Annotated in this window: 52 protein-coding genes and 1 tRNA gene; 22 read left to right on the forward strand and 31 right to left on the reverse strand. The window is 66.0% G+C overall.

Annotated features, from left to right (window positions below; genetic code table 11):
- Nucleotides 1-61: 61 nt before the first annotated feature.
- A complete protein-coding gene (locus tag ABIC90_RS24055; RefSeq protein WP_354358645.1) occupies nucleotides 62-1090 on the reverse strand; it encodes a hypothetical protein in 1029 nt (342 codons plus the stop codon).
- 177 nt (nucleotides 1091-1267) lie between these two features.
- Here ABIC90_RS24055 and ABIC90_RS24060 point away from each other — a divergent pair, with 177 nt between their 5' ends.
- Nucleotides 1268-1480: a hypothetical protein gene (locus ABIC90_RS24060; protein WP_354358647.1), complete on the forward strand. Its 213-nt coding sequence runs from the start codon at nucleotides 1268-1270 to the stop codon at nucleotides 1478-1480.
- Between the two features lie 153 nt (nucleotides 1481-1633).
- Here ABIC90_RS24060 and ABIC90_RS24065 read toward each other — a convergent pair whose 3' ends face one another.
- Nucleotides 1634-1993, reverse strand: a complete 360-nt coding sequence (locus tag ABIC90_RS24065; protein WP_354358649.1) for a hypothetical protein — start codon at nucleotides 1991-1993, stop codon at nucleotides 1634-1636.
- 240 nt (nucleotides 1994-2233) lie between these two features.
- Between ABIC90_RS24065 and ABIC90_RS24070 the strand changes: the two genes are divergently transcribed.
- Nucleotides 2234-2620 (forward strand): hypothetical protein, encoded by a 387-nt coding sequence (locus ABIC90_RS24070; protein WP_354358651.1) that lies wholly within the window; start codon nucleotides 2234-2236, stop codon nucleotides 2618-2620.
- A gap of 314 nt (nucleotides 2621-2934) precedes the next feature.
- Here ABIC90_RS24070 and ABIC90_RS24075 read toward each other — a convergent pair whose 3' ends face one another.
- The 6 genes from ABIC90_RS24075 to ABIC90_RS24100 are packed head-to-tail and all read right to left on the reverse strand — an operon-like array spanning nucleotide 2935 to nucleotide 7485.
- Nucleotides 2935-3681 (reverse strand): lysophospholipid acyltransferase family protein, encoded by a 747-nt coding sequence (locus ABIC90_RS24075; protein ID WP_354358653.1) that lies wholly within the window; start codon nucleotides 3679-3681, stop codon nucleotides 2935-2937.
- A gap of 19 nt (nucleotides 3682-3700) precedes the next feature.
- Nucleotides 3701-4987 carry a dihydroorotase gene (locus ABIC90_RS24080; protein ID WP_354358655.1) on the reverse strand — a complete coding sequence of 429 codons (1287 nt, stop codon included), beginning with the start codon at nucleotides 4985-4987 and terminating at the stop codon, nucleotides 3701-3703.
- Entirely contained in the window at nucleotides 4984-5946 is a 963-nt protein-coding gene (locus tag ABIC90_RS24085; RefSeq protein ID WP_354358657.1) for an aspartate carbamoyltransferase catalytic subunit, read from the reverse strand. Before ABIC90_RS24085 ends, ABIC90_RS24080 begins: the two co-directional genes overlap by 4 nt.
- Nucleotides 5946-6443: a bifunctional pyr operon transcriptional regulator/uracil phosphoribosyltransferase PyrR gene (gene pyrR / locus ABIC90_RS24090; RefSeq protein WP_354358659.1), complete on the reverse strand. Its 498-nt coding sequence runs from the start codon at nucleotides 6441-6443 to the stop codon at nucleotides 5946-5948. The genes ABIC90_RS24085 and pyrR overlap by 1 nt, the downstream gene beginning before the upstream one ends.
- Nucleotides 6440-6877, reverse strand: a complete 438-nt coding sequence (ruvX, locus tag ABIC90_RS24095) for a Holliday junction resolvase RuvX (RefSeq protein ID WP_436318244.1) — start codon at nucleotides 6875-6877, stop codon at nucleotides 6440-6442. The genes pyrR and ruvX overlap by 4 nt, the downstream gene beginning before the upstream one ends.
- A gap of 8 nt (nucleotides 6878-6885) precedes the next feature.
- A complete protein-coding gene (locus ABIC90_RS24100; RefSeq protein ID WP_354358663.1) occupies nucleotides 6886-7485 on the reverse strand; it encodes a YqgE/AlgH family protein in 600 nt (199 codons plus the stop codon).
- Here ABIC90_RS24100 and ABIC90_RS24105 point away from each other — a divergent pair, their 5' ends adjacent.
- A complete protein-coding gene (locus ABIC90_RS24105) occupies nucleotides 7486-8985 on the forward strand; it encodes a cryptochrome/photolyase family protein (RefSeq protein ID WP_354358665.1) in 1500 nt (499 codons plus the stop codon).
- Nucleotides 8986-9056: 71 nt separating this feature from the next.
- On the opposite strand, the gene ABIC90_RS24110 is transcribed toward ABIC90_RS24105, so the two are convergent.
- The 6 genes from ABIC90_RS24110 to ABIC90_RS24135 all read right to left on the reverse strand — a co-directional run bounded on the left by ABIC90_RS24110 (nucleotide 9057) and on the right by ABIC90_RS24135 (nucleotide 19175).
- Complete coding sequence (locus ABIC90_RS24110; protein ID WP_354358667.1) at nucleotides 9057-15071, reverse strand: Hpt domain-containing protein; 6015 nt, start codon at nucleotides 15069-15071, stop codon at nucleotides 9057-9059.
- 184 nt (nucleotides 15072-15255) lie between these two features.
- Nucleotides 15256-17568, reverse strand: a complete 2313-nt coding sequence (locus ABIC90_RS24115) for a methyl-accepting chemotaxis protein (protein WP_354358669.1) — start codon at nucleotides 17566-17568, stop codon at nucleotides 15256-15258.
- A gap of 40 nt (nucleotides 17569-17608) precedes the next feature.
- Entirely contained in the window at nucleotides 17609-18142 is a 534-nt protein-coding gene (locus ABIC90_RS24120; protein WP_354358671.1) for a chemotaxis protein CheW, read from the reverse strand.
- A 19-nt stretch (nucleotides 18143-18161) separates the two neighbouring features.
- A complete protein-coding gene (locus ABIC90_RS24125) occupies nucleotides 18162-18527 on the reverse strand; it encodes a response regulator (RefSeq protein ID WP_013543587.1) in 366 nt (121 codons plus the stop codon).
- Nucleotides 18527-18925, reverse strand: a complete 399-nt coding sequence (locus ABIC90_RS24130) for a response regulator (RefSeq protein ID WP_013543588.1) — start codon at nucleotides 18923-18925, stop codon at nucleotides 18527-18529. The genes ABIC90_RS24125 and ABIC90_RS24130 overlap by 1 nt, the downstream gene beginning before the upstream one ends.
- 79 nt (nucleotides 18926-19004) lie before the next feature.
- Nucleotides 19005-19175 (reverse strand): rubredoxin, encoded by a 171-nt coding sequence (locus ABIC90_RS24135; RefSeq protein ID WP_007838397.1) that lies wholly within the window; start codon nucleotides 19173-19175, stop codon nucleotides 19005-19007.
- A gap of 111 nt (nucleotides 19176-19286) precedes the next feature.
- Between ABIC90_RS24135 and thiD the strand changes: the two genes are divergently transcribed.
- Complete coding sequence (gene thiD / locus ABIC90_RS24140) at nucleotides 19287-20249, forward strand: bifunctional hydroxymethylpyrimidine kinase/phosphomethylpyrimidine kinase (RefSeq protein WP_354358674.1); 963 nt, start codon at nucleotides 19287-19289, stop codon at nucleotides 20247-20249.
- 3 nt (nucleotides 20250-20252) lie between these two features.
- The gene (hemL, locus tag ABIC90_RS24145) at nucleotides 20253-21533 is read left to right on the forward strand and encodes a glutamate-1-semialdehyde 2,1-aminomutase (protein ID WP_354358676.1); all 1281 of its coding nucleotides are present in this window, start codon (nucleotides 20253-20255) and stop codon (nucleotides 21531-21533) included.
- Nucleotides 21534-21678: 145 nt separating this feature from the next.
- On the opposite strand, the gene purH is transcribed toward hemL, so the two are convergent.
- The 3 genes from purH to dusB are packed head-to-tail and all read right to left on the reverse strand — an operon-like array spanning nucleotide 21679 to nucleotide 24614.
- Nucleotides 21679-23286: a bifunctional phosphoribosylaminoimidazolecarboxamide formyltransferase/IMP cyclohydrolase gene (gene purH, locus ABIC90_RS24150; RefSeq protein ID WP_354358678.1), complete on the reverse strand. Its 1608-nt coding sequence runs from the start codon at nucleotides 23284-23286 to the stop codon at nucleotides 21679-21681.
- 15 nt (nucleotides 23287-23301) lie between these two features.
- Nucleotides 23302-23538 (reverse strand): Fis family transcriptional regulator, encoded by a 237-nt coding sequence (locus tag ABIC90_RS24155; protein WP_007838304.1) that lies wholly within the window; start codon nucleotides 23536-23538, stop codon nucleotides 23302-23304.
- A gap of 17 nt (nucleotides 23539-23555) precedes the next feature.
- Nucleotides 23556-24614 (reverse strand): tRNA dihydrouridine synthase DusB, encoded by a 1059-nt coding sequence (dusB, locus tag ABIC90_RS24160; protein WP_354358680.1) that lies wholly within the window; start codon nucleotides 24612-24614, stop codon nucleotides 23556-23558.
- 185 nt (nucleotides 24615-24799) lie between these two features.
- On the opposite strand from dusB, the gene ABIC90_RS24165 reads away from it, so the two are divergent.
- Complete coding sequence (locus tag ABIC90_RS24165; protein ID WP_354358682.1) at nucleotides 24800-25270, forward strand: YqaA family protein; 471 nt, start codon at nucleotides 24800-24802, stop codon at nucleotides 25268-25270.
- 19 nt (nucleotides 25271-25289) lie between these two features.
- Here the strand turns inward: ABIC90_RS24165 and ABIC90_RS24170 are convergent, their stop codons facing one another.
- On the reverse strand, nucleotides 25290-25964 hold the full coding sequence (locus ABIC90_RS24170) for a glutathione S-transferase (RefSeq protein ID WP_354358684.1): 675 nt from the start codon (nucleotides 25962-25964) through the stop codon (nucleotides 25290-25292).
- A 125-nt stretch (nucleotides 25965-26089) separates the two neighbouring features.
- On the opposite strand from ABIC90_RS24170, the gene ABIC90_RS24175 reads away from it, so the two are divergent.
- Entirely contained in the window at nucleotides 26090-27082 is a 993-nt protein-coding gene (locus ABIC90_RS24175; protein ID WP_354358686.1) for a trypsin-like peptidase domain-containing protein, read from the forward strand.
- A gap of 7 nt (nucleotides 27083-27089) precedes the next feature.
- Here ABIC90_RS24175 and ABIC90_RS24180 read toward each other — a convergent pair whose 3' ends face one another.
- Both ABIC90_RS24180 and ychF read right to left on the reverse strand, forming a co-directional pair.
- The gene (locus ABIC90_RS24180; protein WP_354358688.1) at nucleotides 27090-27281 is read right to left on the reverse strand and encodes a hypothetical protein; all 192 of its coding nucleotides are present in this window, start codon (nucleotides 27279-27281) and stop codon (nucleotides 27090-27092) included.
- Nucleotides 27282-27340: 59 nt separating this feature from the next.
- Entirely contained in the window at nucleotides 27341-28432 is a 1092-nt protein-coding gene (ychF, locus tag ABIC90_RS24185) for a redox-regulated ATPase YchF (protein WP_354358690.1), read from the reverse strand.
- Nucleotides 28433-28632: 200 nt separating this feature from the next.
- Here ychF and ABIC90_RS24190 point away from each other — a divergent pair, with 200 nt between their 5' ends.
- The 6 genes from ABIC90_RS24190 (at nucleotide 28633) to rbsD (ending at nucleotide 34823) form a co-directional block, all read left to right on the forward strand.
- Nucleotides 28633-29586, forward strand: a complete 954-nt coding sequence (locus ABIC90_RS24190) for a sugar ABC transporter substrate-binding protein (RefSeq protein WP_354358692.1) — start codon at nucleotides 28633-28635, stop codon at nucleotides 29584-29586.
- 123 nt (nucleotides 29587-29709) lie between these two features.
- Nucleotides 29710-31323: a sugar ABC transporter ATP-binding protein gene (locus ABIC90_RS24195; protein ID WP_354358694.1), complete on the forward strand. Its 1614-nt coding sequence runs from the start codon at nucleotides 29710-29712 to the stop codon at nucleotides 31321-31323.
- Nucleotides 31320-32318, forward strand: coding sequence for an ABC transporter permease (locus ABIC90_RS24200; protein WP_354358696.1), 999 nt, complete (start codon nucleotides 31320-31322; stop codon nucleotides 32316-32318). The genes ABIC90_RS24195 and ABIC90_RS24200 overlap by 4 nt, the downstream gene beginning before the upstream one ends.
- A gap of 29 nt (nucleotides 32319-32347) precedes the next feature.
- Nucleotides 32348-33460: a LacI family DNA-binding transcriptional regulator gene (locus ABIC90_RS24205; RefSeq protein ID WP_354358698.1), complete on the forward strand. Its 1113-nt coding sequence runs from the start codon at nucleotides 32348-32350 to the stop codon at nucleotides 33458-33460.
- Nucleotides 33457-34428, forward strand: coding sequence for a ribokinase (rbsK, locus tag ABIC90_RS24210; RefSeq protein WP_354358700.1), 972 nt, complete (start codon nucleotides 33457-33459; stop codon nucleotides 34426-34428). Before ABIC90_RS24205 ends, rbsK begins: the two co-directional genes overlap by 4 nt.
- Nucleotides 34425-34823: a D-ribose pyranase gene (gene rbsD, locus ABIC90_RS24215; RefSeq protein ID WP_354358702.1), complete on the forward strand. Its 399-nt coding sequence runs from the start codon at nucleotides 34425-34427 to the stop codon at nucleotides 34821-34823. The genes rbsK and rbsD overlap by 4 nt, the downstream gene beginning before the upstream one ends.
- A gap of 1 nt (nucleotide 34824) precedes the next feature.
- Here the strand turns inward: rbsD and ABIC90_RS24220 are convergent, their stop codons facing one another.
- Nucleotides 34825-35706, reverse strand: coding sequence for an MOSC domain-containing protein (locus ABIC90_RS24220; protein ID WP_354358704.1), 882 nt, complete (start codon nucleotides 35704-35706; stop codon nucleotides 34825-34827).
- 132 nt (nucleotides 35707-35838) lie between these two features.
- Between ABIC90_RS24220 and ABIC90_RS24225 the strand changes: the two genes are divergently transcribed.
- Genes ABIC90_RS24225 through ABIC90_RS24235 form a run of 3 tightly spaced genes read left to right on the forward strand, consistent with a single transcriptional unit; the run spans nucleotide 35839 to nucleotide 39573 of the window.
- Nucleotides 35839-36966 (forward strand): FAD-dependent monooxygenase, encoded by a 1128-nt coding sequence (locus tag ABIC90_RS24225; protein ID WP_354358706.1) that lies wholly within the window; start codon nucleotides 35839-35841, stop codon nucleotides 36964-36966.
- A gap of 31 nt (nucleotides 36967-36997) precedes the next feature.
- Nucleotides 36998-37720: a DsbC family protein gene (locus ABIC90_RS24230; RefSeq protein ID WP_354358708.1), complete on the forward strand. Its 723-nt coding sequence runs from the start codon at nucleotides 36998-37000 to the stop codon at nucleotides 37718-37720.
- Nucleotides 37720-39573 carry a M61 family metallopeptidase gene (locus ABIC90_RS24235; protein ID WP_354358710.1) on the forward strand — a complete coding sequence of 618 codons (1854 nt, stop codon included), beginning with the start codon at nucleotides 37720-37722 and terminating at the stop codon, nucleotides 39571-39573. Before ABIC90_RS24230 ends, ABIC90_RS24235 begins: the two co-directional genes overlap by 1 nt.
- Here ABIC90_RS24235 and ABIC90_RS24240 read toward each other — a convergent pair.
- Nucleotides 39570-40184, reverse strand: a complete 615-nt coding sequence (locus ABIC90_RS24240; protein ID WP_354358712.1) for a DUF2325 domain-containing protein — start codon at nucleotides 40182-40184, stop codon at nucleotides 39570-39572. The two genes, ABIC90_RS24235 and ABIC90_RS24240, sit on opposite strands and share 4 nt — an antisense overlap.
- Before the next feature lie 142 nt (nucleotides 40185-40326).
- Between ABIC90_RS24240 and ABIC90_RS24245 the strand changes: the two genes are divergently transcribed.
- Nucleotides 40327-41106: an enoyl-CoA hydratase gene (locus ABIC90_RS24245; RefSeq protein ID WP_354358714.1), complete on the forward strand. Its 780-nt coding sequence runs from the start codon at nucleotides 40327-40329 to the stop codon at nucleotides 41104-41106.
- Between the two features lie 31 nt (nucleotides 41107-41137).
- Here ABIC90_RS24245 and ABIC90_RS24250 read toward each other — a convergent pair whose 3' ends face one another.
- Together ABIC90_RS24250 and ABIC90_RS24255 are read right to left on the reverse strand one after the other, a co-directional pair.
- A complete protein-coding gene (locus tag ABIC90_RS24250; RefSeq protein WP_354358716.1) occupies nucleotides 41138-42523 on the reverse strand; it encodes a hypothetical protein in 1386 nt (461 codons plus the stop codon).
- Complete coding sequence (locus tag ABIC90_RS24255; protein ID WP_354358718.1) at nucleotides 42520-43185, reverse strand: sigma-70 family RNA polymerase sigma factor; 666 nt, start codon at nucleotides 43183-43185, stop codon at nucleotides 42520-42522. The genes ABIC90_RS24250 and ABIC90_RS24255 overlap by 4 nt, the downstream gene beginning before the upstream one ends.
- Nucleotides 43186-43321: 136 nt before the next feature.
- Here ABIC90_RS24255 and ABIC90_RS24260 point away from each other — a divergent pair, with 136 nt between their 5' ends.
- Together ABIC90_RS24260 and ABIC90_RS24265 are read left to right on the forward strand one after the other, a co-directional pair.
- The gene (locus ABIC90_RS24260) at nucleotides 43322-44920 is read left to right on the forward strand and encodes a vWA domain-containing protein (protein WP_354358720.1); all 1599 of its coding nucleotides are present in this window, start codon (nucleotides 43322-43324) and stop codon (nucleotides 44918-44920) included.
- A gap of 53 nt (nucleotides 44921-44973) precedes the next feature.
- Nucleotides 44974-45050 (forward strand) — tRNA-Met (locus ABIC90_RS24265).
- Nucleotides 45051-45557: 507 nt separating this feature from the next.
- Here ABIC90_RS24265 and leuD read toward each other — a convergent pair.
- The 6 genes from leuD to ABIC90_RS24295 are packed head-to-tail and all read right to left on the reverse strand — an operon-like array spanning nucleotide 45558 to nucleotide 51526.
- Entirely contained in the window at nucleotides 45558-46187 is a 630-nt protein-coding gene (gene leuD, locus ABIC90_RS24270) for a 3-isopropylmalate dehydratase small subunit (protein WP_354358722.1), read from the reverse strand.
- On the reverse strand, nucleotides 46184-47608 hold the full coding sequence (gene leuC / locus ABIC90_RS24275; protein WP_354358724.1) for a 3-isopropylmalate dehydratase large subunit: 1425 nt from the start codon (nucleotides 47606-47608) through the stop codon (nucleotides 46184-46186). Before leuC ends, leuD begins: the two co-directional genes overlap by 4 nt.
- Before the next feature lie 10 nt (nucleotides 47609-47618).
- Complete coding sequence (locus ABIC90_RS24280; RefSeq protein WP_354358726.1) at nucleotides 47619-48545, reverse strand: hydroxymethylglutaryl-CoA lyase; 927 nt, start codon at nucleotides 48543-48545, stop codon at nucleotides 47619-47621.
- Between the two features lie 9 nt (nucleotides 48546-48554).
- Nucleotides 48555-49754: a CaiB/BaiF CoA transferase family protein gene (locus ABIC90_RS24285; protein WP_354358728.1), complete on the reverse strand. Its 1200-nt coding sequence runs from the start codon at nucleotides 49752-49754 to the stop codon at nucleotides 48555-48557.
- A 45-nt stretch (nucleotides 49755-49799) separates the two neighbouring features.
- Nucleotides 49800-50531 carry a Sua5/YciO/YrdC/YwlC family protein gene (locus tag ABIC90_RS24290; RefSeq protein WP_354358730.1) on the reverse strand — a complete coding sequence of 244 codons (732 nt, stop codon included), beginning with the start codon at nucleotides 50529-50531 and terminating at the stop codon, nucleotides 49800-49802.
- A gap of 11 nt (nucleotides 50532-50542) precedes the next feature.
- Nucleotides 50543-51526, reverse strand: a complete 984-nt coding sequence (locus tag ABIC90_RS24295; RefSeq protein ID WP_354358842.1) for a Bug family tripartite tricarboxylate transporter substrate binding protein — start codon at nucleotides 51524-51526, stop codon at nucleotides 50543-50545.
- On the opposite strand from ABIC90_RS24295, the gene ABIC90_RS24300 reads away from it, so the two are divergent.
- The 3 genes from ABIC90_RS24300 (at nucleotide 51417) to ABIC90_RS24310 (ending at nucleotide 53741) form a co-directional block, all read left to right on the forward strand.
- Entirely contained in the window at nucleotides 51417-51644 is a 228-nt protein-coding gene (locus ABIC90_RS24300; protein ID WP_354358848.1) for a hypothetical protein, read from the forward strand. The genes ABIC90_RS24295 and ABIC90_RS24300 overlap by 110 nt on opposite strands.
- 313 nt (nucleotides 51645-51957) lie before the next feature.
- The gene (locus tag ABIC90_RS24305) at nucleotides 51958-52866 is read left to right on the forward strand and encodes a LysR family transcriptional regulator (RefSeq protein ID WP_354358732.1); all 909 of its coding nucleotides are present in this window, start codon (nucleotides 51958-51960) and stop codon (nucleotides 52864-52866) included.
- 47 nt (nucleotides 52867-52913) lie between these two features.
- Nucleotides 52914-53741, forward strand: a complete 828-nt coding sequence (locus ABIC90_RS24310) for a hypothetical protein (RefSeq protein WP_354358734.1) — start codon at nucleotides 52914-52916, stop codon at nucleotides 53739-53741.
- Between the two features lie 337 nt (nucleotides 53742-54078).
- Here the strand turns inward: ABIC90_RS24310 and ABIC90_RS24315 are convergent, their stop codons facing one another.
- Nucleotides 54079-54915 carry a helix-turn-helix domain-containing protein gene (locus ABIC90_RS24315; RefSeq protein WP_354358736.1) on the reverse strand — a complete coding sequence of 279 codons (837 nt, stop codon included), beginning with the start codon at nucleotides 54913-54915 and terminating at the stop codon, nucleotides 54079-54081.
- Between the last annotated feature and the right edge of the window lie 683 nt (nucleotides 54916-55598).

Below are 55598 nucleotides of genomic sequence, written 5' to 3' on the forward strand. Positions count from 1 at the left end.
GAACTGCAAGCCGTTCACATGGACAGCAACGGCCAATTCGATCCTCGAAAAACTCACCCGCCTATGCGGGCGAATTAACGGGACAGGACACTAGGACCGTTTCGTCACGGAACAGCAGATTGACCGGCGGCCCTTTATCGACAACGTAGCCGCCCGGGTTGGCATCCATCAGGTCGAGCATGGCGGTGATAGTGCCGCGGGCTTCCTTTTCCGAGTTGACCAACCCTACGAGGTAGGCGCTGAGCTGGGCCGACGACTCGTCGAAGCCCTTAGAGGCTGACCCTGCCATTGCGGCCGGCATCTGCGACTGTGCCGCTTGGATCCCGAGCTTGCCGCGGGCGGTTGCCGCCTGCAGCCCGATTTGGTAGTCGGCCGTCGCGGTCTGCCAGATCTTCAGCTTGGTCCGGGTCTGGGCCCGGATACTTGGAGATGCCAGGGAGGTCGGCGTCAACATCAGTTCGAGCTGGAGTCCAGAAACGGCTTTCGTGTACGTGGCGGCAATCGCGATCACGTCGCGGCTGTAAGCAGCCTGCGCCAGCATCAGCGGCTCCATCAGCCCCACGTGCGCGTCCTTGACCTCTTGGTCGCTCACCGCTGTGCCGGACTGGATCTTGTTGATCAGCGGCGCGGCTTTGGCCAGGGAAGCGAATGCCTGCCGATCCTCAGAGATTGCCGCATAGGTCTTGTAATTCACGCCGCCAACGACCACGAGCGAAGCCAAGACGATCGCGAAGCCCGGCGGGGTGCGAGGGATGAAGCGGAGCACAACGTACGCGAAAAGACCGTAGACCACCCATTCGCCGAACCAACCAGCGATGGCGTTTCCAACGGCTTCGTTGTCAGCCGCATGGAACTGCCAAGTCGCGGCGAACAGCCCGATCCCGACGACGGCAACGACAGCGATGGTCGTTCGGATTCGAAGGCTTAGGTTCTTGCGGGCCTCGAGGACGGCCTCCTCGGGTGTCGCAGGCCTCGCCGGGCGCTGAGCGCGCCAGCCGGCGACGGCCCACACGATGCCCCAGATGAGCACCAGCGGCAGGAAACCTAGACCGAGCACTTGGCTCGTGCGCCGGTAGTCGTCGGCAATCAAGAATACGAGACAGAGCTACACCACGGAGAGGACTAACCCGACCCGCATCTTCCAGCCGAGTTTCATGGCAATTTCCTCTGTTTTTCTCGTTGTCACCTACCTATATGTTTGCATAGTCGGCCAGGCTCAAGGGGCACAAACCGCGTGCGTACGTCAAGGACGCGCCTGCCTACGCACATGGCCAGCCACATCGACGATCTCCTGCCGCACCGTTGGCAGGCAGTGGGCCGAGCCGCCTGGCGGCAGTGCCTCGTGTACAGCCATGTTGAGTCGTGCGCTCATTCATCACTGGAAGCAGGCCTTGGCAAGGCCATCATGAAGGAAGTGACGCCCCGCGAGGATCTTGCTGCAGCCATACGCAACGACGCGCGCTTCAAATTCGCGGCCTGAGGCGGGCTGCCTGAGCCGCAGTCCAGCCGACCACAGCTTCCGGCAATCAGGACCGGTATCCATGCCGCTTCCGATTTCTCAGCGCTTCTTGCTGTTGATCCTCCACATCGCATCCTGCGAATCGCTCCCGGAGCAACGCGACACCACGCCATATCACCGTCGCAAGTAGCTCTTCGCACCGCTGTCGCTCAGGCAGTACTGCCCGCCGCGCGGACCGGTGCAGATTCGTCCGGAGCGGCATGCGCAATCACCGGCGCTCACTCCCTGCGGCGATGTCGGTGCGAGCAAGCCGCGCACCGCATCACCGCCCTGAGACCCGGTGCAGACCTTCTTCGAGCCGCTGATCGATCCGTCATTGCAGACGAACAGCGCGCCCGAGCAGTGAGCCACGCCGCCTTTGCTCCCGGAGCACGGGTAGTTGGCGGCTTCGGCGCCGAAGCTCGCCAGCCATCCACCGATCGTGAGCAGCAGCAGTGGCATCGCGCGCAGGATCCAGGCAGACGAGGCTCTCATTTCTTCTTCCTGCCGGGCGCGGGCGCGGCAACCGGCACCTGGCGCCTCGGTTGAGCGGGCGGGTGAGTGAACGTTTTCGAAGCTAACACCCGTGGGCACCGACGAGTCAGCGGGTGTTCCCTTTGCCGCCCTCGCTGACATTTGGGAACGACTCTTCACCTGAGCGATGTGATCGCCTCCGCGTGGTCAGGCGTTGGACAGGCATCGGGGCGATGTCCTGCCCCGCAGGAGATCACAGACATGACGCTTTCCCGAACCCTTCTCATCAAGCTGGCCGCCGCAGGCACGGTGGCCGCGGGTGCCTTGTTCGCCGGTGCAGCCGCCCATGCGAACCCGAACTTTTCCATCGGCATCGACCTGCCCGGCGTGGTCATCGGCCAGCCGGCACCGCCGGTCTACTACGAGCCCGCGCCCGTGTACTCGCGTCCGGCACCGACCTACTACCAGCCCGCGCCGGTGTATTCGGCCCCGGCGCCGATTTACTACGACCGTGACTCGCGTTGGGAAGAGCGGCGTGCAGAACGCCGCGCCGAGCGCTGGGAAGAACGCCGCGCGGAGCGCGCGGAATGGCGTCGCCGCCAGTGGGAGCGCGAGAACTATCGCCGCCACTATGAAGGCCGTGACTGACGCTCTTGACCGAACGCCGCCCCAAGCGCTGATGTAGGCACACGCCGACGCGCTTGACTTGCTTTATCCCGCAAGCGAGCGCCGGTGGCGCCGCGAATGTAGAGCCCTACTTAGCTCACGGAGACCTCGATCATGAAAAGCATCATCCTTTGGCTCTGCGGTGTGCCGCTCGTCGTGATCATCGGTCTGAAGATCTTCGGCATTCTTTGAGCCGGCGCGCACGCGCCTACACCTACAGATCTACGCTTCCTCCTCGCGACGCACTCGTGCGTCGTTCAAGCGCCCTTCAGCGGGCGCTTTTTTTTGGGGCGCGTTCAGTGCGTTTCGCGGCGCAGCTGCTGCACGTCTTCATGCAGCGATTGGGCCCAGGTGCGGCGCTCGCGCCCGTGCGAGTCCTGCGGCTCGCCGAAGCGCACGATGGCCAGCAAGGGCGGAGCGCGCAGCGTGTTCCACAGCGAGGCGACAAGGCTGTCGTCGTCGATGTAGCGCGGGGCCTGGCTGGTTTCGCCGGTGGCGGCATCGGCAAAGCGCAGCGCGGCAGGGAGCACGGGCGCGCCTGAAGAGATGGCCGCCTGCAGCAGGTTGGCATGAAAGGGCAGCAGCCCGCGTCCGTCGCTGGTGGTGCCCTCGGGGAACACGCCGATCATGTCGCCCTCGCGCAGGGCCTCGGTCATGTGGTGCACCACGCGCAGCGCATCGCGGCGGCGTTCGCGCTCGATGTAGAGCGAGCCCGCGCCGGTGGACAGCGTGCCGATCAGCGGCCAGTGCTTGACGCCGGCCTTCGACACGAAGCGCACATGGCGCGCCGCATGGATGGCGGTGATGTCCAGCCACGAGAGGTGGTTGCTGATGATGAGCACCGGCCCGTGCGTGGGCGGCGTGCCCTGCACCTTGAGCGCGATGCCCATGATCTCGAGCATGCGCAGCGACCATTGCTGCACGCGCGCATTGCGCTCGGCCTGCGACATCCTGGGAAAGGCGAAGCGAATCGTCCACCAGCCGGCCAGCGCATGCCCCACCGCATGCAACAGGCGCCAGCAGGCCTTGAGCGAATGAAGCATGGCCGGGCGCTGTCTTGTCTTATCCGTGGACGACGCGGCCCGCCACCAGCGTGTGGCGCGCGCGGCCTTGCACCGGGTAGCCGGCGAAGGGCGTGTGCTTGCCCTGGCTCTTGAGCGCGCCGGGCTCCACCTGCCATTCGAGCGTGGGCTCGAAGATGCAGAGGTCGGCCACGCCGCCTTCGGTGATGCGGCCGATGCCGGTTTGCGCGTCGGCCGCGCTCAGGAGCCGTGCCGGTGCCGACGTGATGACCTCGATGGCGCGCGCCAGGCCCGCGCCGCTGCGCTCGCCCCATTGCAGCGCGAGCGGCAGCAGCAGTTCGAGCCCGGTGGCGCCGGGCTCGGCTTCGGCAAAGGGCAGCGTCTTGGCGTCGGCCTCGACGGGCGTGTGGTCGGACACCAGCGCGTCGATGGTGCCGTCGGCCAGGCCCGCGGAGAGCGCGTCGCGATCGCCCTGCTGGCGCAGCGGGGGGTTCAGTCGGGCGCGGCTGTCGAAGTAGCCGATGTCGGTGTCGGCCAGGTGCAGCGAGTTGATGCTGACGTCGCAGGTGAGCGGCAGGCCCAGCGCCTTGGCTTCGCGCACCAGCGCCACGCCGCGCGCGCTGGAGATGCGGCACAGATGCACGCGGGCGCCGGTGCTCTTCATCAGTTCCACGATGGTGAAGATGGCGATGGTCTCGGCCGACACGGGCACGCCCGAGAGGCCCAGCCGCGTGGCAAGCGGGCCGCTGGCGGCCACGCCTTTGCCCAGGTCGCGGTCTTGCGGGCGCAGCCACACGGTGTAGCCGAAGGTGCTGGCGTAGAGCAGCGCGCGCTGCAGCACCTGGGTGTCCGCAAGGGGCACGTCGGCCTGGCTGAAGCCGATGCAGCCGGCTTCGGTGAGCTCGGCCATTTCCGTCAGCACGCCGCCCGCGAGGTTGCGGGTGAGCGCGCCCAGCGGAAAGAGGCGCGCGCGCTGCAGCTTTTCGGCGCGGAACTTGAGCATCTCGACCAGGCCGGGCTCGTCGAGCACGGGGTCGGTGTCGGGCGGGCACACGAGGCTGGTGACGCCGCCGGCGATGGCCGCGGCCATTTCGCTTTCGAGCATGCCTTCGTGTTCGTAGCCAGGCTCGCGCAGGCGCGCGGCCAGGTCGACGAGGCCGGGGCCGACGACGCAGTCTGCGGCGTCGATGGTGCGGTCTGGCTTGAAGCCGCTCGGCAGGTTGCCGATGCCGGCGATCTTGCCGTCGGCAATGGCGATGTCGGCCTTCTTGTCGATGCCCGAGGCGGGGTCGATAACGCGGCCGTTGGTGATCAGTGTTCTGCTCATGCTTCGTTCCCTGCGACGATGCTCATGACGGCCATGCGGACCGCGATGCCGAAGGTGACCTGCGGAAGGATCACGCTCTGCTTGCCATCAACCACCGAGGAATCGATTTCCACGCCGCGGTTGATCGGCCCCGGGTGCATCACGATCGCATCGGGCTTGGCCAGTTGCAGCTTCTCGGGGGTGAGGCCGTAGGTCTTGAAGAACTCCTGCGAAGAAGGCAGCAGCGCGCCGCTCATGCGCTCGTTCTGCAGGCGCAGCATGATGATCACGTCGCAGTCCTTGATGCCTTCTTCGAGCGTGTGGCACACGCGCACGCCCATGCCGTCCATGTCGGTGGGCACCAGGGTCTTGGGGCCGACCACGCGCACTTCGGCGCAGCCCAGCGTGGTGAGCGCATGGATGTCGGAGCGCGCCACGCGCGAGTGCAGCACGTCGCCGACGATCGCGACCGTGAGGTTCGCAAAGTCCTTCTTGTAGTGGCGGATCGTGTACATGTCGAGCAGCCCCTGCGTGGGGTGCGCGTGGCGGCCGTCGCCGGCGTTGACCACGTGAACGTGCGGTGCCACGTGCTGCGCGATGAGGTACGGCGCGCCCGATTCGCTGTGACGCACCACGAACAGATCGGCGGCCATGGCGCTCAGGTTGGCAATGGTGTCCAGCAGCGATTCGCCCTTGGTGGCCGAGGAGCGCGCGATGTCCAGGTTGATGACGTCGGCCGAGAGGCGCTTGGCCGCGATCTCGAAGGTGGTGCGGGTGCGGGTGCTGTTCTCGAAGAACAGGTTGAACACGCTCTTGCCGCGCAGCAGCGGCACCTTCTTCACTTCGCGGTCGCTCACGCTGGTGAAGTTGGCGGCGGTGTCGAGGATGTGCGTGACGATGTCCTTGGGCAGCCCCTCGATGGACAGCAGGTGGATGAGCTCGCCGTGCTTGTTGAGCTGCGGATTTCGCTTGTAGAGCATCAGCGGTTTTCCTCCACCTTGAGGCTGAAGGCGCCGTCGTCTGCACGGGCCAGGGCCAGGAGTTGCGTGTCGGGCAGCGTGAGTTTCGCGGCCGAAAAATCGGCGGCCACCGGCAGTTCGCGCCCCCCGCGATCGACCAGCACCGCCAGCCGCACGCAGGCCGGGCGGCCGAAGTCGAACAGCTCGTTGAGCACCGCGCGGATGGTGCGGCCGGTGTAGAGCACGTCGTCGAGCAAGAGCACGTCGGCGCCGTTCACGTCGAAGGGCAGCGCGGTCTGCGCGCTGGCCGAGAGGCCGCGGCGCGCGAAATCGTCGCGGTGCATGGCCGACGAAATGACGCCGGGCGCACCGGCAAGGCCCAGGTCCTTCTGCAGCCGCTCGACCAGCCAGGCGCCGCCGGAGGTGATGCCGACCAGTTTGGTTTCGGGGCGCAGCAGCGCCTTCACGCCGGCCAAAAGGCCTGTGTAGAGCGCTTCGGCATCGGGTATTGAACTCACGGGAGGCTCCTCAAAAATTGCTCCAGGATGATGCAGGCGGAGGCGGCGTCGGCGTCGCGAGCGCCTGAAGACAGCGCCTCCGTGGTGCTGTAGCGCTCGTCGACCTCGAACACCTGCAGGTTGAACCGGCCGCGCAATTGGCGCGCGAACTTCTGCGCGCGACGGGTGTTCTCGTGCGGGGCGCCGTCGGGGTGGTAAGGCACGCCGATCACCAGCGCGTCGGGCTGCCACTCCTTGATGCGGGCCTCGACCTGCGCGAAGCGGGCATCGCCCTCGGCCTTGATGGTGGCCTGCGGGGTGGCGCTTTGAAGCAGCCGGTTGCCGCTGGCCACGCCGGTGCGCTTCAGGCCGAAATCGAAGGCCAGGAAGGTCTGGAAATGGGACGGGACAGGAACGGGAACGGAAGAATCGGCGGGGGCTGGAACGTCTGGCATGACGGGGTTCATGCGTGTCCGGCGTGGGGCGACAGCTTCCAGGCTTCCAGGCCCAGCAGCATCAGTGCCTTGTCGTAGCGCTGCTCGATGGGGGTGTCGAAGATGACGGCGGGGTCGGCCAGCACGGTGAGCCAGCTGTTTTCGGCCAGTTCGGACTCCAGCTGGCCCTCGCTCCAGGCGGCGTAGCCCAGCGAGACCAGCACCTTGCGCGGGCCGGCACCGGTGGCCAGGGCCTCCAGCACGTCCTTGGAGGTGGTCATTTCCAGGCCCCCGGGGATGGTCATCGTCGAGGCGTAGACCGATTCCTCGGGCTTCTCGGCCTGGGTGAACACCGGCTCGTGCAGCACGAAGCCGCGCTCGGTCTGCATCGGGCCGCCCTGGAAGACGGGCGCCTCGCCCAGCTCGGGGCGGGCCAGGTGCAGCTCGATCTTCTCGAAGAGCACCTTGAGGTTGATGTCGCTGGGTTTGTTGATCACCAGGCCGAGCGCACCGCGCTCGCTGTGTTCGCAGAGGTACACGACGCTGCGGTTGAAAGTTTTGTCTTCCATCCCGGGCATCGCTATCAAAAAGTGATGCGTGAGGTTCATCGGGGCAGAATCGGCGGCCATATGCCTCCGATTTTACTGGCCGTCGACAAGACCTACCCCAAAGGGCTCATGTGGTTCCGCCGCGACCTGCGCGTGGACGACAACGCCGCCCTCTACCGCGCCCTGCGAGCCTGCCGGCAAGTGGTCTGCGTTTTCGTGTTCGACAAACCCATCCTGGACCCGCTGCCGTCCGCCGACCGGCGCGTGGAGTTCATCCGCGAATCGCTGCTGGAGCTGCAGGCCGAGCTGGGCGCATTGGGCGGCGGGCTGATCGTGCGGCACTCCACCGCGGTGCAGGAGATTCCCGCGCTCGCGAGCGACCTGGACGTGCAGGCCGTGTTCGCCAACCGCGACGACGAACCCGATGCGCTGGAGCGCGACGCCCAGGTGCTGGGCGCGCTGGCCAATGCGGGCATCGCCTTCCACACCTATAAAGACTCGACCGTCTTCGACCGCGACGAGGTCATGACCAAGACCGGCCAGCCCTACACGGTGTTCACGCCGTACAAGCGGGCATGGCTGGCCAAGGTGGATTCGTTCTTCCTCAAGTCGTACCCGGTGCGCAGCCATGCCGAGGCGCTGGTGCCGCCGCCGCAGGCCTACCGCGAGCCGATGCCGTCGCTGGGCGAACTGGGCTTCGAGAAGACCAACCTCTCGGCGCTGGAAATCCCGACCGGCACGCTGGGCGCCGGCGTGCTGTTCGAAGATTTCTTCGGGCGCATCGACCGCTACGAAGACGCACGCAACTTCCCCGCCGTGCGCGGCCCCAGCTACATGGGCGTGCACCTGCGCTTCGGCACGATATCGATCCGGCAGGTGGCGAGCGTGGCGCACCAGCTCTCGCTGCAGGGCAATGCGGGCGCGGCCACCTGGCTTAGCGAGCTGATCTGGCGGGACTTCTACTTCCAGATCCTGATGCACTTTCCGCATGTGCACAAAGACGGCGAATCCAAGAGCTTTCGTCCCGAGTACGACAAGATCCAGTGGCACCACGGCAAGCATGCCGACCAGCTGTTCGAGGCCTGGTGCCAGGGCCGCACCGGCTATCCGCTGGTCGATGCCGCGATGCTGCAGATCAACCAGAGCGGCTACATGCACAACCGGCTGCGCATGGTGGTGGCGAGCTTTCTGTGCAAGGACCTGGGGATCGACTGGCGGCGCGGCGAAGCCTACTTTGCCCTGCACCTGAACGACTTCGAGCTGGCCTCCAACAACGGCGGCTGGCAGTGGGCCAGCTCCAGCGGCTGCGATGCGCAGCCCTACTTCCGCATCTTCAATCCGGTGACGCAGAGCGAGCGCTTCGACCCCGAGGGCAAGTTCATCCGGCGCTACCTGCCGCAGCTGGCCGGCCTGTCGAACGCGGCCATCCATGCCCCGTGGATCGCAACGCCGGTGGAGCTGGAGGCGGCTGGCGTGACGCTGGGCGAGAACTACCCCAAGCCGGTGGTGGACCATGCCGAGGCGCGAGAGAAGACGCTGCAGCGCTACGGGGTGGCGCGGGCCAAGGCGCTTCAGAAATAAGAAAAGGCCCGAAGGCCTTTTCTTTTGACAGGGCGCCGGAGCAGCGCTCCGGGCCTGGCTGGGCGCATCAATCAGGCCGCAGCCACCAGCGCCGCCTCGCTCGTGTACGCACGCACCAGGCGCAGCAGCTCTTCTTCCGAATACGGCTTGCCCAGGTAGTGGTTCACCCCCAGCGTGCGCGCGTAGTCGCGGTGCTTCTCGGCGATGCGCGAGGTGATCATGATGATCGGCAGCTCGGCCAACGCGGCGTCCGCGCGGATGTTGCGGGCCAGGTCGAAGCCGTCCATGCGCGGCATTTCGATGTCCGACAGCACCACGGCCGGGCGCTCCTGCTGCAGCCGTTCGAGCGCCTGCAGGCCGTCGGCCGCGAGCGACACGCGATAGCCTTCGCGCTGCAGCAGGCGCTGCGTGACGCGGCGCACGGTGATGGAGTCGTCCACCACCAGCACCAGCGGCACCAGGGGCGCGGCCGGGGCCAGCATCGGCAGCGGCTCATGCGGCACACCCTGCTCGGCAGCCGCCGCGGCGGACTGCGCCTGCACCGCGAGCGCGGCGGCCTGGCGCTTGCGCGCCTGATCGCCATGCACCGAGGCCAGCGCCACCGGGTTGTAGAGCAGCGCCACCGCGCCCGAAGCCAGCACCGAGATGCCGGCCAGGCCGGGCAGACGTGCGAGCTGCGGCCCGAGGTTCTTCACCACCACTTCCTGGTTGCCCAGCACTTCGTCCACGTGCAGCGCAATGCGCTGTGCCGCGCTTCGCACGACCACGAGGGTGTTGTTCTTGGCGGCCGTGTGCTCGCTGCGGGTCGATGCCTGCAGCAGCGCGCCGGCCCAGTAGAACGGGACCTGCTCGGTGCCGAAGGGATGGCTGCCGTGGAGGTAGGCCGCTTCGAGCTCGGCGCCGCCCACACGCTGCACCAGTTCCACCAGGTTGGACGGCACGCCGATCGAGACCTCGCCGGCACGCAGCATCACCACGTGCGTCACCGCGGTGGTCAGCGGCAGCACCAGCTTGAAGGTGGTGCCCTGGCCCGGCGTGCTGTGCGTTTCGATGCGGCCGCCGAGCGCCGCGATCTGCGCGCGCACCACGTCCATGCCGATGCCGCGTCCGGACAGCTCGGAGACCTGTCCGGCCGTCGAGAAGCCGGGCTTGAAGATCAGCTCGGTCGCTTCTTCGGGCGTGAGTTCCTTGTCGTCGGCGAGCAGGCCGAGTGCGCGGGCGCGCTCGGCGATGCGCTTCTGGTCGAGGCCGGCGCCGTCGTCGCGGAAGCTCACCGAGACGTCGTTGCCTTCGTGGTGCAGGTCGATGACGATGAGGCCGCTGGCGTCCTTGCCGGACTTCTCGCGCACCGCGGCGTCTTCGATGCCGTGCGCCACGCAGTTGCGCAGCAGGTGCTCGAAGGCGGGCGTCATCCGGTCGAGCACGCCGCGGTCCATTTCGATGGAGCCGCCGACGATGTCCAGGCGCACCTGCTTGCCGGTGTCCTTGGACGCCTGGCGCACCACGCGGTAGAGGCGGTCGGAGATGCCTTCGAACTCCACCATGCGCGTGCGCAGCAGGCCGCGCTGCAGTTCACGGGTCTGGCGTGCCTGGACGCTCAAATCGTCTTCCGTGGCCTGCACCGTCTTTTGCAGCGTGCGCTGCACGGTGGCCACGTCGTTCACCGACTCGGCCATCATGCGGGTGAGTTCCTGCACGCGGGTGAAGCGGTCGAATTCGAGCGGGTCGAAGCTCTGCTGCGAATCCTTGGCTTGCGCCAGGCGGGACTGCATCTGGCTTTCGGCCTGCACTTCGATGTCGCGCAGCTGCTGGCGCAGGCGGTCCAGGTTGCCCGTGAGGTCGGACAGCGAGCCGCGCAGCTGGCCGAGTTCGGCTTCCAGGCGCGAGCGCGTGATGATGACCTCGCCGGTCTGCGCGACCAGGCGGTCGAGCAACTGGGTGCGAATGCGCACGGCCTGGCCCGATGCGGCGCGCAGCGGGGCGAGCAGCGCGGGCGCCGGACGGGGCTGCAGCATGGCCGGGGCGGCCGGCTTGTCCTCGGCGGCTTCGTCTTCGGCCGGATCGATGAAGGCGATGGCGTCTTCGTCGTTCGCCGAAACGCCGACATCGGCCGGCGCACCGGCGGCACCGGCTGCGGTGGCCGCGGCCACCAGCTGCGCCATTTCGACCTGGGTGGCGTCGTCCGCCGCACGCAGTGCGTCGAAGGTGGCCTGCAGGTTGTCCAGACGGGTCAGCAGTTTTTCGATGTCGGCCCGCTCTGCCCCCTGGGAACCCAGGATTTCGATTTCGGACTCCATGCGGTGGGCGCGTTCGCCCAGGCGCATGGCGCCGGCCAGGCGCGCACTGCCCTTGAGGGTGTGCAGCGTGCGCAGCACCGAGGCGCGCGGCGCGCTGTCGTCGGGGTGGTTGGACCACTGGCGAAGCGCCTCGCCCAGCTGGGGCATGAGTTCAGCGGCTTCTTCCTCGAAGATCGGGAACAGGTCGATGTCGACCGCGTCGGCCACGTCGATGGTGTCTTCGGAATCGTCCAGCGCCACATCGGCATAGCTGTCGGAGGACACCACCTGGTGGACCGGGCGGCTCTCGCTGCGCGCGGCCGCTTCGGGCGGCATGGGCGCGGCGGCGATGTCGCGCAGTGCCTGGAGCGTGCCTTCGGCCGGATCGCGCAGGAAGCCCACGGCGAACTGGTGCAGCAGGCGGCGCAGCTCGTCGGCCGCGGCGACCAGCACCACACCCTGTTCGCGGGTGCCGCTGCCCTGCATCTGCAGATGCTGCAGCGCCGATTCGAGCAGGCGCGCCATGCCCGAGAGGCTGTGAAAGCCCACGGTGGCCGAGCTGCCGGCCAGCGAATGCGCGAGCGCGACGGTGGAGTCGGGCAGGCGCTCGTGCGATTCGAGCGCCCACTCGCCCACGTCGGTGGCCAGCTGCCTGGACCACTCGTCGGCTTCGTTGAGGTAGACGTTGTAGAGCGCAATGCCGATGCGCAGCGGACCGATGACCTTGACCTGGTCTTCGGCGCTGGACGAGACGGCGATTTCTTCTTCGACGGGTTCGGGCGCGGTGACGGCTTCCGTTGCAGGCTCCGGCTCCGGTGCGAGCTCCAGTTCAGGCACTTCTTCGGCGACGACGACCGGCGACTCGGCAACGGCTTCGGCCGGTGCTTCGACGGCGGCAGCAACGGGTTCGGGCTCCGGCGTCAGATCCAGTTCGAGCGCCAGTTCCGGCAGGGAGACGGGCTCCTCGAGCGGCGGCAGCGACATGTCGTTGGTCGCCGGTTCGTCTGCCCGCACAGGCAGGGGCACGGGGTCCCAGGCGAAATCGGGCAGGCCGGTCGCTGTGGGCACGGCGGCTTCGATGGACGGCAGCTCGGCTTCGGGCTCAGGCTCCGGCTGCGCGGCGACCGGTTGCGCGGGCGCCGGGGTCTTGGCGGGCGCAAGGAAGTCGAACTCCTCGACGTCGGGCAGCGACACGAGCGGTGCGGGCTCGGTGGTCTGCTTGTCGAAATCGAGAAAGTCGGTCGAGGTGAAATCGTCGTCGCCTTCGGAGGCATCGGGCCTGGACGGCTCGTCGAGCGCGGGCAGGTCGAAGACGGGGTCGGCGGCGGCGGGAGCCTGCACCGGCGTGTCCGGCAGGAACGACAGATCGGGCAGCGGCGGGAGCTCGGGCTCGGCGGCGATGTGGCGGGCGGCCACGGCCAGCTGCTCGGCATCGGCCATGCGCACTGGCGGCGGCACGGGCTCGCCGGCCATCAGCGCATCGGCAACGCGGCTGAACGGGCCGGCTTGCCAGGAATGGGCCTCGCCCGAGGCGATGGCTTCGACCCACTGGCCGAAGTCGCGCAGCGTGCGCTCGGTGGCCGACAGCAGCTCGGGTGTGGCGGCGCGCTGGTCGGCCAGCCAGGTGTTGAGCACCTGTTCGAGCGACCAGGCGGCATCGCCAAAGGCGGTGAGGCCGACCATGCGGGAGCTGCCCTTGAGCGTGTGGAACGCGCGGCGCAGGATGGTGAGCTCGTCGGTGTCGTCGGGGCGCTCGCCGAGCGCGGTGATCGCGGCCAGGCCGTTGTGCACCACCTCGCGGGCTTCGTCCAGGAAGATGTTCTGCAGGTCGTCTTCTTCGAGCTCGGTGACCTCGGTGTCGGGCAGCGCGCCCGGACCGGTGATCTTGGAGGTCCAGCTCTCGGCCTTGCGGCTGAATTCTTCCAGCGGCGACGGCTTGGTCTTCTTGGCGGGCGTGGCAAGCGCCGCGAGCTTGGAGGCGATCTGCGCATCGACGTCATCGATGCTGAGCACCGGCGAGGCGGCCGGCGCCTGGGCTTCGGGCTCGCCGCCGTCGGCGGCATGGCGGCCCATGAGCGGCTTGAGTTCGCCGGCTTCGGTGTCGAACACGAACAGGCGCTTGGCCAGCGCCGGCTGGTAGCCCAGCATGTCGATCAGGAAGCCCAGCGCGCCCAGGTTGTTGCCCAGCGCATCGAAGCCGGCCATTTCCTCGGCCGGCGAGGTGCTGACCAGCATCGCCTCGACGTCTTCGCGCATGCGCTGCACGGTGAGCGCGGCCTGGTCCAGGCCGAGCACCGAGAACACGCCGCGCATCTGCATGAGTTGCGTCGGCACGGTGCGTAGCAGGCCCTTTTCGGCGGGGCGACGGAAATACTGGTCGAGCGACTTCTCGAGTTCGCTCAGGTGGCTGCGCAGCTCGTCGACCACGGTGCCCATGGTCTGGCGGTCGCTGACGCGGCGGTACAGGTCTTCCATCCACGGCTCGAGCGGCTCGGAATGGCCGCCGGCGCGCACGCGCTCGATACGGCCTGCCAGCTGCAGGGTGCGGGCGGTGAGTTGCGGATCGCTGGGGTCCAGGTCTTCGAGCGCGGCTTCCAGGTAGAGCACCGAGGTGGCGACTTCCATCGCGAGTTCGGTGTCGGGCGGCTGGCCCGAGCGCACCGAGGCGTCGACCGCGTGGCTCAGCGCCTCGACCATCGGCAGGCTCGGCGGATGCAGCTTCTGCAGCGATTCGCCCAGTTGCACGAAGGTGTCGGCCACCTGGCGCGTGCGGGTGATGTCGCCGCCCGAGAGCGCCGACCACATTTCCTTGGCGGTCTCGATGCGCTTGCGTGCCTGTTGCAGCACCAGCGGATCGAAGCGGCCGAACTGCTCGACGGTGTAGTCGATGCGCTGTTCGCCGGCCACGCCCCAGGCGTTGCGCACGGTGCGCAGCGTGGTGGCTTCGTCGCGCGAAGTGGGCACGGCCTGCGCGCAGAAGAACAGCAGGTCCTGGCCGAGGCGGTCGGACACCAGGCTGTCGCCGCGCGCGAGCGTGGCGTACTGCATGAGCACGCGCGTGGCGGCACGCTTCACATAGGAATCGGCGGGAATCAGGCCCAGCGCCAGGGCTTCGAAAAAGCCCGCGGCCAGGGTCCAGAAGCTGACGACGCGGGGCAGCAGCGCGCCGCGTCCGAGCCCCAGGCACAGGCCCTGAAGGCGCTTGGCGGCCTCCAGGTCACCGCTCTTGACCAGCTGCAGCACGCCGCGGTCCAGCTTGGAGCGAACGGCCGGGTCGTAGGCGATGGCGGCCTGCGTCAGCGGCGGCCTGGCCTCGGCCCAGCGCCATGCGGTGGTCCACAGGTCCGCCGGGTGCACGCGCTCGTTGCCGCCCAGCTCCAGCACATCGCGGTACTGGGGAAACAGCGCGACCGGCGACACGGGCTTGCCGGCCAGCAGGGCCTGCAGGAAATCGGTGACGGCGAAGCCGGCACGTTCGATCTTGACGACCGCGCTTTCGGTGCAGCGCTGCGGTTCGGCAATGAAGCCCTGCACCGCGAACTCGATGGCGCCGAGCACCAGCGCGGGCGACGAATGCCCCACCATCTGCAGCGCACCGACGGTCTGGTGCAGTTGCTGGCGGGCCATTTGCAGCGGGCCGCTCTCGGGCTCCGTCGCGCCGCCCACGTCGCGCAGGTAGCGCCGCAACGACTTGCCCACACCGTCGAGGGATTTCTGGATTTCTCCCAGCACCCAGGCCAATGGCCCCAGGTCTTCGGTGGCCGGCGGGTTGCCGGCGATGGGGGCCGTGGCAGGGTTTTGGATCGACACGTTGATTGCTCGCCGTTCTTTGACTATCAGTTTTCCACTGGGCGCTGCGCGCCCTGAATGCATACAGCCGTCGCGGTCACTTCAAGGAACACCGCGGAACCGGCTTTGCCGGGCCGCTGGTGTTGCCCCCGAAAGGGCGGTGTCGAAGTGACACGAAGTGCGCGAAGACTGAGGGAGAGCTTCATCAGGCAATCTTGAAACGGGCGACCGAGCGGCGCAGTTCTTCAGCCATCTGCGACAGTTCGCGCACCTGCTGGGCCGTGGTACGCGTACCTTCGCCGGTCTGCTCGGTCACCGCAAAAATGTGCTGGATGTTGGCAGCCACCACGTTGGCCGAATCGGCTTCGCGGGAGGCGGACTGCGAAATCTGCTCGATCAGCTCGGCGAGGCGGCGGGACACCCGGTCAATCTCGGTCAGCGCGGTACCTGCGTTGTCGGACAGCTTGGCCCCTTCGACCACACCCTGCGTGGAGCGCTCCATGGCGCCCACCGCGTCTTGGGTGTCGGTCTGAATCGCCTTCACCAGCGCCGAAATCTGGCGCGTGGCGTCCGCGGAGCGTTCGGCCAGTCGCTGAACTTCTTCGGCCACCACCGAGAAGCCCCGGCCGGCTTCACCGGCGGATGCGGCCTGGATGGCGGCGTTGAGCGCCAGCACGTTCGTCTGTTCGGTAATGTCCGAGATCAGTTCGGTGATTTCGCCAATTTCCTGCGACGACTCGCCCAGGCGCTTGATCCGCTTGGAGGTTTCCTGGATCTGGTCGCGGATGGAGTTCATACCGCCGATGGCGTTCTGCACGGCCTGCAGGCCCGACGACGCCGCTTGCAGCGACTGGCGCGCCACCGTGGCGGACTCTTGCGCTTGCGTGGACACGCCGTTGATTCGCTCGGCCATGGTCAGCACCGACTGGCCGGTTTCGCGAATTTCGCGCAGCTGTTCGGTCGAGGCGGCGAGCAGTTCGGTCGAGGTGCTTTCCACCTGCGACGTCGTTTGCGCCACGCGGGTGGCCGTGTTCTGCACGTTGCCCACCAGCAGACGCAGTTCTTCCACCGTGTAGTTCACCGAGTCGGCGATGGCGCCGGTGATGTCCTCCGTCACGGTGGCTTCCTGCGTCAGGTCGCCTTCGGCCACTGTCTGCAGTTCGTTCATCAGCCGAAGAATGGCGGCCTGGTTGGCGTTGTTGACGCGGCCCGCTTCTTCGGAATTCTGCTCGGCAGCCAGACGTTCGCGTTCGGCGACGGCGGCACGTTCGCGGCCTTCGCGCACCTGCACGTAACCGATGGCGCCGGCCAGCGCCAGGGCGGCCAGCGACAGCACGAACAGCAGCACGATCGTTCCGGCGCCCAGGCCGGTGCGGGCCGAGAGCTTGTCCTGCAGGTCGCCGAGCGAGGTGCGCAGCGGTTCGCTGTCGGTCAGGATGGAGGCCTGCGCTTCGCGCGCCGCCACCAGGCCCTGCAGGTTGCCCAGAATGGCGGACGCCTGCGTGCGCATCTGCTCGTAGGTCTTCAGGATGGCTTCGAGCTGCTCGCGGGTCTGCGGGTCCTTGGAGCCGGGGAAGCGCTGCTGCGCATTGCCGTCCAGCAGGCCACGGGTGGTTTCCTGGAAGGTGTTCAGGTCCTTGCCGAGCAGGAACACGGCGTCGGGGTTCACACCCTCGACCGTGAAGAACTCGTTGGTCGACTTGCCGATGCGCTGCGTGAGCATCACCAGCTGGCCGGCGGCCGAGATTTCAGGCAGCGAGGCGTTCTGCTGCATCTTCAGCGAAGCGACGGTTTCCGTCATTTCGAGCAGCGTGGACGACTGCTGGTTGATGTCGCGCAAGGCGGCACCCACCTGGGTCAGGATCTGGCGCTGCGCCAGCACGGCCTTGGCGCTGGCATCGGCGCGGGCGACGAGCGGGTTGATCTTGTTCATCTCCTCGTCGTACTGGTTGCCCACGCGCTCCAGGCGCAGGGCCTCGTCGCCGTTGGTAAGACCTGCGACACGGCGCGAGAGATCGTCCGAGCTGTCCTTGACTTCGACGAACGCCGCGGCGTTGCCGACCAGGGCCTGCGAGATCGACTTGGCCAGACGCTGCGACTGCATCAGCGACTGGCCGGTGGCCGCCACCTGCTGCGCCAGGCGCTCCGAGCGAAGAATGGCGGAGCCGGCCACCAGGAGCAGCAGCAGCACCACGACCGCCAGCATGATCGCCAGGATCCGCTGTTGCTTGGCGGGATTGGCGCCGGCTCGCCCGACGGGCGGCACCGCCTCGAGGGCGGCCGCGTCGAGCGCATCGGGCGCCTCGCTACCGGCGATTCCGTCGATATCGGCAAAGCCGGACGACGGGACGGCTGCGGCAGAGCTGTCGCTCTTCCTCACCAGACGCACGGTTTTCTCGTCCGGGACCTGGACCGTATCGACATCGTCGAGCGATATCGAACCGGAGCCGTCGACGCGGGCCTTGTCGTTCCCGTTCTCGGGCAGTAATTTCTTGAACTTGTCGGCGATCGAGCTCACGGTCGGTCCTTCGGGTGGTTGCCAGTGCGGTGCCGAAGCACTACGCACCAATACTCAAAAACTGGGGTTGCTGCGAAAGCGCTTGCAGGTTGACTTCCTGCCAGCGCTCACCTGCTGCGTCGGTGTACAGATGCCCATGCCAGGCAGGTGCGGCTGCGCCGGGAGGCTCGGACGCCGTGAAGGCCTCCGCACCCCGCAACCCCGCCAGTCGGTCGACCAGCAGTGCGCAGTTGACTTCGAGCAGCTCGTTGAAAGCAACGAGCCGCGATTGCATGCGCGCCGCCTCGGTGGCGGCCGGCGCGCCCGCACCGCCCGAGGCGAACGCCGAAAGCTGCACGACGCCATAGAGGCCGCCGCGCAGGTTGGCGACGCCGAGGAACCAGGGTTCCGTGTAGGGCACGGGCTGGGGCGGCGTCCAGGGAAAGATTTCGCCGGCATGGCCGAGCGGAAAGAGGTAGCGGCCCTCGCCCGCTTCGACCGCGAGCCAGGACGCGGCCACGCCTGTCGTGCGCGCAGCCTGCAGACGGCTTGCAAGCCGGGACTGGAAGGCTCTGAGAGCGTCGCGATTCGCCATGGACTCAGCCGACTCCTGCTCAGGCCAGCGCGCTGATCTTGGACATCAGATCGGCCGCGTTGACCGGCTTCACGATGTAGTCGCGCGCGCCCTGGCGCATGCCCCAGACGCGGTCGGTTTCCTGGTTCTTGCTGGTGCAGAGAATGATCGGGATCGCGGCGTACTTGGGATCGCGGGCAATGGCGCGCGTGAGCTGAAAGCCGTTCTGGCCGGGCATGACCACGTCCATGAGGATCAGGTCGGGCTGGTCTTCTTCCAGGCGGCGCATGGCGTCGTCGGCGTTTTCGGCCGTCTTCACGGCAAAGCCGTTCTTCTGGAGAAGGTCGGTCAAGAACACCAATTCGGTCTTGGAGTCGTCGACGACGAGGATTTTTCGAATAGGCATTACTGCACTTCCTGTTGAACGATGCCAAACTGCTGCACGGCCTGCAGCAACTGGTCTTTGGTGAAAGGCTTGGTCAGATAGTCTTGCGACCCGACCATGCGGCCGCGGGCCTTGTCGAATACACCGTCTTTCGAAGACAGCATGACGACCGGAACCTTGGAAAAATGAGCATTGCGCTTGATGATGGCGCAGGTCTGGTAGCCGTCGAGACGCGGCATGAGGATGTCGCAGAAAATCAGATGCGGCTTGTGGTCGTTAACCTTGGAGAGCGCATCGAAACCGTCTTCCGCGAGAAGAACCTCGTGCCCGCCCTGCTTCAGAAAAATTTCGGCACTGCGCCGGATGGTGTTGCTGTCATCGATGACAAGCACCTTGTAACCTGATCCATTCGGGCCCATTGCAAACGCTCCTGCTCATGAGACTTGGATGCCCGCCGCGCCGTACATCGACGCAGATCGCGTAGCCCTATGCCATCTTTCAGATTTCAACCATTTCGAAGTCTTCCTTGCGCGCACCGCACTCAGGACAGGTCCAGTTCATCGGAACATCAGCCCAGGCCGTGCCTGCTGCGATCCCGTCTTCCGGTACACCCACTGCTTCGTCATAGATCCACCCACAAATCAGGCACATCCAAGTTTTCGTATTCATCGGAGCTTAAAGTCCTTGTTCATTAAATGCAACGAGTGTATCTATGCGTATCTCACCGGCGGGGCATAAACGTCGCGCCCATGCCACCATCCAGCGGATTCCGCCCGGCGTATGACCATCTACTTACATCCAGCAGACAGCACCCGCAAACCGGGCAATCTTAACGACCCCTCGCAGGACGCCGAGGCGCTCGCCGAACGCGACCTGAATCCGCCCTGCGTGCTGGTCTTCAATGCCAGCGATCCCAGCGGTGCGGGCGGGCTGGGGGCCGACGCCCTCGCCATGGCGTCGGTGGGCGCACACATCCTGCCCGTTGTCACAGGGGCGTACGCCCGGGACACGGCCGAGATCTTCGACCATTTTCCCTTCGACGAAGAGGCCATCGCCGAGCAGACGCGCGCCATCCTGGAAGACGTCGAAGTGCAGCTGATCAAGGTGGGTTTCGTGGGCACGCCGGACGCCCTGAGCACCATCGCCGAGACCGCTTCGGACTATCCGGACGTGCCCGTGGTGGCCTACATGCCCAATCTTTCCTGGTGGGAAGAAGACCAGATCGAGGCCTATCTGGACGCTTTTCGCGAACTTCTGCTGCCGCAGACAACAGTGTTGGTTGGAAACCACAGCACGCTGTGGCGCTGGCTGCTTCCGGACTGGAGCGGCGAGCGTCCGCCCGGTGCGCGCGACATTGCCAAGGCCGCCGGCGAGTTCGGCGTGCCCTACACGCTGGTCACGGGCATGGTGCTGCCCGACCAGTTCATCGACAACGTGCTGGCCTCGCCGCAGTCGGTGCTCGCCAGCGAGAAGTACGAGCGCCTCGAAGCCGTCTTTGCCGGCGCGGGCGATACCCTGTCGGCTGCGCTGGCCGCCCTCCTGGCCAGCGGCACCGACCTGGTGGCCGCCGCGAGCGAAGCGCTGGCCTACATGGACCGCTGCCTGGACGCGGGTTTCCGCCCCGGCATGGGCCATGTGCTGCCCGACCGCCTGTTCTGGGCCGAGCCCGAGGACGAAGAAGGCGACGACGACCCCGACACCACGCCCGACTTCGCCCTGCCCCCCCACGACACCAGACACTGATCGATGACCGACCAAAACGACATTCTTTTCGAGCGCGCCCGCGCCGTGATCCCCGGCGGCGTGAATTCGCCCGTGCGCGCCTTCAAGGCCGTCGGCGGCACGCCGCGCTTCATCCAGCGCGCCCAAGGCGCCTATTTCTGGGACGCCAACGGCAAGCGCTACATCGACTACATCGGCTCCTGGGGGCCGATGATCCTGGGCCATGGCCATCCCGCGGTGGTCGAGGCGGTGCAGAAGGCCGTGCTCGAAGGCTTCTCCTACGGCGCGCCCACCGAACGCGAGATCGAACTGGCCGAGGCCATCCTCGCGCTGGTGCCGTCCATGGAAATGGTGCGGCTCGTGAGTTCAGGCACCGAGGCCGCGATGAGCGCCTTGCGCCTGGCGCGCGGCGCCACCGGCCGCAAGAGCATCATCAAGTTCGAGGGCTGCTACCACGGCCATGCCGACGCGCTGCTCGTCAAGGCGGGCTCGGGCCTGGCCACCTTCGGCAACCCGACCTCGGCCGGCGTGCCGCCCGAGGTGGTGCAGCACACCATCGTGCTCGAGTACAACAACATCGCCCAACTCGAAGAGGCCTTTGCGCTGCACGGCAACGACATCGCCTGCCTGATGATCGAAGCCATTGCCGGCAACATGAACTTCGTGCGCGCCACGCCCGAATTCGCCAAGCGCTGCCGCGACCTGTGCACGCAGCACGGCGCGCTATTGATCTTCGACGAGGTCATGACGGGCTTTCGCGTGGGCCTGCACGGCGCGCAGGGCGTGCTGGGCATCAAGCCCGACCTCACGGTGCTGGGCAAGGTCATCGGCGGCGGCATGCCGCTGGCGGCCTTCGGCGGACCGCGCGCGATCATGGAACAGCTGGCGCCGCAGGGGCCGGTCTACCAGGCGGGCACGCTCTCGGGCAACCCGGTGGCCACGGCTTGTGGCTTGGCCACGCTCAAGGAGATCGCCAAGCCCGGTTTCTACGAAGCGCTCGGCAAGAAAACACGCACGCTGGTCGACGGCCTGAAGGCCGCCGCAGCCGCCGAGGGCCGGCTCTTCAACGCCGACAGCGAAGGCGGCATGTTCGGCTTTTTCCTCATGAAGGACCTGCCGCAAAACTATGCCACCGTGATGACAACCGACAACGCGAAGTTCAATGCGTTGTTTCATGGTTTGCTCGATCGCGGCGTGTATATTGCCCCCGCGCTTTACGAAGCCGGCTTCGTGAGCGCAGCGCACGGGGAGGAAGACATCGCAGCCACCATAGAAGCGGCACGAGAGATTTTCCGAACGACTTAGAGCCTGTTCACACGACCGGTTCGGCACCCACGAATAGACGGCTCAATTCGGGAACACCGCGGAACCGGCTTTGCCGGGCCGCAGGTGTTGCCCCCGGCAGGGGGTTGGCGAAGCGACACGAAGTGCGCGAAGCCTGGGGGCGAGCTCAATGCCTGAAGTGACGAACGCCTGACAGCACCATCACCACGCCGCGCTCGTCGGCGGCGTCGATCACTTCCTGGTCGCGCATCGAGCCGCCCGGCTGGATGACGCAGCTCGCGCCCGCGTCGACCACCACGTCGAGGCCGTCGCGGAACGGGAAGAAGGCATCGCTCGCCACGGCCGTGTCTTTCAGCGACAGGCCTGCATGCTCGGCCTTGATGCTCGCGATGCGGGCCGAGTCGAGGCGGCTCATCTGGCCCGCGCCCACGCCCATGGTCATGCCGTTGGCGCAGAACACGATCGCGTTGCTCTTGACGTACTTCGCGACCTTCCAGGCGAACAGCAGGTCTTGCAGCTGCTGCGGCGTGGGTTGCTTCTTGCTCACGACCTTGAGGTCGCTGGCGGCAAGTTCGTGGTTGTCGGCCGTCTGGATCAACAGGCCCGAGCCGACGCGCTTGACGTCCATCGCATTGCGGCCGTTGTCCCAGTCGGTGGCACCGCCCTTGGGCAACGCAATTTCGAGCACACGCACGTTGAGCTTGGCCTTGGTGGCCTGGAACACTTCGAGCGCTTCGGGCGTGTAGCCCGGCGCCATCAGCACTTCGACGAACTGCTTGGCGATCTCTTGCGCGGTGGCCCCGTCGACCGGGCGGTTGAAGGCGATGATGCCGCCGAAGGCCGAGGTCGGGTCGGTCTTGAAGGCCTTGGCATAGGCCTCGGCCGCGTCCTTGCCGATCGCCACGCCGCAGGGGTTGGCGTGCTTGACGATCACGCAGGCCGGCACGTCGAAGCTCTTGACGCATTCCCATGCGGCGTCCGCATCGGCGATGTTGTTGTAGCTCAGTTCCTTGCCTTGCAATTGCTTGGCCGACACGAGCGAGCCGGGCGCCGGATACAGGTCGCGGTAGAACGCGGCCTGCTGGTGCGGGTTCTCGCCGTAGCGCAGGTCCTGCACCTTCACGAAACGGCCGTTGCTCTGCGCGGGGAACAGCGAGCGCGTCGGTGCGGGCTGGCCGATGCTGGCGTCGAAGTCGATGGCCGAGAGGTAGTCGCTGATGGCACCGTCGTAGTCGGCGATGCGGTTGAACGCGGCCACCGAGAACGCAAACCTGGTCTTGTCGCTGAGCTTGCCGTCGGCCTTGAGCTCGGCGAGCGCCACGGGGTACTGGGCTGCATCCGTGAGCACGCCCACGTCCTTCCAGTTCTTGGCCGCGCTGCGCACCATGGCCGGGCCGCCGATGTCGATGTTCTCGATCGCGTCCTCGAGCGTGCAGCCGGCCTTGGCCACGGTCGATTCGAAGGGGTAGAGATTGACGATCAGCAGGTCGATGGTGTCGATGCCGTGTTCCTTGATCGCCGCCACATGCGCGGGCAGGTCGCGCCGCGCGAGCAGGCCACCGTGGATCTTGGGGTGCAGCGTCTTCACGCGGCCGTCGAGCATTTCAGGAAAGCCGGTGTGGTCGGCGACTTCGGTCACCGGAAGGCCGGCGTCGGCCAGCAGCTTGGCGGTGCCGCCGGTGGACAGCAGCTTGATGCCCAGCGCATGCAGCGCCTGGGCGAATTCGAGGATGCCGGTCTTGTCGGAAACGGAGATGAGTGCGGTCTGAGCCATGGGTGTGCCGTGAAGTTATTTCAGAAGTTTGTGCTCGACCAATTTCTTGCGGAGCGTGTTTCGGTTCAGTCCGAGCCATTGCGCGGCCTTGGATTGGTTGCCCTCCGCGCGCGTCATCACGACGTCGAGCAGGGGCTTTTCGACCACGCGCACGAGCATCTCGTACATGCCGTCGGGTTCGGTGCCGCGCAGGTCGCGAAAGTAGCTGTCCAGACTGGTGCGCACGCAGTCCTCGATGTGTTTCTTGCTCATTGCCTGTTTTCCTCTCCTCAATCGACGGCGCAGGCCGCCTCCTCTTCACCGGACAGTTCTTCGGCCGCCTGGTGCGCGGGCATGCGGTCCATCCGGTCCGCCAGCCCGTCGAAATAGTCGCCGACCGCGCGCAGCTGTTCCGCGCAGTCCTCGATGGTGTTCATCCGGCCGCGGAACGCTTCGCCGTCGGGCAGCGTGCGCACATACCAGCCGATGTGCTTGCGCGCAGTGCGCACGCCGCTGAAATCGCCGTAGAGCGCGTAGTGCTCCACCAAGTGGTCGAGCAGCAGGCGCCGCACCTCGGCCACCAGCGGCGGCGCGCGATAGGTGCCGGTCTCCAGGAAATGCGCGATCTCGCGAAAGATCCAGGGCCGGCCCTGCGCGGCGCGGCCGATCATCACCGCGTCGGCCCCGGTGGCCGCGAGCACGTCGCGCGCCTTCTCGGGCGAGGTGATGTCGCCGTTGGCCACCACCGGCACGCGCACCGCGGCCTTCACGGCGGCGATGGTGTCGTACTCGGCGTGGCCCTTGTAGCCTTGCTCGCGCGTGCGGCCGTGCACGGTGAGCATCTGCACGCCGGCCGATTCGAAATCGCGCGCGAGCTTGACGGCGTTGCGGTTGTCTTCGCTCCAGCCGGTGCGCATCTTGAGCGTGACCGGCACGTTGAATGGCTGCGCCGCATCGACCACGGCCTGCACGATCTCGAGCGCCAGCGGCTCGTCGCGCATCAGCGCCGAGCCTGCCCACTTGTTGCAGACCTTCTTGGCCGGGCAGCCCATGTTGATGTCGATGATCTGCGCGCCGCGCTCGATGTTGTAGACCGTGGCCTCGGCCATCATGGCCGCGTCGGTGCCGGCGATCTGCACCGCAATGGGACCCGGTTCGCCGTCATGGTTGGCGCGGCGCGAGGTCTTGAGCGTGCCCCAGAGTTCCTTGCGCGAGGTGACCATCTCGCTGACCGCGTAACCCGCACCGAGTTCGCGGCACAGCATGCGGAAGGGCCGGTCCGTCACGCCGGCCATGGGCGCGACGAACAGGCGGTTTTCCAGCGTGTGGGTGCCGATCTGCAAGGTCATGGGGAAGGTAGCGGTGCGCGTTCGGCTGCTGAAAAATGAGGCACGATTGTAGCCACCTGCGATTTCAGCGACTGAAACGATTTGCGCCTCGTTTGCGCTGTTGACAGAGGCGCAAACACCGGTGTCTGACGGGGCTTTCTCCGACGACGCTGCAAGACGGGCACTGCCTATACTCCGCCGACCTTATGCAAGCCTGGCTCGACTCCCTCCTGGCGCTGCTGGCGCTGCCGCAGTACGGCCTCTCCACGCTGTTCATCGCGGCCTTCGTCTCGGCCACGCTGCTGCCCGTGGGCTCCGAACCCGTTCTGTTCGGCCTGCTCAAGCTCAACCCCGAAATGTTCTGGCCGGCCGTCGCGGTGGCGACGTTGGGCAACACGCTGGGCGGTGCGGTCGACTGGTGGCTGGGCTACGGCGCACACAAGGTCGCCGACAAATACTCGCATTCCAAACACCACGTGCGTGTGCTCGGCTGGCTCGAAAGGCTGGGCCCCAAGGCATGCCTCTTGAGCTGGCTGCCCATCGTGGGCGATCCGCTGTGCGCGGTAGCCGGCTGGCTCAAGCTGCCGTTCTGGCCGTGCGTGGGCTACATGGCCATCGGAAAGTTTCTGCGCTACGTCACCATGACGGTCGCGCTGCTCTACATCTTTCCGTCCTGAAGCAAGCCCGGCGCTAGCCTCAGCTCAAAAGGCCGTAGGGACCGCCGCGCTCCAGCGCACGCTGGTACGCGGGCCGCGCATGAATGCGCTCCAGGTAGCCCATCAGCTTCGGCCGCTTTGCATCGAGCCCGCCGCGTGCCTGCGAGGCCTCGACCACAAAGCTCATCTGGATGTCGGCGCCCGTGAATTCATCGCCGGCGAACCACTCGCTCTTGCCGAGTTCGGACTCCATGTAGTTCAGGTGGCTCGCGATGTTCGGATTGATGAAGGCCGACTTGGCCTTGGCCGCGATGGCCTTGGCCACGGGCTTGGCGAAGAAAGGCATCTTGGTCGTCTCGATGCGGTCGAACACCAGCTTGAGCAAGAGCGGCGACATGGCCGTGCCTTCGGCGAAGTGCAGCCAGTAGCGGTAGCGCAGCGCCTCGGGCGATGCGGCCGCGGGCGCCAGGCGGCCGTTGCCGAAACGCTCGATCACCGTCTCGATGATCGCGCCCGATTCCGCGAGCGTGAGGCCGTCCTGCGTCGTCACCACCGGCGACTTGCCAAGCGGATGAACGGCCCGCAGCGAAGCGGGTGCCAACATGGTTTTCGGATCGCGCTGGTAGTGAACGATCTCGTACGGCAGCTCGAGTTCTTCGAGCAGCCAGAGCACACGCTGCGAGCGCGAGTTGTTGAGGTGATGGACGGTGAGCATGGTGGCTGGGCCTTGTGGAGACATCGGAGCGCGCGCAGTCTAACTAACAACAGGCTTTTGACGCTGCACCAGACAGCGCTGCCGCCTACGGAGCGTCGGGCGGTGCGCTTTCTAAACTCGCGCCAATGAAAAAATCCCTGGTGCCGATCCCGCGTTTCAAGCCCCTGGCAACCGGCTTCTGCCTGGCCGTGCTGGCCTGCCAGGCGTGGGCGCTGCAGCCCGAGGAGGTTTTTCGCAAGGCCTCGCCTGCCGTCTGGACCGTCAAGGGCGACCAGGGCGGCGGCAAGACCTCGGTGGGCAGCGCGGTGGCCGTGACGCCGGCGGCGCTGGCCACGGCCTGCCATGTGGTGAACGGCGCCGTCTCGGCCACCGTGACCCAGGGTCAGACCACCATCAAGATCAAGAGCATCCTGCGCGACCCCGACACCTCGCGCGACCTGTGCGTGCTGATGACGGAAACGCCGCTGCAATTGCCGGCCGTGCAGATCGCACCGACCGACGGCCTGCGCGTCGGCCAGCAGGTGTTTGCCATCGGGAGCCCGCACGGGCTTGAACTCACGTTGAGCGAGGGATTGATCTCCGCCCTGCGCCCGCGCGGGCAGGGCCAGTTGCCGATCATCCAGACCTCGGCGCCGGTGTCCTCGGGCTCCAGCGGCGGCGGCCTCTTCGATGCCGAAGGCCGGCTGGCCGGCGTCACCGACCGCGTGGCCCCGGGCGGTGCGAACCTGGGCTTTGCCTATCCGGCGCAATGGGTGATGGAACTGCCCCAGCGCGTGATCGCGGAGATGACGAAGTGGCGCGAGCTGCTGAAGAACGTCGGCGTGGCGCTCGGCCCGAACGGCGAGCCCGCACCCTCGGGCCATGCCGCACTTGCCGATGAAGCGGGCCTGCCGGTGGTCGGCACCGATCCCGCGCAGATACGTGTCGCCTACCGCCAGTTTCTGCTGCAGGCGCGGCCGCGCGCTTTTCTGATCACCAGCGACAACAAGTTCGGCACGGCCACCAACTCGGCGGCGCTGACCGAGCACCTCAAGGGATGCACGGAACGCAAGGTGGTGTGTGCGGCCTATGCGGTGGATGACACGGTGGTGTGGGGCAAGCAGCAGGCCGCGAAGTAGCCGAGGCTTACTTCACCCCCGCCTTGCGGAGCTCCTCCGCCGTGATGCGAACCAGCTTCTGATCGCGCTGCACGACGATGGCGGTGTTCGTGCGCACGGCCTCTTCGCGAGCGGTGCGAGCCGCGCGCTGTATTGCAATCAGCGACGCTGGCAAGTCCTTGTCTTTCGCTTGGCTGAATTGGTCGCGGCTGCGGGTCATGGTGCTTTTTTCCAAGTCGCATCGCGGCACGAGGTGCGGGAAGCCTGGGGCGAGTCGCGTTATGAACTGAACAGGAAGTTCATCACGTCGCCATCCTTGACGACGTATTCCTTGCCTTCCGAGCGCATCTTTCCCGCGTCCTTGGCGCCCTGCTCGCCCTTGAAGGCGATGTAGTCGTCGAACGCGATGGTCTGGGCGCGGATGTAGCCCTTCTCGAAATCGCCGTGGATCACGCCGGCCGCCTGCGGGCCGGTGTCGCCGATGTGGATGGTCCAGGCGCGCACTTCCTTCACGCCGGCGGTGAAGTAGGTCTGCAGGCCCAGCAGCTTGAAGGCCGCGCGGATCAGGCGGTTCAGGCCCGGTTCGTCCTGGCCGATTTCGGCGAGGAACATCTTCTTGTCCTCGTCGTCCATCTCGGCCAGGTCGGCCTCGATCTTGGCGCAGATGGCAACCACGGGCGCGCCCTGCTTGGCGGCGTATTCGCGCAGGCGGTCCAGGTAGGGGTTGTTCTCGAAGCCGTCTTCGGCCACGTTGCCGACGAACATCGCGGGCTTGGCGGTGATGAGCGTGAAGCTCTTGACCAGCGGCTGCTCTTCCTTGGTGAACTCGAGCGCGCGCACCGGGATGTTCTCGTTGAGCGAGGCCTGGCAGCGCTCGAGCAAACCGACCAGCTTTTGCGCGTCCTTGTCGCCGGAGCGCGCCACCTTGGTGTGGCGGTGCAGCGCCTTCTCGACCGTGGCCAGGTCGGCCAGGCAGAGCTCGGTCTGGATCACTTCGATGTCGGAGATCGGATCGACCTTGCCGGCCACGTGGATCACGTTGTCGTCGTCGAAACAGCGCACCACGTTCACCGTGGCGTCGGTTTCGCGGATGTGCGCCAGAAACTTGTTGCCCAGGCCTTCGCCGGTGCTGGCGCCGGCCACCAGGCCGGCGATGTCCACAAACTCGACGATGGCGGGCACCACGCGCTCGGGCTTGACGATGTCGCTCAGCTGGGCGAGGCGCGGATCGGGCACTTCCACCACGCCCACATTGGGCTCGATGGTGCAGAACGGATAGTTTTCCGCCGCGATGCCGGCCTTGGTCAACGCATTGAAAAGGGTGGATTTACCGACGTTGGGCAGGCCGACGATGCCGCATTGCAAACTCATGGGAGGTCCTCTTGGGTAACCGGGCATTTTAGGCGACCATGTTTTCATGCCCGCGCCGCAGGCCTTCGGCTCTTCCCCACACATCGGAAACCTCAGGGTTAGACCCGATTAGCAAACGTTTGCGCAAACGTTTCCGTCATATAACATCGACCCCCCGGCCCAGACCGGCGTACCGCTCAACCACCTCAGGAGACAACACCATGAAGTTCACCCGCCGCACCCTGCAAAGCGCCGCCGCGCTCACCCTGCTGGGCGCCATCGCCGCCACGCCCGCCTTCGCGCAGGACAAGCCCAAGGTCGCGCTGGTCATGAAGTCGCTGGCCAACGAGTTCTTCCGCACCATGGAAGACGGCGCCAAGGCCCACAACAAGGCCAACGCCGCGCAGTACACGCTGGTGGCCAACGGCATCAAGGACGAGACCGACACCTCCGCCCAGATCAAGATGGTCGAGCAGATGATGGCGCAGAAGATCAACGCGCTGGTCATCGCGCCGGCCGATTCGAAGGCGCTGGTGCCGGTCATCAAGGCCGCCATCGACAAGGGGATCCTGGTGGTCAACATCGACAACCAGCTCGACGCCGCCGCGCTGAAGGAAAAGGGCATCCTGGTGCCCTTCGTGGGCCCCGACAACCGCGCCGGCGCCAAGCTGGTGGGCGATGCGCTGGCCAAGGAGCTGAAGGCCGGCGACAAGGTCGGCATCATCGAAGGCGTCTCCACCACCTTCAATGCGCAGCAGCGCACCCTCGGTTACCAGGACGCCATGAAGGCCGCCAACGTGACGGTGGTGGGCGTGCAGTCCGGCCAGTGGGAAATCGACAAGGGCAACACGGTGGCCGCCGGCATGATGCGCGAGCACCCCGATCTGAAGGCGCTGCTCGCCGGCAACGACAGCATGGCGCTGGGCGCAGTCGCTGCCGTCAAGGCTGCGGGCAAGACCGGCAAGGTGCTGGTCGTGGGCTACGACAACATCGGCGCCATCAAGCCAATGCTGAAAGACGGCCGCGTGCTCGCCACCGCCGACCAGTTCGCCGCCAAGCAGGCCGTGTTCGGCATCGAGACCGCGCTGAAGGCCATCGCCGACAAGAAGAAGCAGTCGGACATGCCCGCCGCGGTAAAGACCGACGTGGTGCTGGTCACCAAAGACTCCAAGTAAATGTTGCTCGCCCCCAGGCTTCGCGCACTTCGTGTCGCTTCGCCCTCCCCCTGCCGGGGGCAACACCTGAGGCCCGGCAAAGCCGGTTCCTCGGTGTTTCTGGAATGAATGAGGTGGCCATCGATGGCTGATAACGATCGCAGTACGCCGGTGCTCTCTCTGAGCGCGCTCGGCAAGGACTATGCGGCGCCGGTGCTGGACGACGTCTCGCTCGTGCTGAACGCCGGCGAAGTGCTCGCCCTCACGGGCGAAAACGGCGCCGGCAAGAGCACGCTCTCCAAGATCGTCTGCGGCCTGGTGCAGCCCACGCGCGGGCGGATGCTGCTGGACGGCAAGGCCTTCGCGCCCGCCTCGCGCCGCGACGCCGAGCACGTGGGCGTGCGCATGGTGATGCAGGAGCTGGGCCTGGTCACCACGCTGTCCGTGGCCGAGAACCTGCTGCTGGACCGCCTGCCCCACAAGTCCGGCTGGATCCGCAAGGCCAGGCTGCACGAGCTGGCCGCGCGCCAGCTCGCCAAGATCGGCATGCAGCACATCGACCCCGCCACGCCTGTCGCGCGGCTGGGCATCGGCCAGCAACAGATGGTGGAGATCGCGCGCAACCTGCAGGACGACACGCGCGTGCTGATCCTCGACGAGCCCACCGCCATGCTCACCCCGCGCGAAACCTCGCACCTTTTCGAGCAGATCGATCTGCTGAAGGCACGCGGCGTGGCCATCGTCTATGTGTCGCATCGGCTCGAAGAGCTGCAGCGCATCGCCGACCGTGTGGCGGTGCTGCGCGACGGCCGGCTGGTCGACGTGCGCGCCATGGCCGGCGTGCGCGAATCCGAACTGGTGCAGCGCATGGTCGGCCGCGCGGTGCACGAGCACGAAGGCCGCGGGCGCCGCACGGCCGGCCCCGTGCTGCTGCGCGCGCGCGGCATCGGCCGGGCCGAGGTGGTGCGCGATGTCGACATCGACCTGCACGCGGGCGAAGTCATGGGCCTGGCCGGGCTGGTCGGCTCGGGCCGGACCGAGCTGGTGCGCCTCCTGTTCGGCGCCGACCGCGCGGACCGCGGCGAGATCTCGCTCTACGACGGCAAGCGACAGGAGCCCACGCACCAAGTCAGCCGGGGCTGGCGCTCGCCGATGCGCGCGATTCGCGTGGGCATCGGCCTGGTCACCGAAGACCGCAAATCGCAGGGGCTGCTGCTGACGCAGTCCATCCGCGTCAACACCACGCTGAGCGACCTGGGCGCGATCTCGCGCGCCGGCTGGCTGCTGCGCGCCAAGGAGCGCGGCATCGCCCAGCGCCTGGTGGAACTGCTGCGCGTGCGCTCGCGCAGCATCGAACAACCGGTTGCCACGCTCAGCGGCGGCAACCAGCAGAAGGTGGTGTTCGCACGCTGGCTGCACCGCGAATGCAAGGTGCTGCTGCTGGACGAACCCACGCGCGGCGTGGACGTGGGCGCACGCGCCGACCTGTACGCCGAACTCGACCGCATGACGGACGCCGGCAAGGCGCTGCTGATGGTGTCCAGCGACCTGCGCGAGCTCATGGCCATGTGCGACCGCATCGGCGTGATGAGCGCCGGCCGCCTGGTCGCGGTCTTCGAGCGCGGCCAGTGGAGCGAACAATCGCTGCTGGCCGCCGCATTCAGCGACGCCTCCGGACGCGCCGCTTCTTCGCCGGCCCCGGCCTCCACCCTTCCCGTTTCGAACCCGGCCACGCCGGTCACCGCCGACACACCATGAACGCAGCCGCCTCGACCCCGACCCACTCGCCGAACGCGCGCTCCTCGGCGCTCAAGGGCCAACTGGGCACCTACCTGGGCCTGACCGTCGTGCTCATCGGCATGATCGCGCTCTTCGGCTCGATGAGCGAATACTTCCTCACGCGCGAGACCTTCATTTCCATCGCCAACGAGATCCCCGCGCTTGCCGTGATGGCCGTCGGCATGACCTTCGTGCTGATCATCGCGGGCATCGATCTGTCGGTGGGCTCGGTGCTGGCGCTCAGCGCGGCCGTAACGGCCGCCGCCATCCTCGAATGGAAGCTCTCGGTGCCGCTGGCCGCGGCGCTGGGCCTGGCCACCGGCCTCATCTGCGGCACGGTGACCGGTGCGGTGTCGGTCGCCTGGCGGCTGCCGAGCTTCATCGTCTCGCTGGGCATGCTCGAAGCCGTGCGCGGCGGCGCCTACCTGGTCACCGATTCGCGCACGCAGTACGTGGGCGATGCCATCTCGGGCCTGGCCGCGCCGTGGATCGGCGGCATCTCCGCCGCCTTCGTGCTCGCGGTGGTGCTGGTGGTCATCGGGCAGATGGTGCTCACGCGCACCGTGTTCGGCCGGCATGTGGTGGGCATCGGTACCAACGAAGAGGCGATGCGCCTCGCGGGTGTGGACCCGCGCCCGATACGCATCATCGTTTTCGCCGTCACCGGCCTCCTGGCCGGGCTCGCGGGCCTCATGCAGTCGGCGCGCCTGGAAGCGGCCGACCCGAATGCGGGCGTCGGCATCGAGCTGCAGGTCATTGCCGCCGTGGTCATCGGCGGCACCAGCCTCATGGGCGGGCGCGGCTCGGTGGTCAACACCTTCTTCGGCGTGCTGATCATCGCGGTGCTCGAAGCCGGGCTCGCGCAAGTGGGCGCGAGCGAGCCGAGCAAGCGCATCATCACCGGGGCGGTGATCGTGGTTGCGGTGATCATCGACACCTTGCGCCAGCGCCGCGCGGACCGCCGCCTGGCCTGACCTTCCCACCGAACGAGGAACAACAAGCCATGGCCACCATCAAGGACGTCGCGCTGCGCGCGGGAGTCTCCGTGACCACCGTCTCGCACGTGGTCAACGACACGCGCCATGTGAGCGCCAAGGGCCGCGAGCGCGTGGAACTCGCCATCCGCGAACTGGGCTATGTGCCCAATGCGATGGCGCGCAGCCTCAAGAGCAACACCACCTCGACGCTGGGCATGCTCATTCCCAACAGTTCGAACCCCTACTTCGCCGAGATCGTGCGCATCGTGGAAGACCGGTGCTTCGGCGCCGGCTACACGCTGGTGCTGTGCAACACCGACGACGAGCCCCGCCGTCAGAGCGTGTACCTGCAGGTGCTGGCCGAGCGCCGCATCGACGGGCTGATCGTGGTGTCCACCGGCGACGACGATTCGCTGGTCACCCAGCTGCAGGGCCTGCGCATTCCCACTGTTTTGGTCGACCGCGAGATCGCCGACCCGGACTGCGACCTGGTCGAAACCGCGCACATGCAGGGCGGCCTGCTCGCGGTGCGGCACCTGATGTCGCTGGGCCACAAGCGCATCGCCTGCATCGGCGGGCCGGTGGGCGTGATGCCCAGCGAGCAGCGCATCGAAGGGTGGCGCATGGCGCTGGCCGAGAACGGCGCTACGCCCGACATCGCCAAGGCCGACACATTGCTGTGGCGCGGCGGCTTCACCAGCCAGGGCGGCTACGAAGCCATGCACGCCATCCTGCGCACCGAGCAGCCGCCCTCGGCCGTGTTCGTGTGCAACGACCTGATGGCCATCGGCGCGCTGCGCGCCGCGCATGAAAGCGGCGTGCACGTGCCCGACGAGCTTTCCATCGTCGGCTTCGACGACATCGAACTCTCGGCCTACACCAGCCCGCCGCTCACCACCGTCGCGCAGCCCAAGGAGCGCATCGGCGCGCTGGCGGTCGACATGCTGCTGGAGCGCGTGGGCGGCAAACGGCGCGATGCGCGCAAGGTGGTGCTGCAGCCCGAGCTGCGGGTGCGCGCCTCGACCGCGCGCCATGCGAGCTTTCGCGAGGCGGCGGCGCCTGTGTCTTCGCCTTCTTCTTCATCGCCTGCGTCCGACGCAGTGCCTTCCACGGCCAACCGAAAATCCCGCATCTCGTGAGTTCGAAGCCTCCTACTTCTTCTTCCCGCCGCCCCGAGCCGCCGCGCATCGTGGTGCTCGGCAGCCTCAACATGGACCTGGTGGTGCGCGTCCCTCACGCACCGGCCGCGGGCGAAACCCTGCTCGGCCATTCGATCGCGAACATTCCCGGCGGCAAGGGCGCTAACCAGGCCGTGAGCTGCGCGCGCGAAGGCGGCAAGGTCCGCATGATCGGCTGCGTGGGCGACGACGCGCATGGCCGGGCGCTGCGCGAATCGCTGGCGCGCGACGGCATCGACACCGCGGCGCTGCGCACGGTCGATAGCGAGCCCACCGGCACGGCGCTGATCCTGGTGGAAGACAGCGGGCAGAACCGCATCGTGATCATTCCCGGCGCCAACGCGCGCGTCGAAATCGACGAAGCGGCGTTGCGCGAGCAACTGCAGGGCGCGGCCTTCCTGGTGACGCAGTTCGAGACACCGATGGACCAGGTCGCACGCGCCATCTCGGTGGCGCACGAAGCGGGCTGCAAGGTGCTGCTCAACCCGTCGCCGGTGCGGGCCATTGCCGAGCCGCTGTGGCCGCGCATCGACACGCTGGTCGTCAACGAGATCGAAGCGCAGACGCTCTGCGGGCAGCCGGCCGACACGCCACAAGAAGCCGCGCTGGCCGGCAAGGCGCTGCGCGCCAAGGGCATTGCCCGCGTGGTCGTCACGCTGGGCTCGCGCGGTGCGGTGGCCGTGGACGCCGATGGCGCGCGCCACCATCCCGCGCCGAAGGTGCAGGCGGTCGACACCACCGCCGCCGGCGACACCTTTCTGGGTGCGCTGGCCGTGGCGCTGGGCGAAGGCCAGTCGTTCGACGATGCCGTGCGCCTGGGCATCCGCGCCGCGGCGCTCTGCATCCAGCAGCCCGGCGCCCAACCCTCCATTCCGCGGCGCGACGACGTGCTGCAAAGCCCCCTGCCTCCCGACTGGACCCCGCTGTGAAACGCTCTGCCCTGCTGCATGCCGAACTCTCTCAAGTGATTGCCGCGCTGGGGCATGGCGACATGGTGGTCATCGGCGATGCGGGCCTGCCGATTCCCGATGGCCCGAAGCGCATCGACCTGGCGCTCACGCCCGGCATTCCGCGGGTGGCGGACGTGCTCAAGGCCGTGCTGTCCGAGATGCAGGTGGAGCGCGCATTGCTCGCGCGCGAGGCCGTCGAGCAATTGCCCGCCGGCGCGCTGCCCGCATGGTGCGAAGGCCAGCTCTCCGTCGTGCCCGAGACGGTGTCGCACGAAGAACTCAAGCGCCTGAGCGCGCGCGCCAAGGCCGTCATTCGCACCGGCGAATGCACGCCTTACGCCAACATCGTGCTGTGCGCGGGCGTGACCTTCTGAGTTACTCGAAGCGGTAGTTCGCGCCCACGGTCTGCCCGACCTTGAGCATGTGCTCCACGCCCGTCACCACGATGCAGTTCATGCCGAAGGTGATGCTGCCGCCGACCCGCGCGTCCGAACGGTAGGTGCGCAGCACGTTGCCGACCTCGGGGCTGCTGAGGGCGGTGGCCGGATCGATGTCGGGAATGGGGCAACGCGTGCAGGGCTTGACCGGCTTGAGCTCGGCTTCGCCTTCGGCGGTGGCGATGTGCAGCGCATCGACGCGGTCTTCGTCATGCGACTCGATGCCGGCCAGCACGATGTTGGGCCGGAAGCGCTCGATACCGATCGCATCGTGGCCGGCCGCAGCGAGCCGCTCGTTGAGTTCGGCCAGCGATCCTTCGCTCGCCACCAGCAGCGGATAGCCGTCGGCGAACTGGTTCTGCGCCTCGACGCCATCGGTCCACTGGAGGCTGGACAGGCGCTTTTGCTCGGGGTCGAAGCGCACCAGGCGCAGCGTCTGTGGGCGGCCGGGCTCGGAGAGGAAATCGCTGAACCATTGAGCGGCGATGTCGCCCATGTCGTAGGCGGCGACTTCGTCCTGCCACACGCGCACGCGCACCGGCTGCTCGACGCGGTCGAAGGCCAGGTGCAGGGCCAGCATGCCGGGGGCGCGCAGCACCACTTCCATGTGCTTCATCTGCGGCGTGATGAGCGCCATGCGCGGAATCTGGCGCTGGGTGACGAACTCGCCGTCGGCATCGACCACCATCCAGGCCCGGTCGAACTCCAGGCCTGTCTCGGTCAGCAGCATTTCGTCGAGCTCGACGCCGGCACACGACTTGACGGGATAGACGAACAGGCGCGCGATGGTGGCCTCGAGGTCGAAAGCAGGCTGGGACACGGTGGGGTTCCTTGGAATTCGGCCGTCATTGTCCCGCATCGGACCTCAAACCTTCCCAGCCGGCCCCACGGGCGGAGAAGCGGCACCCGGTGCGCGGAGCCCGGGGAGCGGTCATGTTCTTACAATCGCGCGATGGCCCTCCCCCCAGAAGTTTGCATTCGCGGCGCCGGCATCGTCGGCCGCACGCTGGCCCTGCTGCTTGCGCGCGAGCGCGTGCGCGTTGCGCTGGTGGTGCCCGCTGCCGCACAGGGCAAGCAGGACATCCGCGCCTACGCGCTCAACACCGCCTCCCGCACGCTGCTCGAATCGCTGCGCGCCTGGCCCGACGCGGCCCACGCCACCCCGGTGCGCGAGATGCTGGTGCATGGCGACGAAGGCGGCCGCGTGCAGTTCAGCGCCGTGCGGCAGAAGGTCGATGCGCTGGCCTGGATCGTCGACGTGCCCGCGCTGGAGCAGCAACTGGCCGATGCGGTCCGCTTCCAGCCCCAGATCGAGGTGGTGACCGAGCCCGTGGCCGCGCCGCTCACCGTGGTGTGCGAAGGCAAGGCCAGCACCACGCGCGAGGCGCTGGGCGTGAGCTACGAGGTCACGCGCTACCCGCAACATGCGGTGGCGGCAAGACTGCAGGCCGCGCAGTCGCACGACGGCATCGCGCGCCAGTGGTTCAACGACAAGGGCGAAGTGCTCGCGCTGCTGCCCTTGGGCGGCACGCACGGCACCGAAGTGGCGCTGGTGTGGTCGGTCGGCCAACTGCGCGCACCGGCCCTGCTGGCACAGGCCGACGAAGAATTCAACGCCGCTGTCACCGAGGCCAGCCACAACGCGCTGGGCGCACTCCAGCTCAAGAGCGAACGCGCCGCCTGGCCGCTCGCGCGCGCCATCGCCGACCGCTGGACCGGCGCAATGCCCGGCCAGCCGACGCGCTCCTGGGCGCTGGCCGGCGATGCCGCCCACACGGTGCACCCGCTCGCTGGCCAGGGCCTGAACCTGGGCCTGGCCGACGCGGCCGCACTGGCCGAGGTCATCAAGACCCGCGACTACTGGCGCAGCGTGGGCGATGCGCGCCTTTTGCGCCGCTACGAACGCGCCCGCCGCGCCGACGTGCTGCAGATGAGCCTGGCCACCGACGGGCTGCAGCAACTTTTCTCGCACAACGTGGGTCCATTGCCTGCCTTGCGCAACTGGGGCATGCGCGGCTTCGACCGCACGCGCCTCGTCAAGCACTGGATCACCGCTCAGGCCATGGGCCTGAAGGCCTGACACCATTTCCCCGAAATCGAACGGATCTCCGATGACTCTCGTACGCACCCTCCTTCTCGCCGCCGCCATGCTGGGCGCCGTGGTCACCGCCACCGCCGGCGAGGCCGAGATCCGCAAGAACCTGCCCTCGCGCATTCCTCAGTTTCCGCCGATCGAGGAAGTCACCAAGACGCCGCTGCCCGGCATCTTCGAAGTGCGCGTGAACGGCGCGCAAATTTTCTACACCGACGAGCAGGGCAACTACCTGATCCAGGGCAACCTGATCGACGTGAACTCGCGCAAGAACCTGACCGAGGAGCGGATCGAGAAGCTCAGCGCGGTCGCCTTCAACCAGCTGCCGCTGAAGGACGCGATCAAGATCGTGCGCGGCAACGGCAAGCGCAAGCTCGCGGTGTTCGAGGACCCGAACTGCGGCTACTGCAAGCGCTTCGAGAAAGACATGAAGTCGGTCGACAACGTCACCGTGTACCTCTTCCTGTACCCGGTGCTCGGCGCCGACTCGACCACCAAGTCGCGCGACATCTGGTGCAGCAAGGACAAGGGCAAGGCCTGGAGCGACTGGATGGAAGCCAACACCAAGCCCGCCACCGCAGCCAGCAGCTGCGACGTTGCCGCGCTGCAGCGCAACGTGGAATTCGGCCGCAAGTACAACATCACCGGCACGCCCACGCTGATCTTCACCGACGGCACCCGCACGCCGGGCGCGATTCCTGCCGAGCAGGTCGAAAAGCAACTCGCCGCCTCCGCCAGCTGATGGCGACGACCACCGTTTCGCGGCGCAAGGCCGCCGCCGCGCCGGCCAAGGGCGGGGCAGTTTCCGCTGGTGTGCACTACCGCGTCGAATGCGCGGACCTGCATGCCCATCTCTACACCGTCACCCTCACCATCGCCGCACCCGCCGCGCAGCAGCGCCTGACGCTGCCGGTGTGGATTCCCGGCAGCTACCTGGTGCGCGAGTTCGCCAAGAACCTGCAGGGCCTGCGCGCCACGCAGGGGCGGCGCAAGCCCGCGCTCACGCAGCTGGACAAATGCAGCTGGCAGGTCGATTGCGTGCCGGGCCAGCCGCTGGTGCTGCACTACCAGGTCTGCGCCTACGACAACTCGGTGCGCACCGCCTGGCTCGATGCCGGCCGCGGCTTCTTCAACGGCACCAGCCTGTGCCTGCGCGTCGAAGGCCAGACCGACGCGCCGCATGCGCTGGACATCGCCGCCCCCGCGGCAACGGCGGTCGATGCGCCTTGGTCGTGCGCCACGGCGCTCGTGCCCTCCAAGATCGACAAGCAAGGCTTCGGCAGCTACCTGGCGTCGGGCTACGACGAGCTGGCCGACAGCCCGGTCGAGATGGGCACCTTCTGGAGCGCCGAGTTCGAAGCCTGCGGCGTGCCGCACCGCTTCGTGGTCGCGGGCGCCGCGGCCTCGTTCGACGGCGACCGGCTGATCGCCGACACCCAGGCCATCTGCGAAGCCGAGATGCGTTTCTGGCACGGCGACAAGGTGGGCAAGCGCGGCGGGCCGAAGCCGCCTATCGATCGCTATGTGTTCATGCTCAACGCGGTCGACGACGGCTACGGCGGGCTCGAGCACCGGCATTCCACGGCGCTCATCTGCAACCGCCGCGACCTGCCGCAGCGCGGCGAAAAGAAAAAGCAGGCCGAGGGCTACATCACGCTGATGGGCCTCATCAGCCACGAGTACTTCCACACCTGGAACGTCAAGCGCCTGCGGCCCGCGGAGTTCGCAAGCTACGACTACAGCCAGGAAAACTACACGCAGCTCCTGTGGTTCTTCGAGGGCTTCACCAGCTACTACGACGACCTGCTGCTGCGCCGCGCGGGCCGCATCGACGACGCGGCCTACCTGCGCCTGCTCAACAAGACCATCAACCAGGTCATGCAGACGCCGGGACGCCTGGTGCAGCCGGTGGCCGACGCGAGCTTCGATGCCTGGGTCAAGTACTACCGACAGGACGAGCAGACGCCCAACAGCACCGTCAGCTACTACACCAAGGGCGCGCTGGTGGCGCTGTGCCTGGACCTGACGCTGCGCCACGAAGGCAAGGGCTCGCTCGACGACGTGATGCGCCACCTCTGGACGCACAGCGGCGGCGGGCCGATCAGCGAGGCCGACATCGCGGCCGCACTCGAGGCCGTGAGCGGCCGCTCGTATGCACAGGAACTCGCCCGCTGGGTGCATTCGACCGAGGAGCTTCCGCTCTCGCAACTGCTCCGCGCGCATGGCGTGGCCACGCTCGAAGACCCGTCGCAGCAGGCGCAGGTGCTCGGCCTGCGCGTGGCCGAAGCCAACGGCAGCGTGCAGGTGAAGGTGGTGCTGCGCGGCGGCGCAGCCGAGAAGGCCGGGTTCTCCGCGAACGACGAGTGGATCGGCATCGAATTGCCCGCCGCCGGCAAGAAAAAATCGTCACAGGCCTGGCGCATCGCCAAGCTCGACGACCTGGCGCTGTACCTGGGCGATACGACGAAGTTCACAGCCATCGTGGCGCGTGATCGGAAGCTGTTGCGGTTGCCGCTCACGCTGCCGGCCGGCGTGACCACCTGGCGCCTTTTCACGCACGACGCCGCGAAGGTGACCGGCTGGTTGGCCGGTTAGTCGACTTTTTCGGTCACCGCGGGCTGCTGCCGCACGAACAGCATCGGCTGCGGCTCGCCCACCAGCACGCAGGGCTTGCCGGTGCGCCGGCAGTGGTCCTGCACTCGCCAGTAAGCGCCGTGGCTCACGCAGCCGGTCTGGCAGATCACGAGGTCGGCCGCGCGCAGGCCCGCTTCGAGCGCGAGGTCGTCGGCATCGTCGCCGCCGTCTCCCCCGTTGTGATGCAGGTAGCGCCCGCCGGCGATTTCGACCAGCTGGCGTGCGAGGGAGGGCGCCTCTTCTTCGCGGCCGACGCACAGCACGGCCTTTTCGCGAAGGTCGGGCGGCAGGGCGTTCTCGCCGGGCGGCGGCAGCGCCTGTCGCCGCCCGGCGGGCGCCAGCAGCGAATGCAGGCGCCGGGGCAGGGCGCCGCCGAGGGCCGCGTGCGCCCCGCGCGCCGCGAGCTCTTCACGCACCAGTGCCATCGCGGAATCGCGCGCCACCAGCGCACCGCGCAGGCGCACGATCTGCGCCTCCAGACGTTCGACCCGCTCGGCCTGCTCCGCCAGCAGGCGCGAGCAGCGCTCCTGCACGCGGGCATAGGCCCGCAGCAACACGGCATGTTCTTGCATCGGAGAATCCATGCAACCATTCTAGATGAGAGCAATTCTCAAATAGGCAATCGAAACGGTGCCGCGTCAGCAGGCCCGAAGCCTTGCTCGGTATAGTGGGCCGGGCAGATTTTTCCCACCCCAGCCGGAGACAGAAACACCCATGAGCTACGAAAACATCGACGTACGAACCGAAGCAGGCAAGGTCGGCATCGTCACCCTCAACCGCCCCAAGGCCCTCAATGCGCTCAACGATGCGCTGATGACCGAGCTGGGCCAGGCGCTCAAGGCCTTCGATGCCGACGACGCCATCGGCTGCATCATCCTGACGGGCAGCGAACGCGCCTTCGCGGCCGGCGCCGACATCGCCGCGATGGCCAAGTACAGCTTCATCGACACCTACAAGGGCGACTACATCACCCGCAACTGGGAAACCATCCGCTCGATCCGCAAGCCCGTGATCGCGGCGGTGAGCGGCTTTGCGCTGGGCGGCGGCTGCGAGCTGGCGATGATGTGCGACTTCATCATCGCGGCCGACAACGCCAAGTTCGGCCAGCCCGAAATCAAGATCGGCGTGATTCCCGGCGCCGGCGGCACGCAGCGCCTGCCGCGCGCGGTGGGCAAGAGCAAGGCGATGGACATGGCGCTCACCGCCCGCATGATGGACGCGGCCGAAGCCGAGCGCGCGGGCCTGGTGAGCCGCGTGGTGCCTTTCGAGAAGCTGGCCGACGAGGCGCTGGGCGCCGCACTGATCATCGCGGGCTACTCGCAGATCGCGGTGATGGCGGCCAAGGAGTCGGTGAACCGCGCCTTCGAAAGCGGCCTGAGCGACGGCGTGATGTTCGAGCGCCGGCTGTTCCACGCGCTGTTCGCGACGGTCGACCAGAAGGAAGGCATGGACGCCTTCCTGAACAAGCGCGCGCCCGACTTCAAGAACGCCTGACAACGGCCCTGCTGAAACAACCCGCTGCCCGCTAGCGCGTGAGCAGCGCGCGCATGGCCGCCAGCGCCTGCGCGGGCGGCGTGCCGACCGATGCGGCGCCGCCGGGCTGCGGCGTCCATCGCACCTGGTCGCCGGCGATCTGAAGCTCGGCGATCAGCGTGCCTCCCTCGTAGAACGACAACCGCGCCTCGACCGGTGCGGCCAGCGGCGCATCGGGCTCGGTGGCTGAGCGGGCCACCGTGTTCACCAATGCGGCCAAGCCTTCGATGTCGCCGCGCGCATGCCGCACGCCCAGGCCGGCGCGTGTGAAGTCGAAGGCGGTCCAGCGGTCGAGCGCCGCGAACGACGTCATGCCCGCCTGCGGCCCCACCGCTTTTGCAGCTGCAGCCGCGCGGGGTGCCGGCGTGGGACGCAGGCCGCCGGAGGCTTCGGCATTCGCCTGGCCTTGTCCGGCGAACGCCGATGGGCTGTCCGCCAGTTCGCGGCGTGGCGGTGCGGGTGCGGCGATTGCGGCGGGGGGAGGCGCGGCGGCCAACGCGGGCGGACTTCTGTCGCGCTCCACAGCGGATGGCGCCGCTGCCGACGGTGCGGGAGCCCCCGCGGCTTCATTGCTGCGCTTCTCTCTTGCAGCCCACTGGCTCTCGCTGCTCTTGCGTGCGCGTGCCGCCGATTGCTCGGCCGCATCCGGCGCCGCGGTGATGGGCGCGGGCGGCGCCGGGGCCGGGGCCGGGGCCACGGCCCCGGCCGGCAATTGCGCAGGCTTCGCTTCGATCTCGGGCGAAGGCGCGGCGGCAGGTGCCGCAGCAGGAGCGGTTTGTGGGGCGGCCGACAGCGGCGGGGCCGACCGGCGAACCGCGTCCGCCGCGCGCTGCTCCGCCGGTGCCTCCCTGGCCGAATCGCGCGCCAATCCTGCGGGCGGCTCGGCGGGCGGCGATGCCGGCGATGCCGGCGCTTGGGGCGCAACGGTCGCCGGGCTGGGCGCCTGCGGCACGGGCGCTGCCGAAGGCGGCGTCGGCGCAGCAGAAGAAGCAGGCGGCGGTGCCTGAACAGTCGCGCCACCGACACGCGCCTCGCCATCGAGTTGCGCATCGGGGATCGGCTCGCGATGCCAAAGCACCGCCACGAAGCTCGCCACCAGCACGGTTGCAAAGGCCGCGTTCCACGGCATGCGCGACCGCGTGTCGCCACCGCCGAACAGGCGGCGCCACCATGGCGCGGCGCTCGCGTTGTTCGCTGCCGCCGGCGATACAGGTGCCGGCGCCAGGTTGCGCGCCATCTTCAGGATCGCATCGCGGGTGCGCGGATCGGGCCTGGCGTCGTGGTCGGGCGCATGGTCCAGCGCGCGGCGCAGCAACGGGTCGCGCAGCTCGCCGTCTCCGTCGGCGCCGTTCAGGCCGGTGGTGCGGTCGTTGCTCATGCGCGTTGCTCCAGCACCGACAGGTAGCGTTCCATGCAGGCGCGCAGCTTCTGCAAGCCGTAGCGCAGGCGGCTGCGCACCGTCTCGAAACCGATCTCCAGGCTGGCCGCCAGCGCCTCGACGGTCAGGCCGTCTTCGTGGTGCAGCAGGAACGCGGCGCGCTGGTCGGCGGGCAGTTCGTCCAGGCAGACCAGCAGCCGCCGGCCGGCCGCGCGCCAGAAGGCGAGCTCTTCGGTGGAGGGATGCGATGCGGCATCGACCGCGCCGCGCACGCCGCGGTCGAGCGTGGGCAAGGCGTCGCCGTCGTCGTCCGGGTGCGCATCGAGCGTCACTTCGCGCCCGCTCACGCGCAGCCGGTCCATAGCGAGGTTGTGGGCGATCGTGAAGGCCCAGGTTCGCCAGGTGGCGCCCTGCGGCGAGAAGCTCTCGCGCGCCGAGATGATCCGCACCCAGGTGTCCTGGAACACCTCGTCGGCCTGGGCCACCAACCGCGCGCCCAGCAAACGCTTGACGAAGCGGAACAGCCCGCCTTCGTGGCGCGCATAAAGCACGTCGAAGGCGGCGGCGTCGCCGTGCGCGTAGGCCAGCATCAACTGATCGTCGGGCATGGCGTTACGCTCGGTGGCGGCTTTGGCGGAAGGGGCGCGGGGAAGCGCGGACATCGGCGGATTTTCACCTGAGCTTGTACGGGCGGCGGAGGGCATCGGGGTTTGCGCCCGCAAAAAAGAAAGCGGGCGGTTTAACCCCGCCGCGGCGGGCCCGCCGTATCAGCCTGCATCCACAACCCGGAGTTCTTCCATGGCCCTTTGCTTCGCGCCCCACCGTCTTCCTTTGCGCCGCCCGCTGGTCGTGCTGCTGTGCGCCCAGTTGCTGCTGACCGCCAGCGGTGCTCATGAGATTCCGGCCCTCGGGGCCAGGATCGAAAAAAGCACCGCGCAATGGCCGAAGCCCGCCCTTCAGGTGATGCAGCAGACCGAGCCGAATTTCCAGGCGCCTTCGGCCACACACTGTGCGCGGCCGGTGCAGACCCACGAGACGCCGGGCACGAGAAAAAATGCCCAGCTCGAAAAGCGCAGACTTGCCGACATGGCGGAAGGCGCGAGCCTGGACGCGGCTTCGCCCGAAGCGCTGCGCAAGCCCACGCCGCCCGCATCGGCAGCCGCGAAGGCCCATGGCTCGAGCGCTCGCGAAATGAGCGCGGCGGCGGCGGCGCCTGCCTCCGAACCGACGCCGGTCGCCGTGGCGCCCTCTTCGCCCGCCCTGCCCGCCCTGCCTGCCGTGCCTGCCCCGCCCGCCGCAACCACCCCATCCGCGCCCCACGCGACCATCAAGTCACCCGCCCCGGTCCCGCGCCCCGCCAACGAACCCGTCACCGCCGGCATGGTCGACGACAACGCCGACTTCCACGAGTACCTGAACTTCCGCGGCCGGACCCAGGTGGCGCACCGCGAGCGCGACATCAGCATGCGCTACCTGCTGCAGGTGCGCGACGCACGCGGTGCCGTAGTGCCCGATGCCGAAGTGGCGGTGCAGGCGGCCAGCGGCGCGGCCATGTGGGCGCGCACCGACGCGGGCGGGCGTGCCTGGGTGCATCCGCTGGCCTTCGACGGCTCGCACAGCCAGATGTACCAGGTCACGGTCCGCAAGAACGGCGGGCAAGGCACGGCCTTTCTGCAGCGCGGCCAGAAGAACGCGATCGACGTGGTCATCGACAAGCCCGGCACAGCTCCCGCGCGCGCCCGGCTCGACCTGGTGTTCCTGATCGATGCCACCGGCTCCATGGGCGACGAGATCGCCAGGCTCAAGTCCACCCTGCGCACCATCGCCGACGAGGTGGCGCGGCTGCCGAGCCGCCCCGACACCTGCTTCGGCCTGGTGGCCTACCGCGACACCACCGACGACTTCGTCGTGCGCCGCCACGACTTCACCAACGACCTGAACGCCTTCCAGGGCGTGCTCGACGCGCTGCAGGCCGCGGGAGGTGGCGACTACCCCGAGGCGATGAACGAAGCGCTGGCCGACACGGTCCACCGGCTGAGCTGGCGCGGCACGGGCGCCACCCGCATGGTCGTGCTGCTGGCCGACGCGCCGCCGCACCTGGACTACGCCGGTCCGCAATACGACGACAGCATGGTCGCCGCGCTGGGCAAGGGCATCAAGGTGTTCAGCGTGGGCGCTTCGGGGCTCGACAGGCAGGGCGAATACATCCAGCGCCAGATTGCCCAGTACACCGGCGGGCGCTTTGTTTTCCTGACCTACAAGGAGGCCTCGAACCCCGCCAGCGGGCCGGGTTTGCAGACGCAGCACGACGTTGCGAACTACTCGGTGCAGACGCTGGACCGGCTGATCGTGCGGCTGGTGTCCGAAGAATTGGGCAAGTTGCCGGCCGGTGGTTGAACTCGCCCAAAAGCCTGGGCTATAATCTTGGGCTCGGCGTGAAACGCTGAAAAGGCTCTTTAGCTCAGTCGGTTAGAGCGATGGAATCATAATCCACAGGTCCGCGGTTCGAATCCGTGAAGAGCCACCAACACTACTTTTGCGGTTGTCCGCTCAAGTCCAAAAGCCCTAAGTAAATCAACTACTTAGGGCTTTTTCATTGCCCTTGCTTCCGCATTTTTTGAACTGCCGATGGGCAAGCCTTTCCGCTCACAGATCCATTTGTGGTTCCACAGTCAGTTTGCGCTGCAAAGCAGACGTCCTGAGTGACGGACCCGTGCCAGCATCGAGCCGGAATCACCCCAAGCAATGCTGGAAAAAAGTCGTCGCCCTGGGCGAGAACTGAATGCCTCGCTCATCGCAATGCGCTAGATGGGTGCTACGGCTCGGATGCGGACATCCGAGCAGTCACATAGCCTTCAGCTAAGGCTCGAAGCGGTCGCCTCACCTTTGTCGAGGCCGCCACCCGGGTTGCTGCCGACTGCTATCGCTCAGCGCTATATAAGAAACAGGTCCTTCTGGTTGTCGCCAACTTCGACCGCATTCGCGCGTATCGACCAGTTCGAGACCGCCGTGCTGTCGAATTCATTCCGACAATTCAGATCCACGGTTGTTTGGCTGTGTGGGCCGCCTCAAACTCTGCAATGCGCTGTGCATTCATGAGCGTCGAGCCAACGTCATCGACGCCTTGCAGCAATGCCTGCTTTTGTGTCTCGGGGACGCTGAATCTAAAACTACCAAGCACTGGATGCGCGACGGTGTCGTATCGCAAATCGACGCTCACGCTCATGGAAGCATCCTGGGCAGCAGCAGCGAACAGCGCGTCGACTTCACGCGGCTCGAGCACGACTGGCAACAGCCCGTTCTTGTATGCATTGGCAGTAAAGATGTCAGAAAAGGAAGGTGCGATGAGCGCGCGAAAGCCGTAGTCTTTCAATGCCCAGGCAGCGTGTTCCCGGCTGGACCCGCACCCGAAGTTCTCGCGTGCCAAAAGGATGGTGCTGTCGCGATAGGAGAGACGATTCAGTATGAAGTCCGGGTTCTCACGCCGCGGCTCGTCAGAGCCCTCTACATGGGGGTCCAAGTAACGCCAACTATCGAACAAGTTAGGTCCGAATCCCGTGCGAGATATGGACTTCAGAAATTGCTTTGGCACCAGTGCATCGGTATCGACGTTGGCGCGGTCCAATGGCAATACCAAGCCGGAGTGAGAAATGAACGGCATCATGTTGGCAACCAGCCTTCCCGGATGTCGACGAAGGTGCCAGCGATAGCTGCGGCAGCTGCCATCTGAGGACTCACCAAGTGCGTGCGTCCCCGGTCTCCCTGGCGCCCTTCAAAGTTCCTGTTGGAGGTGGATGCGCAGCGCTCCTCCGACCCAATCTCGTCGCCGTTCATGCCCAGGCACATCGAGCAGCCAGGTGCGCGCCACTGAAAACCGGCTTCAACGAAGACTCGGTCCAGGCCCTCGCGAATCGCCTGCTGCGCAACCAACCCTGAACCAGGTACGACCAACGCCTGCCTCACGCGATCCGAAACCTTTCGGCCTTTCAGGATCTGGGCCGCCGCTCTGAGGTCTTCGATTCTCGAGTTGGTGCACGATCCTATGAACACATGGTCGATCTGAATCTCGTCAAGCTTGGTGTTCGGCTGCAGCCCCATGTAAGCCAGGGCATGCGCCACGCTAGAGCGGCGCGTCGGATCACCGATGGTTTGCGGGTCCGGCACAAGGTCTGACACCGCGCCCACCATGTCCGGTGAGGTACCCCACGTGACTTGAGGTGCAATTGCGCCAGCATCGATAGACACCACGGAGTCGAACAACGCGCCAGCATCCGACACCAGATCTCGCCATTGAGCCACCGCTTCCTCCCACATTGCGCCTTTTGGAGCAAGGGGACGGTCCTTGACGTAGGTGATGGTCTCGTCATCCACTGCAATCAGTGCAGCGCGGGCACCGGCTTCAATGGACATATTGCACAGTGTCATGCGGCCTTCAATTGAAAGCGCCGTCACTGCTTCGCCATCGAATTCGATGACATGGCCTGTTGCTCCGCTCGTCCCCACCTGCCCGATGAAAAAAAGTGCCATGTCTTTGGCTGACACGCCGCGGGCAAGTTTGCCCCGAAAGGTCACCCTCATCGTCTTCGGCACCGGCATGAAAACGGTCTGCGTTGCCATGACGTGCTCGACTTCGGAGGTTCCGATTCCGAACGCCAGGCAGCCGAGCGCTCCGTGAGTCGTCGTGTGCGAATCTCCGCAAACGACGGTCAGCCCTGGCAGGGTGAACCCCTGTTCGGGCCCCACCACATGAACGATTCCCTGCCGGACATCGGTCAGAGGAAAGTAGCGAAGCCCGTTAGCTCCGGCGTTGTTGCTCAGGGTGTCGAGTTGAACTTTGGAAAGGCCCTCAGAAACTCCGTTGGCACGGTCTGTAGTCGGAACGTTGTGGTCTGGAACGGCCAGAATCGACCGCCGACGCCACAGCGGGCGTCCGGCGTCCCGCAGCCCTTCGAATGCCTGAGGGGACGAGACCTCGTGCACCAGGTGACGGTCGATGTAGATCTGCGCGCGGCCGTCGGACGATCCAACGAGGTGCGCCTCCCACAGCTTCTGGAAAAGCGTTCTTGGTGATGTCGCAATAGTCATGGCGCACGCTCTACGAGGATCCGACCAACGCAGCATCTCGGCGAGTTCTGGCCCACGACATCGAGCGTCCGCCCAACTCACGGCCCGTGATTTGGCTGGCAAGTTCCACTGCGTCGTACAGGGCGGGCAGATCTACCCCCGTCGCGTATCCGCCGGACTCAGCCATCAGTACGAGATCCTCCGTTGCCAGATTTCCAGCCGCGCCGGGGGCGAACGGGCAGCCGCCAAGGCCGCCCGCGCTGGAGTCGAAGCGACGGATGCCGACAGAAATGCCGGCCCAGGCGTTAGCAATGCCCAAGCCACGCGTATCGTGCAAGTGAAGACCGATCCGCTCAACGGGTATTGACTCTGCAAGAACCCTGCACAGTTCTTGGACCTGCGCGGGTCCCGCCGCCCCAATGGTGTCCGCAATGACAAGTTCAGTTGCACCCGCTTCCAGCATTCGCAACGCGAGGCGCAAGACCACCTCGCTGGGCACCGCTCCCTCGAATGGACACTCGAACGCAACTGAGATGTACGCGCGAGATGGCAGTTGGTGGGATGCCGCGCGACGAATGACGTCTTCACTTGCAATGGTCGCTTGGTGAAGCGACATCCCGGCATTTTTTCGGTTCATGGTGTCCGTGGCACTCAGCACCACCGCAACCTCGTGAACGCCGCTGTCAATCGCACGTTCAACGCCTTTGAGGTTCAAAGCGAGAGCGGACAGCTGAACCCCCGGCAAGTCCCGAGACCGTGCGATGAGTTCCTCGGCGTCTGCGAGTTGCGGTACCGCTTTCGGTGACACGAAACTGGTCGCTTCGATGTTGTTCAATCCCGCCTTTGAGAGCGAACGCAGAAGCAGCAACTTCTGCTCAGTCGGAACGAAGGTCGTGTGGCCCTGAAGTCCGTCGCGCAATGCGACCTCGGTGATTCGGATCTGACGGTCGGGTGTCATCCTGGATTCCTACTGGATCGCCCCTGCGGCGAGGAGGTGGCTGATCTTCTCTTGGTCATAGCCAAGGGTGGAAGCAAGCACTTCATTGGTGTGCTCGCCAAGGAGCGGCGGGCTGGTAAACGAGGTGCTGCTGGTATCGCTGAATTTCATTGGGACGCCTGGCATGCGGACAGTGCCTCCTTGGCGCAGCGCCACTTCGACAACCATGTCTCTCGCCAGCACCTGCGGATCGTTGGTGGCTTGCTCGAAGTTGTTTACCGGCGCGCAAGGGACCCGCGCAGCGGCCAGCTTTTCCAGCCAGTACCCGTTGGAATGTTTCGCCAACTCCTCGCCTACCACCCCTTCGATGAGCGCTTTGTCGGCGTAGCGTGCTGGCTGCTTCTTGTAGGCAGGGTTCGAGAGTTCCGGACGGTCGATGACTGCCAGCAGCTTCTCGAAAAACGCGTCCCCAATGCAGGCGATGACGAGGTAGCCATCGCTTGTCTTGAAGGTGTTGTATGGAACATGGACGAAGTGCCCATTACCAATACGCTCTGGAACGTGTCCTGACATAAGGTGCATCGTTGCCATGTAATTGAGCAACGAGATCTGCGCGTCCAGCATGGAGACGTCCACATGTTGGCCTTTGCCGGTGACGCTTCGCGCTTGAAGCGCGGCGAGTACGCCCATCGCGCCGAAGATGCCACCGCCCAAGTCGCCGATGGCGATTCCTGAGCGCACCGGGGGTTGGTCGGGGAAGCCGGTGATCGACATCCCCCCGCCCATGGCTTGCACCACCTGGTCAAATGCCGGCCGGTTGGCTCCAGGCCCGTAACCGCCGAAGCCACTGACCGAACACGTGATGATGCGCGCGTTCACTTGAACGAGGTCCTCATAGTGGATGCCAAGACGTTTGGTCACGCCCACTGCGAAGTTGTCGAACACCACGTCTGCCTCGCGCACCAGGTCCAAGAACACCCCGCGACCCTGTTCTGACTTGAGGTCGATAGCGACGCTCTTCTTGCTTCTGTTCAGCGTCAGAAAATAGGCCCCCATCCCATGACGTGAGTAGTCTTCGTCCGTGGCCAGGAGAGCGCGCGTTCCCTCCCCGGAACCAGGGGGCTCCACCTTTATCGTGCTCGCCCCCAGATCCGTCAGCAGCATGGTCCCGTAGGGGCCCGAAAGCATGTGCGTCAAGTCGAGAACTTTGATACCTTCGAGCGGGGCCATGTTGAATCTCAATCTCTTGGGGTTGGGCGCGGAAGTCGTTGACGCTCAGGCGATAACGGGCAGTGCGAACTCGTCGACGTGGCCGTGAGGGCTGACTGCAACCGATTCGGGCGGCAATTCAATCTTGAAGTGCCGCTTCAACACGTCGGCAATGAGTTCATAGCAAGAGCCGACGCGAACGACCTTCATGGTCTCGAAGTTGATGAGCGTTGCCGAGCGCTTGTACGTGTGGTACTTGCGCAGCCCGTAGTCGATGGTGACGTCTGCGATGGCTCGCAATTCGGGTTGAATGTCTTCCACGCGAAACTTGGTGCCCGTGCCGGTCAGGTTGGCAGAGGAGCCGAACAGCGGGTGGTTTTCCTCCCGACTGAGACGGCAGATCTCCGCATGGAACGGCCCGGCGTTCACGAGCATGGCCAGCGTGCCGCCGACCGTGCTGCCCACCAGCGAATCGGGGTCCAGCTCGCGCATCAGCGGATGGTCAACACGGTAGGGGGCGATGGGGCCGATCGGCAGGTTGTAGTCCTGCGTGATCGCCTCGATCATCTGCTGCTTCTTCTTGTCCAGGACATGAAGCTCGCGCTGGGTTTCCATGTCGCAGATGAGCGCATTGCGCTTGTGGCCACCCCGCTCCTTGGTTTTGAAGATCCGCTGAAGCGACTCCCTCGAGCCGCCAATCATGGAGTACCCGACGTCCACGGGGAAAATGACGATGCCCCCATTTTTTGCTACGTCGAATGCACGGCGAGCGTCGCCGGCGATGTCAAGAACAGTCATTTCAGTGCCTTTCAGTTGATGGGTTTCGGTGCAAGCTTCGCGCTATCAAAGATGGGGGCCCACCGCTCGCGTTCCTTTTGAAGGAGCGCCTCGGTGTCCTTCGAAGTAGTGCTCAGCGTTTCAAACCCCATCTTGGATAACTGGTCCCGGAAGGCAGGCGTGCGCGCCATTTCTGCAACTTCCTTCTCAAACCGGCCTACGACAGCTTTGGGTGTCTTGGCAGGCGCTAGCAGCAAGTAGCGGCTGCTCATGTCCACACTCGGCAGCCCGGCCTCTGCCATGGAGGGAACCTCCGGTGCGAGCGGCGTCCTTTTGCTGCTGGTAACGGCGAGAAGCTTCAGCTTTCCGGCTGCCGCATAGCTTTGAACAGAAGACAGCGTGAACATGCCGATCTGGACATGCCCGGCAACAACATCGGCAAGAGCCGGGCCGTTTCCTTTGTAGGCGATCTCGTTGAGCTCTACTTTCGCGGCCCGGCTGAACAGGATGGCCGCCAGGTCGTGCGGGGTACCGAGCCCGGAGGTTGCAAGCGTCACGGCGCCAGGCTGTTTGCGGGCGAGGGCGATGAGTTCGGCTACATCCTTGACGGAGGCCGAGGGATGAGCGACCAAGACGATGGGAGCCGATGCGAAGAAGGAGATGGGCGTCAGATCGGTACGGACATCAAACTTCAGGTTGGGGTAGATCAGCGGAAATATGCCAACGGTGTCGGCATTGACGAGCAAGGTGTACCCGTCGGGTTCCGAGCGAACCACGTGTTCTGTGCCAACTGCACTGCCCGCCCCGCCTTTGTTCTCCACGATCACGGCCTGGCCCAGGCGGTTCTTCAAGTGATCAGCGAAGACGCGGGAAACCGTGTCGGTCCCTCCGCCAACGGAGAACGGAATGATGAGCTTTATCGGTCGGGTGGGATACGCCTCCGCGGCGAATGCGGGCAACGAAGCGGCCGCCGCCAACGGCAAGAGGATTGAGGCTGTCGCGAAACGTCTGTTCATCATCGCTGTCTCCGCTTTTTTTGTTCCAGTGCGAGCAATGGTAAAAAGCGCGGACAACAAAGAAAAGATTATTATTCTTATGGATCGATTTGAAAATCGTATGCTTGCGTGGCGCTGAGACGATAGGCTCCGCGCGGTTCTTGAGACTGGTCCGCATGAAATCCATGTGTCCAAGGATTCCCTTCGCACGCGCTCGCTTGGGTACGGGTGCGCTCGGCCTGTGACAGTAGTTGTCAGCGGCCGTAGATCCGGTGAAAGCAAGCCGACCGTGATTTCGAACTGCTTGAAGGGGCGCCGAGGCCGCGAATCCAGCCGCAGGGGTTCGCAGTGGAATCCCGCCAGGCGGGGCCAGCGCTTGGTGGCGGGCCGACGAAGAGTTTGACCCGTCCAGCTTGCGGTTTTGTTGTCGTCGATAGTCAGTTGATTTTCATATGCACTACACCCTCAGGCAGTTGCGCGCCGCCCTTGCGGTCGCACACCACGGAAGCTTTCGGCGAGCAGCCGATGCCGTTTCGATGTCACAGCCTGCCTTGTCCCTCGCAGTGATCGAACTCGAGGCCGCGCTTGGCGTGAGCTTGTTCGACCGGACTTCTCGGATGGTTCGGACAACTGTCGTCGGTGAGGCTTTCTTCTCAAGCCTTGGGCGCTCGCTGAATGACCTGGACGCGCTGGTGAACGAGGTCGGGATGATCGCCCAGTCGCGGCGCGGCCATGTAGTGATCAGCAGTATCGCTTCGGTGGCAGGAAGGCTCATGCCTGCCGTGCTCATCGAGTGCGCGAAACAGTTCCCGGAAGTCAAACTCACGTTGAGAGACGAGGTGGCAGCCAGAGTGATCGATGTGGTGCGCTATGGGGAGGCAGACTTCGGCATCGTGGCAAAAGTAGAGGGCGCCCTGCCGGAGGAGTTGGTTTTCGAGAAGCTCGTCGAGGAGGCGTTCTATCTGGTTTGCGTCAAGAATCACCGGCTGGCACGCAAGCGGAGCGTGATGTGGTCAGAACTGGACAACGAAGGTTACGTGTCGTTCTCTACCGCGAGCGGGGCCAACGCCGTCGTCGCCGAGCAAGTGCTCTTGAGCGGCGTGAAATTTGGCCGCGTGTTTGACGCATCACAACTGTCCACTGTGCATGCCATGCTGGAGGCAGCATTGGGCGTTGGAATTCTTCCGCGTATGGCACTGCCGACTGAACACCATCCGGCATTGACCTACGTGCCCTTGGTGCGTCCGGTCTTGAATCGCACGTTAGGAGTCGTGCGAAGGAAAGACCGCTCGTTCTCTCCTGCCGCTGCCGCCGTCAAGGACATCTTGATCGCGGTCGCCGGTGTCAAAACGAGCAAATAGGACAGATCTCATCCCGCGGCGGTGGAGTTACTCCGTGTCGACTTCGATTGATCTTCCGCCACATGGTGGCGGTGGGCGAGGGGCTGGCCGCCATCTTGATCCCGCAATCGTTCCCCGCCGGCACGCTAGACTGCGGTTTTGGCCCGCGTCCGGGCGCTCGTGCCGCCTCAGGATCCATCAGCGCACTCGAACGCCGCAGTTTCAGAACCTGGCTCGATTGGTCACGGCTGCCTTCAGCCAGAACCTGTCCTTTGAATAGCCACCCGCTCATTAATTCCGAAATGCAGCAACAAGTTATCTCCGCTCATGACATCTTCCCGCATATTCGGGTTGTGATGGGCATGGTTATTGGCCTTGGCCTCACGCGACTGCTTTCGGGCGTCGCTCGTATCGTGCAGCACCCTAGTCAATACCGGCTCTACGTGGTCCACCTTGGCTGGGTGGCGTCCGTTCTGTTGGCGATGGTGCACTTTTGGTGGTGGGAATTCGGTCTATTCCAGATCCAAGCTTGGACCTTCGGGACCTACGCCTTCATTGTCAGCTACGCTGTGACGCTCTTTCTGCTGTGCGCGTTGCTGTTCCCAGATAGCTTGCGGGACTACGAGAGCTATGAAGACTACTTCTACGCGCGCCGTGAGTGGTTCTTCGGATTAATGGCCGCAACCTTCCTGCTGGACGTTGTGGATACCTTCATCAAGGGAGATGCTCACTTCCAGAAGTTCGCCTTTGAATACTTGATCCGTACGCCTATTCTCGTCGCGCTTTGCGTTGCAGGCGCCGTGACGCCAAACAGGCTCTTTCACAATGTTTTCGTAGTAGGCATGCTCGCGTATCAGCTGTCGTGGATTCTTCGACTTTTTTACAGAATCGATTGAGCCTGAACCGCGATCGAATCGCAACTACGCGGAGTGCGCTTGGCCTTGATATAGCCTGGATCGAGCAGCGCAACGGCGTCTCATCAGCGTCCAACACGCGTGCAACCAGCAAGAAGCGCTTGTGGGCTTCGTGCAGAGAGTCCAGGGCTACGCCAGCTTGCCCGCATCGAGCCGGCGTGTGATCGTTGGAGCGCGTGTCGATCACCTCCTGCCGGTAGTAGGGGTGATCGACGAAGCGACTGATCAACGTGTGGGCGGCGGTTCCGGCGGCAGCCATGCCGCCGTCGCGAACCTGAGGTACCGGCGGTGCCTGCACAAGGCACAGGCCACCGCTACCTCAGTGACTTTGCCAGCTTGCCAGCACATCTGCTGTTGGGCTTCCTGAGGGGGCGCTCATCACGTAGATCATCTGATCGGGGTCTTCTGCGCAGCCCAGCATCTGCCAGTCGAGCGTTAGCAAGCCTGCAACGGGATGCCTGATGCGTTTCTGTCCGAAGGTAGGAATAGCGACCTGGTGCGACGTCCACCAGGTTCGAAAATCAACATCTATCGCAGAAAGCTCGCTGACCATTGCGCTGATCCGCGCGTCGTCCGGGTAACGCACCACATCCATGCGCAAATAAGCAACGCATTGCCGACCGGATGCCTCCCAATCGACATGGCGAGCACGCACCACGGGGTCGAGAAATGCCATGCGGATGAAGTTGCGCTGTTCGGCCGGGCACGCCGAAAAATCTCCCAACAACTCTGCCGCGACAGAGTTCCAGCCAAGCACGTCAAGGCATCGCCCAAACACCACAACGGAAACCGAATCCAATAGCGCAATAAGGCGCGCGGTCTGAGGGCCGACCGTCTGCGTTGGCCTGGAGACGGAACGGTGCGATGCGCCTTGTACCAAGCGTCGCAAATAGACCGTCTGATCGGTGTCCAATCGCAAGCTGCGGCCGATGGCAGCCAGGACTGGGAGAGAGGGAAGCAGTCGTCCCTGCTCCAAGCGGTTGTAGTAGTCGGAGCTGATGCCGGCGAGTTGCGCAACCTCCTCGCGGCGCAAACCCGGCACTCTGCGGGCATTCAAGCTGTCCGGCAGACCCACTTCAGCGGGACGGAGTTCGGCACGCCGGGCTCGCAGGAAATCACCAAGTGCACTTTTGTTGAGCGGGAGAACGTCTGGCATAGGCGAATCCTACTTTCGAAAGCGGCACTCCTGTACTGCCAGATGACTGGGAATTTGTTTCCTAGGATGCGGCCGACCTGTTGCTACCTAGGATGCCGGCCTAGACTTGCTGCAGCCTTGCGGACTCATGACTCTCGGTCAACGCAAAGGCTGAATATCGACCGAGACGCAGGCAATGCTTTCACTATGCAACCGGCGGAAAAAAGAGGGGAACCCACGAATGACTCGAGTACAAGCATCCTTGTGGCGACACTTGGCCTTTTGCGCCAGCCTGTTGTCATTCGCGGCAACAGCGGCGGGGCCCGCAGGAAATTTCCAACCAACGCAGGTCTCGCCCACGCCGAGCCGAAGTGCGGGTTTGCAGGCTTTCGCGCAGATGGAGCGGGTGCTGCTGCATCCGAGATGTGTGAACTGCCACGTGCCAGAGGCGCCCCTGCAAGGGGACTTCAAGCGCTTGCACTACCCGCCAGTCCAGCGCGGGCTTGATGGCAGAGGCGTCGCCCCGTTGCAGTGCGCCACGTGCCACTCGACCCAGAACAGTCCACTTGCCAATGCACCACCTGGACTGGAGACCGATGGCAAGCCCGGTTGGCACATGCCACCAGCGCACATGAAGATGTCATGGCTTGGTTTGTCAGGTCCGGCACTTTGCAAGGTGTTCCGCGATCCCAAAACTAACGGGG

It is taken from the genome of Variovorax boronicumulans (assembly GCF_040544675.1).
GTDB classification, from domain to species: Bacteria; Pseudomonadota; Gammaproteobacteria; order Burkholderiales; family Burkholderiaceae_C; genus Variovorax; species Variovorax boronicumulans_D.

Excerpts from the sequence above, each read along its gene's own strand:
- ABIC90_RS24100 (WP_354358663.1), bottom strand. The coding sequence starts at position 7,485 with ATGGCCGCCGATTCTGCCCCGATGAACCTCACGCATCACTTTTTGATA.
- ABIC90_RS24120 (WP_354358671.1), bottom strand. The coding sequence starts at position 18,142 with ATGGCGAATCGCGACGCTCTCAGAGCCTTCCAGTCCCGGCTTGCAAGC.
- ABIC90_RS24305 (WP_354358732.1), top strand. The coding sequence starts at position 51,958 with ATGCACTACACCCTCAGGCAGTTGCGCGCCGCCCTTGCGGTCGCACAC.
- ABIC90_RS24085 (WP_354358657.1), bottom strand. The coding sequence starts at position 5,946 with ATGCTCTACAAGCGAAATCCGCAGCTCAACAAGCACGGCGAGCTCATC.
- ABIC90_RS24295 (WP_354358842.1), bottom strand. The coding sequence starts at position 51,526 with ATGAACAGACGTTTCGCGACAGCCTCAATCCTCTTGCCGTTGGCGGCG.
- ABIC90_RS24200 (WP_354358696.1), top strand. The coding sequence starts at position 31,320 with ATGAACGCAGCCGCCTCGACCCCGACCCACTCGCCGAACGCGCGCTCC.
- ABIC90_RS24080 (WP_354358655.1), bottom strand. The coding sequence starts at position 4,987 with ATGAGCAGAACACTGATCACCAACGGCCGCGTTATCGACCCCGCCTCG.
- ABIC90_RS24155 (WP_007838304.1), bottom strand. The coding sequence starts at position 23,538 with ATGAGCAAGAAACACATCGAGGACTGCGTGCGCACCAGTCTGGACAGC.
- ABIC90_RS24240 (WP_354358712.1), bottom strand. The coding sequence starts at position 40,184 with ATGCAAGAACATGCCGTGTTGCTGCGGGCCTATGCCCGCGTGCAGGAG.
- ABIC90_RS24065 (WP_354358649.1), bottom strand. The coding sequence starts at position 1,993 with ATGAGAGCCTCGTCTGCCTGGATCCTGCGCGCGATGCCACTGCTGCTG.
- ABIC90_RS24190 (WP_354358692.1), top strand. The coding sequence starts at position 28,633 with ATGAAGTTCACCCGCCGCACCCTGCAAAGCGCCGCCGCGCTCACCCTG.
- ABIC90_RS24075 (WP_354358653.1), bottom strand. The coding sequence starts at position 3,681 with ATGCTTCATTCGCTCAAGGCCTGCTGGCGCCTGTTGCATGCGGTGGGG.
- ABIC90_RS24280 (WP_354358726.1), bottom strand. The coding sequence starts at position 48,545 with ATGACACCCGACCGTCAGATCCGAATCACCGAGGTCGCATTGCGCGAC.
- thiD (WP_354358674.1), top strand. The coding sequence starts at position 19,287 with ATGACCATCTACTTACATCCAGCAGACAGCACCCGCAAACCGGGCAAT.
- purH (WP_354358678.1), bottom strand. The coding sequence starts at position 23,286 with ATGGCTCAGACCGCACTCATCTCCGTTTCCGACAAGACCGGCATCCTC.
- leuC (WP_354358724.1), bottom strand. The coding sequence starts at position 47,608 with ATGACTATTGCGACATCACCAAGAACGCTTTTCCAGAAGCTGTGGGAG.
- ABIC90_RS24290 (WP_354358730.1), bottom strand. The coding sequence starts at position 50,531 with ATGACTGTTCTTGACATCGCCGGCGACGCTCGCCGTGCATTCGACGTA.
- ABIC90_RS24180 (WP_354358688.1), bottom strand. The coding sequence starts at position 27,281 with ATGACCCGCAGCCGCGACCAATTCAGCCAAGCGAAAGACAAGGACTTG.
- ABIC90_RS24300 (WP_354358848.1), top strand. The coding sequence starts at position 51,417 with ATGATGAGCTTTATCGGTCGGGTGGGATACGCCTCCGCGGCGAATGCG.
- ABIC90_RS24205 (WP_354358698.1), top strand. The coding sequence starts at position 32,348 with ATGGCCACCATCAAGGACGTCGCGCTGCGCGCGGGAGTCTCCGTGACC.
- ABIC90_RS24285 (WP_354358728.1), bottom strand. The coding sequence starts at position 49,754 with ATGGCCCCGCTCGAAGGTATCAAAGTTCTCGACTTGACGCACATGCTT.
- ABIC90_RS24170 (WP_354358684.1), bottom strand. The coding sequence starts at position 25,964 with ATGCTCACCGTCCATCACCTCAACAACTCGCGCTCGCAGCGTGTGCTC.
- ABIC90_RS24070 (WP_354358651.1), top strand. The coding sequence starts at position 2,234 with ATGACGCTTTCCCGAACCCTTCTCATCAAGCTGGCCGCCGCAGGCACG.
- ABIC90_RS24245 (WP_354358714.1), top strand. The coding sequence starts at position 40,327 with ATGAGCTACGAAAACATCGACGTACGAACCGAAGCAGGCAAGGTCGGC.
- ABIC90_RS24165 (WP_354358682.1), top strand. The coding sequence starts at position 24,800 with ATGCAAGCCTGGCTCGACTCCCTCCTGGCGCTGCTGGCGCTGCCGCAG.
- ABIC90_RS24125 (WP_013543587.1), bottom strand. The coding sequence starts at position 18,527 with ATGCCTATTCGAAAAATCCTCGTCGTCGACGACTCCAAGACCGAATTG.
- ABIC90_RS24315 (WP_354358736.1), bottom strand. The coding sequence starts at position 54,915 with ATGCCAGACGTTCTCCCGCTCAACAAAAGTGCACTTGGTGATTTCCTG.
- ABIC90_RS24060 (WP_354358647.1), top strand. The coding sequence starts at position 1,268 with ATGGCCAGCCACATCGACGATCTCCTGCCGCACCGTTGGCAGGCAGTG.
- ABIC90_RS24230 (WP_354358708.1), top strand. The coding sequence starts at position 36,998 with ATGACTCTCGTACGCACCCTCCTTCTCGCCGCCGCCATGCTGGGCGCC.
- ABIC90_RS24105 (WP_354358665.1), top strand. The coding sequence starts at position 7,486 with ATGCCTCCGATTTTACTGGCCGTCGACAAGACCTACCCCAAAGGGCTC.
- ABIC90_RS24250 (WP_354358716.1), bottom strand. The coding sequence starts at position 42,523 with ATGAGCAACGACCGCACCACCGGCCTGAACGGCGCCGACGGAGACGGC.
- ABIC90_RS24225 (WP_354358706.1), top strand. The coding sequence starts at position 35,839 with ATGGCCCTCCCCCCAGAAGTTTGCATTCGCGGCGCCGGCATCGTCGGC.
- ychF (WP_354358690.1), bottom strand. The coding sequence starts at position 28,432 with ATGAGTTTGCAATGCGGCATCGTCGGCCTGCCCAACGTCGGTAAATCC.
- ABIC90_RS24195 (WP_354358694.1), top strand. The coding sequence starts at position 29,710 with ATGGCTGATAACGATCGCAGTACGCCGGTGCTCTCTCTGAGCGCGCTC.
- leuD (WP_354358722.1), bottom strand. The coding sequence starts at position 46,187 with ATGATGCCGTTCATTTCTCACTCCGGCTTGGTATTGCCATTGGACCGC.
- dusB (WP_354358680.1), bottom strand. The coding sequence starts at position 24,614 with ATGACCTTGCAGATCGGCACCCACACGCTGGAAAACCGCCTGTTCGTC.
- ruvX (WP_436318244.1), bottom strand. The coding sequence starts at position 6,877 with ATGCCAGACGTTCCAGCCCCCGCCGATTCTTCCGTTCCCGTTCCTGTC.
- ABIC90_RS24175 (WP_354358686.1), top strand. The coding sequence starts at position 26,090 with ATGAAAAAATCCCTGGTGCCGATCCCGCGTTTCAAGCCCCTGGCAACC.
- ABIC90_RS24260 (WP_354358720.1), top strand. The coding sequence starts at position 43,322 with ATGGCCCTTTGCTTCGCGCCCCACCGTCTTCCTTTGCGCCGCCCGCTG.
- ABIC90_RS24255 (WP_354358718.1), bottom strand. The coding sequence starts at position 43,185 with ATGTCCGCGCTTCCCCGCGCCCCTTCCGCCAAAGCCGCCACCGAGCGT.
- ABIC90_RS24235 (WP_354358710.1), top strand. The coding sequence starts at position 37,720 with ATGGCGACGACCACCGTTTCGCGGCGCAAGGCCGCCGCCGCGCCGGCC.
- ABIC90_RS24130 (WP_013543588.1), bottom strand. The coding sequence starts at position 18,925 with ATGGGCCCGAATGGATCAGGTTACAAGGTGCTTGTCATCGATGACAGC.
- ABIC90_RS24135 (WP_007838397.1), bottom strand. The coding sequence starts at position 19,175 with ATGAATACGAAAACTTGGATGTGCCTGATTTGTGGGTGGATCTATGAC.
- hemL (WP_354358676.1), top strand. The coding sequence starts at position 20,253 with ATGACCGACCAAAACGACATTCTTTTCGAGCGCGCCCGCGCCGTGATC.